This is a genomic window from Nonomuraea sp. NPDC049646 (assembly GCF_044465525.1).
Lineage (GTDB): Bacteria > Actinomycetota > Actinomycetes > Streptosporangiales > Streptosporangiaceae > Nonomuraea.
Genome location: NZ_JBITLU010000017.1, coordinates 54,249 through 108,817 on the forward strand (window position 1 = coordinate 54,249; position 54,569 = coordinate 108,817).

55 protein-coding genes (2 of these 55 cut by a window edge) are annotated in these 54,569 nt (G+C 70.9%); 33 read left to right on the plus strand and 22 right to left on the minus strand.

All coding sequences use genetic code 11. The annotated features are described in order from the left end of the window. On the plus strand, positions 1-91 hold the final stretch of the coding sequence (locus tag ACIBQ8_RS39415) for a hypothetical protein (RefSeq protein ID WP_397194593.1). The gene continues 290 nt to the left of window position 1, outside the view; 91 of the gene's 381 nt are visible here — the last part of the coding sequence; its start codon lies beyond the left edge, outside the window; the stop codon is at positions 89-91. An 89-nt stretch (positions 92-180) separates the two neighbouring features. Here ACIBQ8_RS39415 and ACIBQ8_RS39420 read toward each other — a convergent pair whose 3' ends face one another. The 3 genes from ACIBQ8_RS39420 to ACIBQ8_RS39430 all read right to left on the minus strand — a co-directional run bounded on the left by ACIBQ8_RS39420 (position 181) and on the right by ACIBQ8_RS39430 (position 3,009). Continuing rightward, the gene (locus tag ACIBQ8_RS39420; protein WP_397179794.1) at positions 181-375 is read right to left on the minus strand and encodes a hypothetical protein; all 195 of its coding nucleotides are present in this window, start codon (positions 373-375) and stop codon (positions 181-183) included. 177 nt (positions 376-552) lie between these two features. Continuing rightward, complete coding sequence (locus tag ACIBQ8_RS39425; RefSeq protein ID WP_352352326.1) at positions 553-1,713, minus strand: hypothetical protein; 1,161 nt, start codon at positions 1,711-1,713, stop codon at positions 553-555. Positions 1,714-1,911: 198 nt separating this feature from the next. After that, entirely contained in the window at positions 1,912-3,009 is a 1,098-nt protein-coding gene (locus ACIBQ8_RS39430) for a trypsin-like serine peptidase (RefSeq protein WP_397179793.1), read from the minus strand. A gap of 346 nt (positions 3,010-3,355) precedes the next feature. Between ACIBQ8_RS39430 and ACIBQ8_RS39435 the strand changes: the two genes are divergently transcribed. Further along, entirely contained in the window at positions 3,356-3,598 is a 243-nt protein-coding gene (locus ACIBQ8_RS39435) for an SSI family serine proteinase inhibitor (RefSeq protein ID WP_397179792.1), read from the plus strand. A gap of 89 nt (positions 3,599-3,687) precedes the next feature. Here ACIBQ8_RS39435 and ACIBQ8_RS39440 read toward each other — a convergent pair whose 3' ends face one another. After that, positions 3,688-4,836, minus strand: a complete 1,149-nt coding sequence (locus ACIBQ8_RS39440; RefSeq protein ID WP_397194594.1) for a trypsin-like serine peptidase — start codon at positions 4,834-4,836, stop codon at positions 3,688-3,690. A gap of 283 nt (positions 4,837-5,119) precedes the next feature. Between ACIBQ8_RS39440 and ACIBQ8_RS39445 the strand changes: the two genes are divergently transcribed. From ACIBQ8_RS39445 to ACIBQ8_RS39460, 4 genes are all read left to right on the plus strand, one after another. Next, entirely contained in the window at positions 5,120-6,559 is a 1,440-nt protein-coding gene (locus ACIBQ8_RS39445) for an acetyl-CoA synthetase (protein WP_397179790.1), read from the plus strand. Positions 6,560-6,689: 130 nt separating this feature from the next. Beyond that, positions 6,690-7,568 carry a hypothetical protein gene (locus ACIBQ8_RS39450; RefSeq protein WP_397179789.1) on the plus strand — a complete coding sequence of 293 codons (879 nt, stop codon included), beginning with the start codon at positions 6,690-6,692 and terminating at the stop codon, positions 7,566-7,568. A 51-nt stretch (positions 7,569-7,619) separates the two neighbouring features. Then, positions 7,620-8,576: a zinc-binding dehydrogenase gene (locus ACIBQ8_RS39455; protein WP_397179788.1), complete on the plus strand. Its 957-nt coding sequence runs from the start codon at positions 7,620-7,622 to the stop codon at positions 8,574-8,576. Positions 8,577-8,652: 76 nt separating this feature from the next. After that, complete coding sequence (locus ACIBQ8_RS39460) at positions 8,653-9,519, plus strand: oxygenase MpaB family protein (protein WP_397179787.1); 867 nt, start codon at positions 8,653-8,655, stop codon at positions 9,517-9,519. A gap of 18 nt (positions 9,520-9,537) precedes the next feature. Here the strand turns inward: ACIBQ8_RS39460 and ACIBQ8_RS39465 are convergent, their stop codons facing one another. From ACIBQ8_RS39465 to ACIBQ8_RS39485, 5 genes are all read right to left on the minus strand, one after another. Then, positions 9,538-10,266: a helix-turn-helix transcriptional regulator gene (locus ACIBQ8_RS39465; RefSeq protein WP_397179786.1), complete on the minus strand. Its 729-nt coding sequence runs from the start codon at positions 10,264-10,266 to the stop codon at positions 9,538-9,540. Then, on the minus strand, positions 10,263-11,066 hold the full coding sequence (locus tag ACIBQ8_RS39470) for a DUF4097 family beta strand repeat-containing protein (RefSeq protein WP_397179785.1): 804 nt from the start codon (positions 11,064-11,066) through the stop codon (positions 10,263-10,265). Before ACIBQ8_RS39470 ends, ACIBQ8_RS39465 begins: the two co-directional genes overlap by 4 nt. A gap of 99 nt (positions 11,067-11,165) precedes the next feature. Further along, positions 11,166-11,345 (minus strand): DUF6104 family protein, encoded by a 180-nt coding sequence (locus ACIBQ8_RS39475; RefSeq protein WP_352323532.1) that lies wholly within the window; start codon positions 11,343-11,345, stop codon positions 11,166-11,168. Positions 11,346-11,450: 105 nt separating this feature from the next. Then, entirely contained in the window at positions 11,451-15,089 is a 3,639-nt protein-coding gene (locus ACIBQ8_RS39480; protein WP_397179784.1) for a multifunctional oxoglutarate decarboxylase/oxoglutarate dehydrogenase thiamine pyrophosphate-binding subunit/dihydrolipoyllysine-residue succinyltransferase subunit, read from the minus strand. Positions 15,090-15,293: 204 nt separating this feature from the next. Next, a complete protein-coding gene (locus tag ACIBQ8_RS39485) occupies positions 15,294-15,938 on the minus strand; it encodes a B3/4 domain-containing protein (RefSeq protein ID WP_397179783.1) in 645 nt (214 codons plus the stop codon). 75 nt (positions 15,939-16,013) lie between these two features. Here ACIBQ8_RS39485 and ACIBQ8_RS39490 point away from each other — a divergent pair, with 75 nt between their 5' ends. Both ACIBQ8_RS39490 and ACIBQ8_RS39495 read left to right on the plus strand, forming a co-directional pair. Continuing rightward, positions 16,014-16,640 (plus strand): winged helix-turn-helix domain-containing protein, encoded by a 627-nt coding sequence (locus tag ACIBQ8_RS39490; protein ID WP_397179782.1) that lies wholly within the window; start codon positions 16,014-16,016, stop codon positions 16,638-16,640. Then, the gene (locus ACIBQ8_RS39495) at positions 16,637-17,926 is read left to right on the plus strand and encodes an MFS transporter (RefSeq protein ID WP_397179781.1); all 1,290 of its coding nucleotides are present in this window, start codon (positions 16,637-16,639) and stop codon (positions 17,924-17,926) included. The genes ACIBQ8_RS39490 and ACIBQ8_RS39495 overlap by 4 nt, the downstream gene beginning before the upstream one ends. Here the strand turns inward: ACIBQ8_RS39495 and ACIBQ8_RS39500 are convergent. Further along, complete coding sequence (locus ACIBQ8_RS39500) at positions 17,874-18,719, minus strand: glutathione S-transferase family protein (protein ID WP_397179780.1); 846 nt, start codon at positions 18,717-18,719, stop codon at positions 17,874-17,876. The two genes, ACIBQ8_RS39495 and ACIBQ8_RS39500, sit on opposite strands and share 53 nt — an antisense overlap. Before the next feature lie 46 nt (positions 18,720-18,765). Here ACIBQ8_RS39500 and ACIBQ8_RS39505 point away from each other — a divergent pair, with 46 nt between their 5' ends. From ACIBQ8_RS39505 to ACIBQ8_RS39540, 8 genes are all read left to right on the plus strand, one after another. Beyond that, the gene (locus ACIBQ8_RS39505) at positions 18,766-19,824 is read left to right on the plus strand and encodes an MBL fold metallo-hydrolase (RefSeq protein WP_397194595.1); all 1,059 of its coding nucleotides are present in this window, start codon (positions 18,766-18,768) and stop codon (positions 19,822-19,824) included. A gap of 55 nt (positions 19,825-19,879) precedes the next feature. After that, a complete protein-coding gene (locus ACIBQ8_RS39510) occupies positions 19,880-20,752 on the plus strand; it encodes an SDR family oxidoreductase (RefSeq protein ID WP_397179778.1) in 873 nt (290 codons plus the stop codon). A gap of 178 nt (positions 20,753-20,930) precedes the next feature. Then, positions 20,931-22,088, plus strand: a complete 1,158-nt coding sequence (locus tag ACIBQ8_RS39515; RefSeq protein ID WP_397179777.1) for an ROK family transcriptional regulator — start codon at positions 20,931-20,933, stop codon at positions 22,086-22,088. A 12-nt stretch (positions 22,089-22,100) separates the two neighbouring features. After that, positions 22,101-23,585 carry a sugar ABC transporter ATP-binding protein gene (locus tag ACIBQ8_RS39520; RefSeq protein WP_397194596.1) on the plus strand — a complete coding sequence of 495 codons (1,485 nt, stop codon included), beginning with the start codon at positions 22,101-22,103 and terminating at the stop codon, positions 23,583-23,585. Then, positions 23,585-24,592 (plus strand): ABC transporter permease, encoded by a 1,008-nt coding sequence (locus tag ACIBQ8_RS39525; protein ID WP_397179775.1) that lies wholly within the window; start codon positions 23,585-23,587, stop codon positions 24,590-24,592. The genes ACIBQ8_RS39520 and ACIBQ8_RS39525 overlap by 1 nt, the downstream gene beginning before the upstream one ends. Next, the gene (locus tag ACIBQ8_RS39530) at positions 24,589-25,635 is read left to right on the plus strand and encodes an ABC transporter substrate-binding protein (RefSeq protein ID WP_397179774.1); all 1,047 of its coding nucleotides are present in this window, start codon (positions 24,589-24,591) and stop codon (positions 25,633-25,635) included. Before ACIBQ8_RS39525 ends, ACIBQ8_RS39530 begins: the two co-directional genes overlap by 4 nt. An 11-nt stretch (positions 25,636-25,646) precedes the next feature. Further along, the gene (locus ACIBQ8_RS39535) at positions 25,647-26,801 is read left to right on the plus strand and encodes a Gfo/Idh/MocA family protein (protein ID WP_397194597.1); all 1,155 of its coding nucleotides are present in this window, start codon (positions 25,647-25,649) and stop codon (positions 26,799-26,801) included. Next, positions 26,798-27,802, plus strand: coding sequence for a sugar phosphate isomerase/epimerase family protein (locus ACIBQ8_RS39540; protein ID WP_397179772.1), 1,005 nt, complete (start codon positions 26,798-26,800; stop codon positions 27,800-27,802). The genes ACIBQ8_RS39535 and ACIBQ8_RS39540 overlap by 4 nt, the downstream gene beginning before the upstream one ends. 21 nt (positions 27,803-27,823) lie before the next feature. On the opposite strand, the gene ACIBQ8_RS39545 is transcribed toward ACIBQ8_RS39540, so the two are convergent. Both ACIBQ8_RS39545 and ACIBQ8_RS39550 read right to left on the minus strand, forming a co-directional pair. Beyond that, a complete protein-coding gene (locus ACIBQ8_RS39545) occupies positions 27,824-28,321 on the minus strand; it encodes a hypothetical protein (protein ID WP_397179771.1) in 498 nt (165 codons plus the stop codon). A gap of 98 nt (positions 28,322-28,419) precedes the next feature. Continuing rightward, on the minus strand, positions 28,420-29,205 hold the full coding sequence (locus ACIBQ8_RS39550) for a helix-turn-helix transcriptional regulator (RefSeq protein ID WP_397194598.1): 786 nt from the start codon (positions 29,203-29,205) through the stop codon (positions 28,420-28,422). 118 nt (positions 29,206-29,323) lie between these two features. Here ACIBQ8_RS39550 and ACIBQ8_RS39555 point away from each other — a divergent pair, with 118 nt between their 5' ends. From ACIBQ8_RS39555 to ACIBQ8_RS39565, 3 genes are all read left to right on the plus strand, one after another. Then, positions 29,324-29,842: a DUF2231 domain-containing protein gene (locus ACIBQ8_RS39555; RefSeq protein WP_397194599.1), complete on the plus strand. Its 519-nt coding sequence runs from the start codon at positions 29,324-29,326 to the stop codon at positions 29,840-29,842. A 63-nt stretch (positions 29,843-29,905) separates the two neighbouring features. Beyond that, positions 29,906-30,352: a hypothetical protein gene (locus tag ACIBQ8_RS39560; protein WP_397179768.1), complete on the plus strand. Its 447-nt coding sequence runs from the start codon at positions 29,906-29,908 to the stop codon at positions 30,350-30,352. Positions 30,353-30,412: 60 nt separating this feature from the next. Beyond that, on the plus strand, positions 30,413-31,636 hold the full coding sequence (locus tag ACIBQ8_RS39565; protein ID WP_397179767.1) for an NAD(P)/FAD-dependent oxidoreductase: 1,224 nt from the start codon (positions 30,413-30,415) through the stop codon (positions 31,634-31,636). A gap of 50 nt (positions 31,637-31,686) precedes the next feature. Here the strand turns inward: ACIBQ8_RS39565 and ACIBQ8_RS39570 are convergent, their stop codons facing one another. From ACIBQ8_RS39570 to ACIBQ8_RS39585, 4 genes are all read right to left on the minus strand, one after another. Further along, positions 31,687-32,007, minus strand: a complete 321-nt coding sequence (locus tag ACIBQ8_RS39570; protein WP_397194600.1) for a hypothetical protein — start codon at positions 32,005-32,007, stop codon at positions 31,687-31,689. Between the two features lie 144 nt (positions 32,008-32,151). Then, positions 32,152-33,240, minus strand: a complete 1,089-nt coding sequence (locus tag ACIBQ8_RS39575; RefSeq protein WP_397179765.1) for a Zn-dependent alcohol dehydrogenase — start codon at positions 33,238-33,240, stop codon at positions 32,152-32,154. 22 nt (positions 33,241-33,262) lie between these two features. Next, on the minus strand, positions 33,263-33,454 hold the full coding sequence (locus tag ACIBQ8_RS39580; RefSeq protein WP_397179764.1) for a ferredoxin: 192 nt from the start codon (positions 33,452-33,454) through the stop codon (positions 33,263-33,265). Beyond that, the gene (locus ACIBQ8_RS39585; RefSeq protein WP_352324010.1) at positions 33,451-33,903 is read right to left on the minus strand and encodes a pyridoxamine 5'-phosphate oxidase family protein; all 453 of its coding nucleotides are present in this window, start codon (positions 33,901-33,903) and stop codon (positions 33,451-33,453) included. The genes ACIBQ8_RS39580 and ACIBQ8_RS39585 overlap by 4 nt, the downstream gene beginning before the upstream one ends. An 85-nt stretch (positions 33,904-33,988) precedes the next feature. On the opposite strand from ACIBQ8_RS39585, the gene ACIBQ8_RS39590 reads away from it, so the two are divergent. Further along, the gene (locus ACIBQ8_RS39590; protein WP_397179836.1) at positions 33,989-34,618 is read left to right on the plus strand and encodes a class I SAM-dependent methyltransferase; all 630 of its coding nucleotides are present in this window, start codon (positions 33,989-33,991) and stop codon (positions 34,616-34,618) included. Here ACIBQ8_RS39590 and ACIBQ8_RS39595 read toward each other — a convergent pair. From ACIBQ8_RS39595 to ACIBQ8_RS39610, 4 genes are all read right to left on the minus strand, one after another. Next, positions 34,615-35,583, minus strand: a complete 969-nt coding sequence (locus tag ACIBQ8_RS39595; RefSeq protein WP_364330745.1) for a DUF1702 family protein — start codon at positions 35,581-35,583, stop codon at positions 34,615-34,617. The two genes, ACIBQ8_RS39590 and ACIBQ8_RS39595, sit on opposite strands and share 4 nt — an antisense overlap. Before the next feature lie 155 nt (positions 35,584-35,738). Then, positions 35,739-36,794, minus strand: a complete 1,056-nt coding sequence (locus ACIBQ8_RS39600; protein WP_397179763.1) for a prenyltransferase — start codon at positions 36,792-36,794, stop codon at positions 35,739-35,741. Further along, entirely contained in the window at positions 36,791-37,501 is a 711-nt protein-coding gene (locus tag ACIBQ8_RS39605; protein ID WP_352324013.1) for a methyltransferase domain-containing protein, read from the minus strand. The genes ACIBQ8_RS39600 and ACIBQ8_RS39605 overlap by 4 nt, the downstream gene beginning before the upstream one ends. A gap of 48 nt (positions 37,502-37,549) precedes the next feature. Continuing rightward, positions 37,550-38,821: a glycosyltransferase family 4 protein gene (locus tag ACIBQ8_RS39610; RefSeq protein ID WP_397179762.1), complete on the minus strand. Its 1,272-nt coding sequence runs from the start codon at positions 38,819-38,821 to the stop codon at positions 37,550-37,552. Between the two features lie 266 nt (positions 38,822-39,087). Here ACIBQ8_RS39610 and ACIBQ8_RS39615 point away from each other — a divergent pair, with 266 nt between their 5' ends. From ACIBQ8_RS39615 to ACIBQ8_RS39625, 3 genes are all read left to right on the plus strand, one after another. Then, positions 39,088-40,116 (plus strand): GDP-mannose 4,6-dehydratase, encoded by a 1,029-nt coding sequence (locus ACIBQ8_RS39615; protein WP_397179761.1) that lies wholly within the window; start codon positions 39,088-39,090, stop codon positions 40,114-40,116. Positions 40,117-40,233: 117 nt separating this feature from the next. Beyond that, positions 40,234-40,791, plus strand: a complete 558-nt coding sequence (locus tag ACIBQ8_RS39620; protein ID WP_352324016.1) for a helix-turn-helix domain-containing protein — start codon at positions 40,234-40,236, stop codon at positions 40,789-40,791. Next, positions 40,784-41,620 (plus strand): SRPBCC family protein, encoded by an 837-nt coding sequence (locus ACIBQ8_RS39625; protein ID WP_397194601.1) that lies wholly within the window; start codon positions 40,784-40,786, stop codon positions 41,618-41,620. Before ACIBQ8_RS39620 ends, ACIBQ8_RS39625 begins: the two co-directional genes overlap by 8 nt. Positions 41,621-41,630: 10 nt before the next feature. Here ACIBQ8_RS39625 and ACIBQ8_RS39630 read toward each other — a convergent pair whose 3' ends face one another. Further along, on the minus strand, positions 41,631-42,104 hold the full coding sequence (locus ACIBQ8_RS39630) for a MarR family winged helix-turn-helix transcriptional regulator (RefSeq protein WP_397194602.1): 474 nt from the start codon (positions 42,102-42,104) through the stop codon (positions 41,631-41,633). A gap of 76 nt (positions 42,105-42,180) precedes the next feature. Here ACIBQ8_RS39630 and ACIBQ8_RS39635 point away from each other — a divergent pair, with 76 nt between their 5' ends. Continuing rightward, on the plus strand, positions 42,181-43,044 hold the full coding sequence (locus ACIBQ8_RS39635) for an LLM class flavin-dependent oxidoreductase (RefSeq protein WP_397194603.1): 864 nt from the start codon (positions 42,181-42,183) through the stop codon (positions 43,042-43,044). 181 nt (positions 43,045-43,225) lie between these two features. Further along, entirely contained in the window at positions 43,226-44,047 is an 822-nt protein-coding gene (locus tag ACIBQ8_RS39640) for a DUF559 domain-containing protein (protein ID WP_397194604.1), read from the plus strand. Between the two features lie 35 nt (positions 44,048-44,082). On the opposite strand, the gene ACIBQ8_RS39645 is transcribed toward ACIBQ8_RS39640, so the two are convergent. Next, positions 44,083-45,267: a cytochrome P450 gene (locus ACIBQ8_RS39645; protein ID WP_358288833.1), complete on the minus strand. Its 1,185-nt coding sequence runs from the start codon at positions 45,265-45,267 to the stop codon at positions 44,083-44,085. Between the two features lie 913 nt (positions 45,268-46,180). On the opposite strand from ACIBQ8_RS39645, the gene ACIBQ8_RS39650 reads away from it, so the two are divergent. From ACIBQ8_RS39650 to ACIBQ8_RS39685, 8 genes are all read left to right on the plus strand, one after another. Next, positions 46,181-46,987 carry a lysostaphin resistance A-like protein gene (locus ACIBQ8_RS39650; RefSeq protein ID WP_397194605.1) on the plus strand — a complete coding sequence of 269 codons (807 nt, stop codon included), beginning with the start codon at positions 46,181-46,183 and terminating at the stop codon, positions 46,985-46,987. A 911-nt stretch (positions 46,988-47,898) separates the two neighbouring features. Beyond that, positions 47,899-48,744: a fumarylacetoacetate hydrolase family protein gene (locus ACIBQ8_RS39655; RefSeq protein WP_397179755.1), complete on the plus strand. Its 846-nt coding sequence runs from the start codon at positions 47,899-47,901 to the stop codon at positions 48,742-48,744. After that, positions 48,744-50,033, plus strand: a complete 1,290-nt coding sequence (locus ACIBQ8_RS39660) for an L-fuconate dehydratase (RefSeq protein WP_397194606.1) — start codon at positions 48,744-48,746, stop codon at positions 50,031-50,033. Before ACIBQ8_RS39655 ends, ACIBQ8_RS39660 begins: the two co-directional genes overlap by 1 nt. Next, positions 50,030-50,773, plus strand: a complete 744-nt coding sequence (locus ACIBQ8_RS39665; protein ID WP_397179752.1) for an SDR family NAD(P)-dependent oxidoreductase — start codon at positions 50,030-50,032, stop codon at positions 50,771-50,773. The genes ACIBQ8_RS39660 and ACIBQ8_RS39665 overlap by 4 nt, the downstream gene beginning before the upstream one ends. Before the next feature lie 6 nt (positions 50,774-50,779). Continuing rightward, the gene (locus ACIBQ8_RS39670) at positions 50,780-51,820 is read left to right on the plus strand and encodes a sugar ABC transporter substrate-binding protein (RefSeq protein ID WP_397194607.1); all 1,041 of its coding nucleotides are present in this window, start codon (positions 50,780-50,782) and stop codon (positions 51,818-51,820) included. Beyond that, positions 51,820-53,301 (plus strand): sugar ABC transporter ATP-binding protein, encoded by a 1,482-nt coding sequence (locus ACIBQ8_RS39675; protein WP_397194608.1) that lies wholly within the window; start codon positions 51,820-51,822, stop codon positions 53,299-53,301. The genes ACIBQ8_RS39670 and ACIBQ8_RS39675 overlap by 1 nt, the downstream gene beginning before the upstream one ends. After that, positions 53,298-54,287, plus strand: a complete 990-nt coding sequence (locus ACIBQ8_RS39680; protein WP_397179749.1) for an ABC transporter permease — start codon at positions 53,298-53,300, stop codon at positions 54,285-54,287. Before ACIBQ8_RS39675 ends, ACIBQ8_RS39680 begins: the two co-directional genes overlap by 4 nt. Beyond that, positions 54,287-54,569, plus strand: the 5' portion of a protein-coding gene (locus tag ACIBQ8_RS39685) for an L-rhamnose mutarotase (RefSeq protein WP_358288817.1). It continues 23 nt past the right edge of the window; only the first 283 of its 306 coding nucleotides appear in the window; the start codon lies at positions 54,287-54,289; its stop codon lies off the right edge, out of view. The genes ACIBQ8_RS39680 and ACIBQ8_RS39685 overlap by 1 nt, the downstream gene beginning before the upstream one ends.

A 54,569-nucleotide genomic window follows, 5' to 3' on the forward strand; every position in this document is an offset into this window, starting at 1 on the left:
CGGGCCGGACGACACCGGGGCGCTGGCGAGCTACCTGGCCGCTCATTCGCCGGTGACGGCGCCGGCGGGCGACCGCGTCACCGTCCGCTAGTCAGCGGGCCGGCCGTGCGCCCGTCGTGGTCACCGGCTGCGGACGCGGGGACGGCGTGGTCACCGGCTGCGGACGCGGGGACGGCGTGGTCACCAGCTGCGGACGCGGGGGCGGCGGCGCATGCGTTCCAGCATCGCCTCGTTGAAGGCCGCGGACACGGACGCGAACTCGCCGTTCTCGACGGCTCGGTCGACGTACGCCTTGACGTGGGGGTCGAGGGTGATGGTGACCTCCGGGGCCGTCGTGGCGGGAGCGGTCGCGGGCTCGTCCTGGTCCTCGGTCATACCGACATCTTGCGCCACAAGGGCTGGCGAATCACGCCCCGAAACGCTGCGGTTTCGACAGACGGCACCAGGGCCGTGGCCACGGCTTCGCGGCGGAGCAGGTGGGGACAGGCGGGGACAGGTGAGGGCCCCGGCGGCAAGGAGCAACGCCGGGGCCCTCTCTCCCCTGGTGAGGGCTTACTTGTAGAGCTCTCCGTTAGGCCCCACGATCTTCCCCGACGGGAAGTTGGTGGCCGCCTTGTACACGGCCGCCGTCTCGCCGTCGAAGTACGGCGAGGTGATGTAGTCGATGCGGTCGTTGCCGTCCTGGTCCGCGAAGGTGCTGGTGACACCGTTCACGTAGCCGAGGCGCTTGGCGTTGCTGTAGTTCAGCAGCCACGGCCCGCCGTCGTAGCCGGGGGTGACGGCGCACTTCAGGCCGACGTGCTCCTCGATCTTGAGCCAGGACGCGCCCACGGTCTTGGCCGTCGTCTTGCCGTAGCAGTGCTTCGGCGTGACGCCGCTGTACGGCTTGTTGCCGTCGGGGTGCGGGGCCGCCGGGTAGCCGAAGGTGCGGACGAACTTGCCCGTCGGCTGGTTCCAGGCGAAGCCCTGGCCGCCCACGGCGTCGCCGAGCCGGCCGGCGTCCTTGGACAGCAGGATGTAGTAGTGGCCGCCCCAGGCGCGCTTCGGGCCGCTGAAGCGCTCGAAGTCCTTGCGGTCCACCTGCTTCACGCCGTCGAACTGGATGCCGTTGTAGACGGTGACGAACGCGTAGTCGCGGTCGTAGTCCTCGTAGTTGTCGAAGTCGTAGTGGGTGAAGGCCTGCTTGCCCACGTAGATGCCCCAGGGGGCCTTGCCCTGGTAGTAGCCCGGGACGAAGACCCAGTTGGACAGCGTGTCGCTGTTGCTGTCCGTGTCGTACACGCAGTGGCCGGCGGTGGCGACCAGGTTGCGGTTGCCCGACTGGATGGAGGTGGCCGAGCACCAGCGGAACTTGCCGGAGCCGTCGACGAAGAAGACCTTGCCGATGCTCTTGGGCAGGTTCACGTTCTGGGACGCGCCGGCCTTCTGGGCGCCGGTCGGCGCGGTCATGCCGGGACGGCCGTCGGGGTCGTAGCCGCCCTTGGAGACGACCTTCCGCACTTCCTTGGAGTCCCAGGTGTACTGCGTGGCCTGGCGGAGGGCGGCGCCGTTGGAGGCGATCCAGAAGGAGGCGATCGAGGCGGCCTGGGAGTTGCTGCCGGCCATCGGGTCGTTGGAGACACCGCCGTCGGCCTGGGCGGTGGCGGAGAGCCCGGCGGCCAGAAGGCCGGTCGCCACGACCGCGCCGCCGACGGGGAGGAGGATTCGCTTCAAGGTAACTCCAAGTTGCGCTGAGAGGAGGCGCCTCTTGCACCCCGAAATTCAGCAAACGGACGACCCGGAACCTATACCGCTGACTGGGCGAATGGAAATTTTCGGTAGATCGTGTCAGCGCTCCCAGGCGTCCCCGTTACCGTACCGAGATCAATGGATCGGCTGATCACGTCCCGTGATCACCTGGTTGCATGTGACTTACGTCACATTTGACGGCGTGGTGAGCGCGGCGGCGCGTCGGTAGACCTCCGCGGTGGTCGTGTCGAAGTACGGCGACGACACCGCGTCGTAGGCGCCCTTGGCGTCCACGTTCCAGGTCAGGCTGTTGACGCCGTTCAGCTCGCCGAGCCCGCGGGCCGCGTCGTAGTCCACCAGCCAGGGGCCGCCGCTGGCGCCGGGGCTGAAGGCGCACGGCTGGAGCCGGACGCCCTTCTGCAGGTCGAGCGCGGGAGCCACGGTCCAGTACGTGACGCTGCCCTGGCAGGACCGCAGCGTCTTGCCGTCGAAGGGACGGGTGCCGTCGGGCTGCACGCCGGCCGGGAAGCCGAACGCCGTCATGGTGGCGGCCGCCGGCTTCCTGTTGATCTCCAGTCCCTGGCCGCCCACGTTGTCCTGGAGCCGGCCGACGTCCTTCATCGTGTACGTGCCGTCCTTGGCCTGCTCCCAGACGAATCCGCGGTGCACGGTGACGAACGCGTAGTCGAAGTCGTAGTCGCCCTTGCCGGACCAGTCCTCGTGCATGCTGAGCGCGGCGCCCACGTAGATGCCGTCGGGCGTCTCGCCGTTGGGGCCGGGGTTGGGGACGAAGATCCAGTACTCGGCGGCCTTGGCCTGGCGGGAGTCGTACGCGCAGTGGCCGGCCGTGGCCACGACGCTGCGGTTCCGTGAGGCGACCGCGCTGGCCGAGCACCAGTACTGCTTGGCGCCGAACTTGAAGAAGACCTTGCCCATGGTCTTGCCGGCGCCGCCCCGCTTGGGCGGCACGGGCGCCATGCCCTGCGTCGCGGACGTCCGCCGCGCCGTGGTCACGGGCGAGGCGGGCCCGGAGACGGCGCCGGCCGAGGACGTCGGGGCGGCCTGCGCGCCCGGCGTGGCGGGGCTGTAGCTGTCGGCCTGCTTGAGCTGGTCGGGACGCCAGTAGTCGGCGACCTTCTTCATGTCGGCGGCGGTCCTGGCCAGCGTGACGCCGAAGACCCGGCTCGCCGGCGCGGCGTTCGCGATCCCCGTGAAGGCAGGCAGCAACAGCAGCGCGCCGCCCAGGGCGGCCGCCGCCAGTTGCCTGGCCCGGGAGATCATGAAATGCCTTTCTTAGGGTCGTAAGGGTGGATTTTTCCAGATCAACTGCCTGTATTGCAGCCCGGATAGAGATTCGTTACCTGATCAAGAGTGCACCGTGTGCGATAAGGACACCATCAGCCGATCCCTCCCGATACGCGTAAATGATCACGCGTGTCGGTCGTTGCCGCAGGTCAGAGGGCTGATAGAGGCTGCGCCTATGCACCGAATTCTCTGTGTCGCCGCGCTTTCCTGCGCCGCATTCGCCGCCGCTCCAGTGGCGAACGCCACGACCGGACCGCCCGATGTCCGGACGTCGCACAAGGACCAAAGGCTTTTCCGGATCAGCGTCGGAGATCGGCAGGGCGTGCTGGAGTGCACCCCCGGCCGGGTCGCGCCGGGGCAGGTCGCGGCCTGTTCCGCTCTCGAACAGGTGGGCGGGAACCCGGCCCGTCTGAGCGGCCGTACGGGGGTCTCCTGCACCGCCGACTACGAGCCGGTGGACGTACGGGCGGACGGCGTCTGGGACGGCGACCACTACCGCTACTCGCAGACCTTCCCCAACGCCTGCGCCCTCGCCGTCGCCACGGGCCCGGTCTTCCGCGTCTGAAGGACGGTCTGACCGGAACGGGGCTCACCGGGACGGGAAGGCCCCGGATCCCGCCGAGGAGGATCCGGGGCCTGGACTGCCGGGCCGGATCACGGCATGTCGCCGGTCCAGCGGTTGGCGGCGGCCTTGTAGACGTCGTAGGTGTCGGTGTTGAAGTACGGCGACGAGATGTGGTCGTAGCGGTCGTTGCCGTCGGTGTCCCACGCGACGCTGTTCACGCCCACCAGGTAGCCGGTGCGCGAGGAGTTCCGGTAGTCGTAGATGAACGGGCCGCCGCTGGCGCCGGCGGTGAAGGAGCACCTGAAGCCGATCTGCTCCTGCAGGTCGTACCTCCTGGCCTCGGGCATCGGAGCCGTCCTGCCGTAGCACCACTTCATGGTCCGGCCGGTGTACGGCTTGTCGCCGTCGGGGTGCCCGCCGGCCGGGTAGCCGAAGGAGAACACGTTCAGCTTCGTGCTGCGGTTCCAGGTGAAGCCCTGGCCGCCGACGTTGTCACCGAGGCGGCCGGCGTTCCTGACGGTCCAGTGCCACCGGTTGCCGGTCCTCTCCCACCTCACCTTGATGCCGTTGTAGACGTTGACGAACGCGTAGTCGAAGTCGTAGTCCTCCTTCACCACGAAGTCGTCGTGCGCGTTGAACGTCTTGGCGGCGTAGATGCCGTACGGCGCCTTGCCCTCCCACACGTTGTCGCCGTCCCAGTACGACGGGATGAAGATCCAGTTGTCGTAGAAGGTGTTCTGCCGGGTGTCGTAGACGCAGTGGGCGGAGGTCGCCACCAGGTTGCGGTACTTGCCCTGGACGGAGCTGGCCGAGCAGTACCGCCAGTTCTTCGGGTTGCGCGGATCGGTCCTGGGCAGCGTGAAGAACACCCGGCCGACCGTGTTGGGCAGGTTGACCTGCCTGCTCTTGCCGGCCTTGGCCTTCTCCCCGCCGATCGGCGGGACCGATCCTGGCGGCCCGTCGGGCGTCTGGTCGCCGCCCCTGCCGACCCTGCCGACCTTGCCGCCCTTGACGCCCCTGGACGACACGTCGAGCGCGCCGTCGTAGTCGGTGGCGAGCCTGATGCGGTCGGGCGTCCAGAACTGCACGGCCTGCTCGGCGGGGGTCGCCGCGTTCCTGGACACGACGTCGGGGGCCGAGGCCGCCTCCGCCGCGGCGCCGGTGGCCGGGCCGGCGGCCAGAGCGGCGGCCACCAGCGCGGTGAGGGGGATCGCGATGCGCCTTGCTCGGGAAAACATGGAACTCCTCTCGGTTCTCGGCGGCCCAGAGCGGGGTGCTGCGCCCCGGTGGGCCAGGAAAACGTTGAGAACGCTAATGAATGGCGCAACCCGTCAGCCAGAAAGCGACGCGAAAAGGTCGGCCCCGGTTCCGTTTCGTTATGGAAATAGCGAAATTGCATGTATTCAAAAAGGGCATCCTCGCAGGTCAGAGCCGCGACGACGAGTCTGCAGCAACAGCGGTAACGCTGATTATCAAACGCCACTGCTTATCAACCGAATGTTGTTCTGGTTAGATGTCCGTATGGATCCACGCACCCCCTGTCTCATCGGCATCGCACAACGCACCGTCCGCGAACAGCCCGGCCCGGAACCGCTCGATCTGTGGGAGTCGGTCGCCCGCGAGGCGGCCGAGGACGCCAGGCTGCCCCCCGGACGGCTCGACTCGATCCAGATCGTGCACACCGACTCCTGGCAGTACGACTCGCCGACCGGGCGGCTGGCCGAGCGCCTGGGCGCCACGCCGAGCCACACCGCCTACTCCAAGGTCAGCGGCACGGCCCCGCAGCTCCTCATCGGCGCGGCCGCGGCCCGGATCGCGGCGGGCGACCTGGACTGCGCGCTGATCACCGGGGCCGAGGCGCTGGCCACCCGGCGGGCCTACCGGCGGGCGGGCGAGCACGTGCCGTGGAGCCACGCCGCCGATCCCAAGCCGCCCTACGGCTGGGAACGGCCCCCGCACCCCGCCGAGCTGGCTCATGAGCTGTTCCTGCCCGTGCACACGTACGCGATCATGGAGACCGCGCGCCGGGCGGCCGCCGGGATGACGGTCGAGGAGGAGATGCTCGACCGGGGCCGGATGATGGCGCCGATGACGGAGGTGGCCGCGGCCAACCCGCATGCGTGGCGGCGGGCCGTGCGCACGCCCGAGGAGCTGGTGAAGGGCAACCGGTTCGTCGGCTGGCCGTACACCAGGAACACCGTGGCGGTCATGGAGGTCGACCAGGCGGCGGCCGTCGTCCTGGCCTGCGCGGAGCTGGCCGACCGGCTGGGGGTGCCGCAGGAGCGGCGGGTCCACCTGCGCGGCTGGGCGTACGCCGAGGACACCTGGGAGGTGGCGGCGCGGCCCGCGCTCGGCTCGTCGCAGGCGATCGGGGCCGCCGCCGAGGCCGCCTTCCGGCGCGCCGGGCTCGCTCTCGCCGACATGGACGCCCTCGACCTGTACAGCTGCTTCGCCGTCGCGTTGCGGCAGGCGTGCGACGCGATCGGGCTCGACCCCTACGACCGGCGCGGCCTGACGGTCACCGGCGGCCTGCCGTACGCCGGCGGCCCGGCCAGCGACTACGTGCTGCACTCGACGGCCACGATGGCCGGGCTGCTGCGCGCGCAGCCGGGCCACGGGCTGGTGACCGGCGTGGGGATGCACCTGACGAAGCACACGTACGCGGTATGGTCCAGCGAGCCCGGCGGGCCGCCCGGGGACGCCGTCCCGGTGTTCACGGCGGCCGGGGTGCCCGTCGTGGGCTCGTACGCCGGGCCCGCCACCGTGGCCGGCTACACGGTCGCGCACGGCCCGGACGGCGAGCCGGACAAGGGCATCCTCGTCGTCGACCTGCCGTCCGGCGGGCGGGCGCACGCGCACGTGCTGGAGCCGGAGCTGCTGGCCGACGCCATGTCCCGGGAGCTCGTGGGGCAGCGGGTCGCCCTGGTCGCGGGCGACGGGCCCAACGTGGCCACCTGGTGATCCGGCCGAGGTTGTGAAGTTGTGACCTCGTGCGGCGACTTCGCCGGGTTCGAGGGCTTGCGCGGGCGGATGTCGCTCAATTGAACTGGGGGTGAAGGGCGCAACCCGCACTAACCCGGCGAGGCACGTCGTGTCCGACCAGTTCGACGTCATCGAGGCAGGGGGGCGCGGCCGCCGCCGGTGGATCGGGCTCGCGGTGGTGCTGGCTCTGCTGGTGGTCCCGGCCGTCAGCCTGCTGCTCAGCCGCGACCCGGGGCCGCAGCCGCCCGCGCCGTCCGCCACCACGCCCATCCGCTCCCTCACCAGGATCGAGAACGGCCCCAACGCCCTGCGCATCCCGGCCAGGACCAAGGGCCACGACGAGATCATCGACGTCGTCTTCCCCGACGGGCTGAAGGCCGAGGTGCGCTACCCGGCCGACCTCGACCTCAACGAGCTGGGGGTGCGGCCGTTCCAGGGCGCGTGGATCGACGGGCGGTTCCGGCAGTTCAGCGTGCCGTACAACGGGATCGCCGAGGTGACCGGCGGCGGCCGGCCGATCCGCAGCTACGGCCCCGGCGTCACCCTGTGGCCGCCCCAGCCCGGCGGGGGCAGCGGGCAGGTGCTGCTCTTCGCGTTCGGACGCTGGCGGGTGGCGATGCAGGACAGGGGCGAGGGGCTGACCTTCGACCAGCGCGCGGCCCTGGCGCGGGAGCTGCACGGGAAGGTGACCCGGGACGGCTACCTGGTGCTGTCGGGCGAGGGGTCGGTGCGGCTGGCCCGTCCGGGGGCCGTGACCCAGGAGGGGCCGGCCGGGCCGCAGCTCTGGTTCGGCGGGGGAGTGCGGGAGATGGTCGTGCTGGCGCCCACGCCCGACTGCGTCAGGAAGGCCCGGCTGCCGAAGGTGATCGAGGGGCGCGGGCGTCCGGGGGAGTGGACGTGCCGGGGGGACGTGGAGGTCGCCGTCGCCGGCTCCGACGAGTTCCGGCGCCGCGCCCTGGCGGGGATCCGGGTGACGGTCCGGCGGTGAGCGGCGGGGCGGTGTCGCGGGCGGCGGCGGGTCGGTTAGTAGGGTGCGGCCATGTTCGCCGTAACCGCCACACAGACCGATCCCGACAATCCGCTCGCCGGGCTGACGCTCGGTGAGCACCCCGACCCGAAGGCGCCCGACGGCTGGACGACCGTCTCGGTACGCGCCGCCGCCCTCAACCACCACGACCTGTGGACGCTCAAGGGCGTGGGCATCAGGCAGGACCGCCTGCCGATCGTGCTCGGCTGCGACGCCTCCGGCGTGGACGAGGACGGCAACGACGTCATCGTGCACGCCGTCATCGGCACGGGCGCGGACGAGACGCTCGACCCCAGGCGCTCGCTGCTGTCGGAGGTGCACGACGGGACGTTCGCCGAGCGGGTGGCCGTGCCGCGGCGCAACCTCGTGCCCAAGCCGGCCGCGCTCACCTTCGAGGAGGCCGCCTGCCTGCCGACGGCCTGGCTGACCGCGTACCGCATGCTGTTCGACAAGGCCGGGCTCGAACCGGGCTCGACCGTGCTGGTGCAGGGCGCCGGCGGCGGCGTCGCCACCGCGCTGATCGCGCTCGGCCGCGCGGGCGGTTTCCGGGTCTGGGCGACCAGCCGGTCGGAGGAAAAGCGCGAGCGGGCCCGCGAGCTGGGCGCCGACCAGGTCTTCGAGACGGGCGCGCGGCTGCCCGAGCGGGTGGACGCGGTCATGGAGACCGTCGGCCAGGCCACCTGGGATCATTCGCTCAAGTCGCTCAGGCCGGGCGGTCGCATCGTGGTCTCCGGAGCCACCAGCGGCGCGGTCCCGCCCGCCGACCTCAATCGCGTCTTCTTCCTGCAACTGTCCGTGGTCGGCACCACCATGGGCACCCGCGACCAGCTCCAGCGGCTGGCGGTGTTCCTGGAGCAGACCGGCGTGCGGCCGGTGATCGACCGCGCGCTGCCGATGACCGAGGCCCGGGACGGCTTCGCGGCCATGGCCGAGGGGGAGATCTTCGGAAAAATCGTCTTTACCAGCTGAATAAGTGAAGGGTTACTTGTCCGCCTTCCGGGTGATACAGGAAGAATGACGTCGTATCACCCTGGAGGCGTTCACCATGAACGTTGAGCCGTTCGGCCCGGGTTCGATGCACTGGGACACCGCGGGCGAATACCGCAACCTGCTCGTGGCCGGCAGCGCGCTGGTCCTCCAGACCATGCATCCGGCGGTCGGCGCGGCCGTGGCGGAGCACTCGACGTACAAGGACGACCCGTGGGGGCGGCTCAACCGCACGCTCGCCTCCGTCCAGAAGTGGGTCTACGGCGGTGAGGGCGGCCTGGCCGAGGGACGGCGGCTGCGCGAGCTGCACCGCTCCATCAGCGGCGTGGACGAGCACGGCCGCGCCTACCACGCCCTGAACGGCGAGGCGTGGGCCTGGGTGCACCTGTCGCTGTTCGAGCGGTTCATCACGCTCAACCGCTACTTCGGCACCCCGTACACCGAGGAGCAGCAGCGCCGCATGTACGCCGAGTCGCGGCAGCTCGGCGCGATCCTCCACGTGCCGGAGCGGGAGATGCCGGCGGACCTGGAGGCGTTCTGGCGCTACTTCGACACGATGATCGCCGACCGGCTGGAGCCGCACCCGACGGCGCTGGAGGTGCTCGCCGTCATGCGCGGCACGCCCGCCCCGCCCGGCCTGCCGAGGCCGCTGCGCCGCCTGTGGACGCCGGTGGGGCTGGGATCGGGGGAGTTCAACCACTTCGTCACCGTCGGCACCCTGCCGCCCGCCGCGCGCAGGAAGCTCGGCCTGCGCTGGACGGCCCGGGACGAGCGGCGGCTGCGGCACCTCGGGCACGCCGTGGCGATGCTGACCGCGCGCCTGCCCGAGCGCCTGCGCTACATGCCGGTCGCCTACCACGCCCGCAGAGCGGCCCGCGGCCACGCGCGCCCGCAACCCTCGCACCGCCCGCTGCGCTCGGCCTAGCGCCCGCTGGACGGCGGCTCAGCGCTGGAGGATGTCGCGGATGCGGGCGGAGGTCTCGTCGAGCACGGTGTGCAGCTCGTGCAGCTTCTGCGTGGTCAGGGCGGCGTCGGCGGCCTGCGTGCGGGCCTGGGCCACGAAGTCGGCCAGCAGCTCGCCCAGCTCGCTGTCGAGCTCGGTCCGGCGCACGGTGTCGCCGCCCAGCGTGGTCCAGATGTCGGACCAGATCCGGCGCCACTCGCCGGCCAGCCGGTCGCTCTCCACCTGCCACTGGTTGGCGTGCGCCATCCACTGCCGCTTCTGCTGCTCCTTGAGCCGTTTGAGCTCCTCGGCCCGCGCCTTGGCGTCGTCGCGGGCGCCGGTGCGCACGTCCTTGGCCATCCGGGTCAGCTCGTCGCGCAGCGACTTGACCGTGTCGCGGACGTCCTCCTTGACCTCGCGGGCGATGTCGCGCACGGAGGCGGAGATCTCCTGCTCCAGGTCGTCGAGCTCGTCGAGCCGGGCGTTGAGCTCCTCGCGGCCCTTGTCGGTGATGGAGAACACCTTCTTGCCCTCGATCACCTCGTGCGTGACCAGGCCCTCCTCCTCCAGGCGGGCCAGCCGGGGGTAGATCGTGCCGGGCGAGGGCGAGTAGACGCCGAGGAAGCGGTCCTGGAGCAGCCGGATGACCTCGTATCCGTGCCGCGGGCTCTCCTCCAGCAGCTTGAGCAGGTACAGCCGGAGCCGGCCGTGACCGAAGACAGGGCTCATTCCTTCTCTCCCTTGAGCAGCGCGACCTCGCCCGAGACGGTGTACGCCGACAGTGAGGCCATGCCGCCCCCCAGCCGTCCGGACAGAGTCTTGGAGCCGGGGCCGTTGTTCCCCGACAGCCCGCCGAACGTGGAGCTCAGCCTGCCGGAGGTGGACCTCATGCTGACGTCGGACTCGACGTTCTCCGGCACCCGCACCAGGATGGCACCCGAGACGCTGTTGAGCGTCACATGACTCGTCGGCCGGAGCGTCAGGTCGGCGGTGATGCGGCCGGACACCGTGCTGGCCTTGAGCCGGCGCGGGCTGCCGTCGGCGAGGGTCAGCTCGCCCGAGACGGTCTTCAGCGCCAGGTCGCCCTCCATGGCCCGGCTCTCGATCGAGCCGGAGACCGTGGTGGCGCTCACCTCGCCGCTCACGCCGTCGAGGACGACCTCGGAGGACACGCTCTTGACCCGGGTGGACCGCTCGAACCCGGCCAGCACCGTGGACGCCGAGACCACCTCCGTGTTCACCCGGCAGCCCCTGGGCACGGTGAGCGTGAGGTTGGTCCTGCGCTTGTCGCGCCGCAGCCAGCCGAGCAGCCCGTCCAGGGTCAGGCCCTCGTAGGTGACGACCAGCTCCTTGGTCAGCGGGTCGTAGCTGACCAGCAGCGGCGCGGCCGACTCGATCTCCGTCAGCTCCAGCGTGGGCGGGCCCTCGCTGGCCAGGACGGCCAGCCTGCCGGCGACGATCCGCACGTCAAGTGACTCAACCGGCCCGAACGTGAGCTGCTCGGGAGCGTCCAGCGTCCACTTCTCCATGAACGTATGCCTCCTTGACGAGTACGTCTCCTACGAGAACACGATATGTCGCGTTACTCGAAAACTCAAGATGTATCGCGTCTTGGCGGCGGAAACCCGTCAGTCGTCGTCCTCGTCGTCGAGGCGGGCCAGCCAGGTGGCCAGGCGCTCGATAGGGGTCTCGAACTCGGGGTTGAGATCGACGAACTCGCGCAGCCGCTCGCCCAGCCAGAGCACGCTGACCTCTTCCTCGCCGCGCCGATCGACCAGCTCCTCGATCCCTCGATCGGTGAAGTACATGGGTTGTCTCCTTCGTGCAGGCAGGGGCCTCACCCTGCCGGTCAACACAGGCCGGTCAACACAGAAGCCCCCGGCCGGACGGCCGGGGGCTCACTGGCGGCCTGCTCAGCCGAAGAGCTGGTGGAGGATCTCCTCCAGCTCGGTGTCGTGCGAGTTGTGCGAACCCGTCGCGGGCGAGCTGTTCGGGGTCCGCGAGACGCGGCGCAGCGACCGGCCGCCGAGCGTCTGCGGGTCTTCGGCCAGCTTCAGCGTCAGGTAGGGCCACGGGCCCATGTTCACCGGCTCGTCCTGGGCCCACACCAGCTCGGCCTGCTGCCCGTAGCGGGCCAGCTCGGCGGTGAGCTCCTCGGTGGGGAACGGGTAGAGCCGCTCAAGACGGACGATCGCGACGTCGTCACGGCCCGTCTTGTCGCGCTGCGCGGCCAGGTCGTAGTAGAGCTTGCCCGAGACCAGGACGACCCGGGTGACCTTGGCCGGATCGACCGTGGTGTCGCCGATGACCGGCTGGAAGGTGCCGGTGGTGAAGTCGGACGCCTTCGACGTGGCCGCCTTGTGCCGCAGCAGCGACTTGGGCGTGAAGACCACCATCGGCTTGTGCCGGTTGGACTCCACCTGCCAGCGCAGCAGGTGGAAGTAGTTGGCCGGCGTGGACGGCTGCGCGACCGTCATGTTGTCGAGCGCGCAGACCTGCAGGAACCGTTCGATCCTGGCCGAGGAGTGGTCGGGGCCCTGGCCCTCGTAGCCGTGCGGCAGCAGCAGCACGACGGAGGAGCGCTGGCCCCACTTCTGCTCACCGGACGAGATGAACTCGTCGATGATCGTCTGGGCGCCGTTGACGAAGTCGCCGAACTGCGCCTCCCAGGCCACCAGGGCGTCGGGACGCACGACGCTGTAGCCGTACTCGAAGCCGAGCGCCGCGAACTCGCTGAGCAGCGAGTCGTAGACGTAGAACTTCGTGGTGCCCTCGTTGAACTGCTTCAGCGGCGTGTGGTCGGCGCCGGTCATCCGGTCGACCAGCACCGCGTGCCGCTGGGTGAACGTGCCGCGCCGGGAGTCCTGGCCGACCAGGCGCACCGGGTGGCCGTCGATCAGCAGCGAGCCGAACGCCAGCGTCTCGCCCATCGCCCAGTCGATCGAGTCGGTCTCGACCATCTGGCCGCGGCGCTGCAGCACCGGCGCCAGGCGCGGGTGCGGCGTGAAGCCCTCGGGCAGGTTGAGCTGGGTGTCGACGATGCGCTTCAGCGTCTCGTCGCTGATCGCCGTCGGCGTGTCGGCGTGGGACCACTTGACGACCTCGGCCGGGGGCACCCGCATGGCGGCCGCCTCCTTGGGCTTCTTGGCCGCCTCGCGCGTCTCGGTGAACGCCTGCTCCAGCTTGGCCTGGTAGTCGCGCAGCGCCGACTCGGCCTCCTCGACCGTGATGTCGCCCCGGCCGATCAGCGCCTCGGTGTAGAGCTTGCGGGTGGAGCGCTTGGCGTCGATCAGGTCGTACATCAGCGGCTGGGTGAAGGCGGGGTTGTCGCCCTCGTTGTGGCCGCGGCGGCGGTAGCAGATGAGGTCGATGACGACGTCCTTGCGGAACGCCTGGCGGTATTCGTAGGCCAGCTGGCCCACGCGCACCACGGCCTCGGGGTCGTCGCCGTTGACGTGGAAGATCGGCGCCTGGATCATCCGCGCGACGTCGGTCGCGTAGACCGACGAGCGGGAGGAGGCCGGCGAGGTGGTGAAGCCCACCTGGTTGTTGACCACCACGTGCACGGTGCCGCCGGTGCGGTAGCCGCGCAGCTGCGACAGGTTGAGCGTCTCGGCCACCACGCCCTGGCCGGCGAAGGCCGCGTCGCCGTGGACGAGGACGGGAAGGACGGTGAAGCCCTCCTCGCCGCGCTCCAGGAGGTCCTGCTTGGCCCGGACGACGCCCTCCAGCACCGGGTCGACCGCCTCCAGGTGGGAGGGGTTGGCCACCACGGACGCCGTGATCGTCTTGCCGCTCGGGGCGGTGAACTCGCCGCTCGCGCCCAGGTGGTACTTGACGTCGCCGGAGCCGTGGGCGGTGCGCGGGTCGATGTTGCCCTCGAACTCGCCGAAGATCTGCGCGTAGGACTTGCCCACGATGTTGGCCAGCACGTTGAGCCGGCCGCGGTGGGCCATGCCGATGACGACCTCGTCGAGGCCCTCGTCGGCGGCGTCGCTGATCACCGAGTCGAGCAGCGGGATCAGGGACTCGCCGCCCTCCAGCGAGAAGCGCTTCTGGCCGACGAACTTCGTCTGCAGGAACGTCTCGAACGCCTCGGCGGTGTTGAGCCGGGACAGGATGTTGAGCTGCTCGTCGCGCTCGGGCGAGGCGTGCGGCTTCTCCACCCGCGCCTGGATCCAGGCCCGCTCCTCGGGGTTCTGGATGTGCATGTACTCGATGCCGACCGTGCGGCAGTAGGAGTCGCGCAGCACGCCCAGGATCTCGCGGAGCTTCATCAGCGGACGGCCGCCGAAACCGCCCGTGGCGAACTCGCGCTCGAGATCCCACAGGGTCAGCCCGTGGGACTGGATGTCGAGGTCGGGGTGCTTGCGCTGCTTGTACTCCAGCGGGTCGGTCTCGGCCATCAGGTGGCCGCGCACGCGGTAGGCGTGGATCAGCTCGATGACCCGGGCCGACTTGGCCACGTCGTCGTCGTGCGAGGCCGAGATGTCCTGGACCCAGCGCACCGGCTCGTACGGGATGCGCAGGGCCTCGAAGATCTCGTCGTAGAAGCCGTCCTCGCCGAGCAGCAACCGGTGGATCTGGCGCAGGAAGTCGCCCGACTGGGCGCCCTGGATGATCCGGTGGTCGTAGGTGCTGGTCAGCGTCATGACCTTGGAGACGGCCAGGCGCGACAGCGTGTCGGGCGAGGCGCCCTGGTACTCGGCCGGGTATTCCATCGCGCCGACGCCGATGATCGTGCCCTGGCCGGGCATCAGACGCGGGACGGAGTGGACGGTGCCGATCGTGCCGGGGTTGGTCAGCGAGATCGTGGTGCCGGAGAAGTCGTCGACGCCCAGCTTGCCCGCACGGGCCTTGCGGACGACCTCTTCGTAGGCCACCCAGAACTGGCGGAAGTCCATCTCCTCGGCGCCCTTGATCGAGGGCACGAGGAGCTGGCGCTCACCGTTGCTCTTCTGGACGTCGATCGCCAGGCCGAACCCGACGTGCTCGGGCTTGACCAGCGTGGGCTTGCCGTCGATCTCCGTGTAGGAGTAGTTCATCTCCGGCATCGCCTTCAGCGCCTTGACGATCGCGAAGCCGATCAGGTGGGTGAAGGAGATCTTGCCGCCACGCCCCCGCTTGAGGTGATTGTTGATCACGATGCGGTTGTCGATGAGCAGCTTGGCCGGGATGGCCCGCACGCTGGTCGCCGTGGGGACCGTCAGGGACAGGTCCATGTTGGCGGCGGTGCGCGCGGCGGCGCCGCGCAGCTTCACCTCCTCGGCGCCCTTGGGCACCGGGGTGGCCGGCTGCTTCGGCTTCTCGGCTGCCGGAGGCGCCTTCGGGGGCGCCTTGGGAGGTGCGGGCGCGGTCGCAGTGCCGTTCGCCGCCTCCCTGACCGGGGTCCGGCCCGGTCCGTAATCAGGGTTGTAGTCAGCGAAGAAGTTCCACCAGGCCTTGTCGACAGACTCTGGATCTTGAAGGTACTTCTGGTACAGCTCGTCGACAAGCCACTCGTTCTGACCAAAGCTTGCCAGCGGGTTTGTCCGCGACGACTCAGACGACACGGCGGAAATCGCCCTCTTCCGCAGATCGGCGTTGATGTTAGAGAACCTGTCCAAGGCTACTCGCCCGGACCGGCAGCGCGCGCCGAAGAGCACGCGCCGCCTCGAACGATCCTCTCAGGACACGCCGAAGAGGTCACGCCCGCCTAGTCAATCCAGGGAGAGCCGCCATTGTTACTGTTTGGTATCAACGTATGGCCGGCAGGTTTATTTCCCTCCGGGCACGATTCTGCTGGTGATCCGCACCCCGGGTGACAGCTCCTCCAGCAGGCCCGCCAGCTCCTTGCCGGCCTGCCGGAGCTCCTCCATCGACATGGGCTCCAGCCGTTCGAGGAGGAAGATCGCGTTGGTCGTCTCCTCGGTGAGCCGGGTGCGCGCCACCTGACGCCAGTTCCACCGGCGGCAGGTCACGCCGGCGTCGTCGCGCCAGATCACCTCGCCGGGCTCGGGCTGCCCGAGCGCCTCCTCCGAGTGCTCGTCGCCGCTCGCCCGCACCAGCCGCGCCGGGCCCTGGTAGCGGTCGAGGTCCTCGCCGCCGATGGGCAGCGCGTGCTTGACGCTGATCGTGTTGTACGCGTCGACCACCCGGTTGATCTCCGGCAGCGGCATGCGCCGGGTCAGGGCGTCGACCGAGGGCCTGGTGCGCTGCGGCTTGGCACCGAAGGCGCGGTAGGCGTCCTTCCAGGCGTCGATCTTGTCGCTCTGCACCTCGGCCGCCGACGCCTCGGCCAGCCAGGCGCGGGTGCGGTCGTCGGTGGGGCCGTTCCGCAGGCCGTGGGCCAGCATGACCAGCACGGCGAAGTCGGGGCGCAGGGCGAGGACGGCGTCGTCCACGCGGATGTCGTCGAGCATCCGCCCAGTTTAGAAGGTCGGGGAGTTCGCAAAAATCCCTTTGCAAAAAAGGCTTTGCGGTCTACGCTCGTGCTCATGGAGGAGCAGTACAGGATCAGTGACCCGCAGGTGCTCAAAGTGGTCGCCCACCCCTTGCGGGTGCGGCTGCTCGGGCTGTTGCGCAGCGACGGCCCGGCCACCGCCAGCGAGCTGGGCCGCAAGGTCGGCGAGAGCTCCGGCTCGACCAGCTACCACCTGCGCGAGCTGTTCAAGTACGGATTCATCGAGGAGGACCCCGACCGGCGCGACGGCCGCGAGCGCCGCTGGCGGGCCCGCCACCGCTACACCTCCTGGGACAACCAGGAGCTGTCCGGCACCCCCGAGGGGCGGGAGGCGGTCCGGATCATGCGCATGCGCCAGGTCGAGGTGCTCGCCCGCGTCAACCAGGACTACGACGAGCGCGAGTGGTCCCCCGAGTGGGTGCGGGCGGCCGGGCTGAGCGACGACGTCGTCGAGCTGCCCGCGGCCGGGCTGAGGGAGTTCAACGACCGGGCCATGGAGCTGCTGCGCGACCTCGCCGCCCGCTACTCAGGCGACCCCGACGCCCGCCAGGTCAACATCTGGATGGGCGGCTTCCCCCGCGACGGTTCTCCCGCCGACGGTTCTCCCAGCGATGGTTCTCCCGCCGACGGCTTTCCCAGCGACAAGGAGCAGGACCGATGACCGCTCGTTCCGCGTTACGGCGCTACATGCTCGTCAGCTTCCTGACCTGGCTGCCCCTGGGCCTGATGGCCGCCGTCATGGTGCTGCTGATGACCGACAGAGGGCTCAGCCTGACCCAGATCGGCCTGGCGGTGACCGTGTTCTCGGTCGTCACCGTCAGCCTGGAGCTGCCCACGGGCGGCCTGGCCGACGTCATCGGACGGCGGATGGTGCTGGCCGCCTCGGCGGTGTTCACCGCGGCGGCGCTCGCGCTGATGAGCGTCTCGACGACGTTCGGGATGTTCCTCGTCACCTGCGTGATCAAGGGCGTGGCCAGGGCGCTGTCCAGCGGCCCTGCCACCTCCTGGTACGTCGACACCCTGCACGAGCTCGAAGGCGAGGACGCCGACCTCAAGCCGGGCCTGGCGCGCGGCGGCGCGCTGGAGTCGGTGGCCATGTGCGCCGGGGTGCTGGTCGGCGGCGCCGTGCCGCTGCTGGTGCCGCCTGGGACGATCACGCCGCTGGCCGTGCCGCCGCTGCTGGGGGCCGTCGCGGCCGTCGTCCTGCTGGTCGTGGTGGTGTTCGCGCTGCCCGAGCCGGCCCACGCGCGGCGGAGGCTGGGGAGCGTGCTGCGCGAGGTGCCCTCGACGGTGGTCGGCGGGATCCGGCTGGCCGCGGGGGGAGCGGTGCTGCGCCGCCTGATGCTCGCCGCCGCCGCGTCCGGCGTGCTGCTGATGACGATCGAGCTGCTGACCCCCGGCCGCCTGGCCGAGCTGGCCGGCACCTCCGAGCGCGGCAGCCTGGCCTACGCCGTCGTGGCGGCCCTGGGATACGCCGCCAGCGCCACGGGCAGCGCGATCGCGCCCCGCGTGGCGCGCCTGGCGGGCGGCTCGGCCCGCGGCGCGGCCATGGGCGCGGTGCTCTGCGCGCTGTCGGTCGGCTCGCTGGCCGCCACCGCCGGGCTGGACGGCGTGCCCGGCCTGGTGACGGCCGGGCTGGCCTACCTCGTGATGTTCGCCGGGCTGTCGGTGACCGGGCTGCTCTGCCTGGAGATGCAGCACAACGCGGTCTCCGCCGCCGAGCGCACCACGGTCACCTCGACGTCCTCGCTCTCGCTCCAGGCGGGCGGGGTGCTGGCCAACTCCACGCTCGGCGTCCTGGCCGCGCAGGCGGGCGCGTCGGCCGCCTGGTGGGTGGCCTCGGCGGTGGTGCTGGCCTCGGCGCTGCTGTTCGCCGCGATGCCGAGGCCGGGGGTCACAGGCTCCAGTCGAGTTCCGGTCCTACCGGAACGATCCTGCTCGGGTTGATGTTCGTCTGGGTCATGTAGTAGTGGCGTCTGATGTGGTCGAAGTCCGTGGTGTCGCGGAAGGCGGGGATCGCGTAGAGCCTGCGGGTGTACGCCCACAACGCCGGATAGTCGGTCAGCCGCCTGATCGAGCACTTGAAGTGGCCGTGGTAGACCGTGTCGAACCTGACCAGCGTGGTGAACAGCCGCACGTCGCTGTCGGTGAGCGTGCCGAACAGGAACTCCGACTCCGCCAGGCGCACCTCCAGCAGGTCGAGCGTGGTGAACACGCGGGCGACCGCCTCCTCGTACGCCTGCTGCCCGCGGGCGAAGCCGGCCTCGTAGACCGCGTTGTTGAGGCCGTGGTAGAGGCGGTCGTTCATGATGTCGATGTCCGGGCGCAGGCGTTCGGGGTACAGGTCGGGCGCGGTGCCCCACGACGTCTCCAGATCGAGGGTGATCTGCGGGAAGTCGTTGGTGACGAGGCGTTCTTCCTGGATGTCCCAGATGCACGGCACGGTGTAGCGGCCCGTGTAGCCCGGTTCGGTCGCGTGGTAGAGCTCCGACAGGTACGGCGGGTCGCCGTCGGGGATCCGCCAGCCCTTCTCGTCGCGGATGGGGTCGACGATCGTGACGTCCAGCAGGTCCTCCAGGCGGAGCAGGGCGCGGACGATCAGCACGCGCTGTGCCCACGGGCAGGCGTAGGAGGCGTAGAGCCGGTAGCGGCCGGGCTCGGGCGGCCCGAGCCGTTCGGTGAAGCGGTTCGGCTGCCGGACGAAGCGGCCATCGTCTGAGATCTCGCGGCTCAGCTTCATGACCCCTAGTAGAACATGATTCGGGACCAGAACTATATTCGGGGCCATGGCTAAGTTCGTGGTGACTCCTTCCAGCGTGGCGCAGCGTGAGGCATGGATGAGCGGGGCGGTTCCCGCCGTCGAGCGGGTCCGGCCGGGGCTGTGGTCGATCCCGGTGCCCATCCCGGTCAACCCGCTGCGGTACGTGCTGGTCTACGCCCTCGAACTGCCCGGCGGCGTGGCCATCGTGGACGCCGGATGGAACACCGACGAGGCCTACGACGCCCTCGCCGCCGGGCTGGCCGTGGCCGGGTACGGGATCGCCGACGTCAGGGCCGTCCTGGTCACCCACCTGCACCCCGACCACTACGGCCTGGCCGGACGCGTCCGCGAGGCGTCGGGCGCCTGGATCGGGCTGCACCCGGCCGACGCGAAGCTCGTGCGCGAGCGGTACGACGACGACGCCATCGACTCGCTCGTCCAGCGGGAGCGGGCCCTGCTCCGCCGCTCCGGCGTGCCCGACCTGAGCCTGGACGAGCTGGCCGGGGCCTCCATGATGATCAGGCACATGGTCACGATGGCCCGTCCCGACCGGCTGATCGAGGACGGCGAGGACCTCGGCCTGCCCGGCTGGGACCTGCGGGCCGTCTGGACCCCCGGCCACACGCCCGGCCACCTGTGCTTCGTCTCGCCGGAGCGCAGGCTGCTGCTGTCCGGCGACCACGTGCTGGCGAAGATCACGCCGATCGTGGCCGTGCACCCCCAGTCGGGCCCCGACCCGCTGGCCGACTACCTCGGCTCGCTGGCCGCCGTCCGCGAGCTGGAGGTGGACGAGGTGCTGCCCGGCCACGAGTACCGCTTCCTGGAGCTGGCCGCACGCGTCGACCACGTGCTGGCCCACCACGACGAGCGGTTGTCCGAGATCGAACGGGTCGTCGGCGAGGACGACGGCGTGACCTGCTGGGACGTCGCCACCCGGCTGAGCTGGTCGCGGCCCTGGGAGACGATCCCGCCGTTCATGCGCCGGGCGGCCAACAACGAGACGCTGGCCCACCTGGTATGGCTGGCCGGACGGGGCAGGGTGCGCAGGGAGGAGGGCGAGCCCGAGCTCTGGAGACGCGCCTGAGCCGGTCGGTTATCGTACTCCTACCAGAATGTTGTTCTCTTGCTCTGGAGGTTCGATGCTTCGGTTCGATGACAGGGTCGCGATCATCACGGGCGCCGGGCACGGCCTCGGCAGGGCGCACGCGCTCCTGCTCGCCGAGCGGGGCGCCAAGGTCGTGGTCAACGACCTCGGCGGCGCGCTCGACGGCACCGGCGCCTCCACCGGCCCCGCCGCCGAGGTGGTCGAGCTCATCACCAAGAACGGCGGCCAGGCCGTCGCCAACACCGACAACGTCGCCACCCCCGAGGGCGCGAGGGCGCTCGTGCAGACCGCCGTCGACGCGTTCGGCCGGGTCGACGTCGTCGTCAACAACGCGGGCATCCTGCGCGACAGGTCGTTCGGGAAGATGACCGTCGAGGACTTCGACAGCGTGCTGGCCGTGCACGTGCGCGGGTCGTACCTGGTCAGCCAGGCGGCCTACCCGCTGATGAAGGAGGCCGGGTACGGCCGCATCGTCAACACCTCCAGCCCGGCCGGCCTGTTCGGCAACTTCGGCCAGGCCAACTACTCCACCGCCAAGATGGGCCTGGTCGGGCTGACCAAGACGCTGGCCATCGAGGGCGCGCGCAACGGCATCAAGGCCAACGCCATCGCCCCCGTCGCCTGGACCAGGATGACCGAGGCGCTGCTGCCGGCCGAGTTCGAGGCCAAGTTCACGGCCGAGCGGGTGAGCGCGCTGGTGGCCTACCTCGTGCACGACTCGTGCGAGTCGAGCGGGGAGGTCTTCACCGTCGGCGGCGGGCGGGTGGCCCGGGTGTTCGTGGCCGAGGGGCCCGGCTGGAAGGCCGACGACCTCACCCCCGAGGCGATCGCCGACAACTGGGGCTCGGTGATGGCCGAGCAGCCGTACGTGCTGACGGCCGGCGACTCGATGAAGGCCATGCTCTAGCGCCGGAGCCTGCCGGAAGCCGGTCATCGCCTGCAAGGGCGGTGGCCGGCTTCCGTGCGTTCGGGAGGGTTCTGGCGAACGTCGCAAGCCAGGCTTTGTTCGATCTTCGGCATAAGTCCGCGAGGTTCGGTCGATTCAGACTCTTGATTTGCCGCATGAGTGATCTTATTGTTCCCGCATGACCCCCCAACCGGGCTCGGCTGCCGACGTCCTGACGCTCATCAGCGCCGGATCGGCGACCACCCGTTCCGATCTCGCGCGCCTCACCGGACTGGCCAGATCCACGATCTCCCAGCGGGTCGACGCGCTCATCGAGCGCGGCCTGGTCGAGGAGAGCGAGAGCGGCGAGTCCACCGGCGGCCGCCCCCCGCGCCAGCTCCGCCTGCACACCGAGGAGCACGCCTTCGCCGGTGTCGACCTCGGCGCCACCCACTGCCGGGTCGCGCTCATGGACCTGACCGGCGGCCTGCTGGCCGAGTGCGAAGACCCGCTGGAGATCGGCGAGGGCCCCGACAAGGTGCTCGCCCACGTCGACCAGCGGCTCGACCGGCTGCTCGGCGAGGCCGGACGGCCCCGCGCCGCGCTGCGCGCCATCGGCATCGGCGTGCCCGGCCCGGTGGAGTTCGCCACCGGCCGCCCCAACAACCCGCCGATCATGCCCGGCTGGAACGACTACCCCGTCCCCGAATACTTCGACGGCATCCAGGTGCTCGTCGACAACGACGTCAACGTCATGGCGCTCGGCGAGCACCGCAACGCCTTCGCCGGCACCAGCCACCTGCTGTTCGTCAAGGTCGGCACCGGCATCGGCTGCGGCATCGTGGCCGACGGCAAGCTCCACAGAGGAGCCCAGGGCTCGGCCGGCGACATCGGGCACATCCGCGTCAGCGGCCACGACGACGCCGGCTGCCGCTGCGGCAACAGCGCCTGCCTGGAGGCCGTGGCCGGCGGCGCCGCCATCGCCCGCCGGCTCGCCGAGCTCGGGCTGGCCGCCGAGACCGGCGCCGACGTCGTCGCGCTCGTCCAGGCCGGCAACACCCAGGCGCTGCGGCTGGTCAGGGAGGCCGGCCGGCTCATCGGCGAGGTGCTGGCCGGCCTGGTCAACTTCTTCAACCCCGAGGTCATCGTCATCGGCGGCGCGCTGTCCCGCGTCCACGAGCACCTGCTGGCCGGCATCAGGGAGACCATCTACCGCCGGTCGCTGCCGCTGGCCACTCACCACCTGTCCATCACCCCGAGCCGCACCGGGATCAACGCCGCCGCTCTCGGCGCGGGCCTGCTCGCCATCGAGCACTACCTGTCACCGGACAACATCAACCGCATCGTCAACGCCTGAAGGGGACCCCCGATGCTGGTCATGAAGGGCATCGTCAAGCAGTTCCCCGGCGTGCGCGCGCTCGACGGGGTCGATCTCGACGTACGGGCGGGCGAGGTCCACTGCCTGCTCGGCCAGAACGGCGCCGGCAAATCCACCCTGATCAAGGTGCTGGCCGGCGTCCACCAGCCCGACGAGGGCACGATCGTCTTCAACGACGCGCCCGTCCGGCCCGCCAGCCCCATCGACGCCATCCGGCTCGGCTTCGCCACCATCTACCAGGAACTCGACCTGGTCGACGGCCTCAGCGTCGCCGAGAACATCTTCCTCGGCCACGAGCACGCCCGCTTCGGGTTCGTCAACCGCCAGGCCGGCCGCCGGGCCGCCCGCGAGGTGCTGGATCGCCTCGGCCACGGCGAGATCCGCCCCTCCACCGAGGTCGGACGGCTCTCACCGGCCGCCAAACAGGTCGTCTCGATGGCCCGCGCCCTCTCCCACGACGCCCGCCTGATCATCATGGACGAGCCGTCGGCCGCCCTGGCCCACGACGAGGTCGCCAACCTGTTCCGCATCATCCGCGAGCTCACCGCCCAGGGCGTGGCCGTCGTCTACATCTCCCACCGGCTGGAGGAGATCCGCGAGATCGGCGACCGCGTCACCGTGCTCAAGGACGGCCGCACCGTCGCCGTCGGCCTGCCCGCCCGCGACACCCCCACCGCCCAGATCGTCTCCCTCATGACCGGCCGCAACGTCGAGTACGTCTTCCCGCCCCGCCCCACCCGGCCGCCCGGCGAGGAGGTGCTGCGCGTGGAGAACCTGACCGCGCCCGGCCTCTTCGCCGACGTCTCCTTCTCCGTGCGCGCCGGCGAGATCGTCGGACTGGCCGGGCTCGTCGGCAGCGGACGCTCCGAGATCCTGGAAGCCGTCTACGGAGCCCGGCCCGCCTCCGGCCGCGTCACCCTCGCCGGCCGCCCCGCCCGCCGCCGCGTGACCGGCGCCGTCCGGCAGGGCATGGGCCTGGCCCCCGAGGAGCGCAAGGCCCAGGCCCTGCTGCTCGACCAGAGCGTCACCGCCAACATCACGCTCGGCACACTGCCGCAGTTCGCCAGGTTCGGCTGGATCGACCGCGGCCGCGAACGGGCCGAGGCCGCCCGCCTGGCCGAGCTCCTCGACATCCGCCCGCCCGACCCCGAACGCCCGATCAGGACCCTGTCGGGCGGCAACCAGCAGAAGGCCGTGCTCGCCCGCTGGCTGCTCGGCGGACGCAGACTGCTGCTGCTCGACGAGCCCACCCGCGGCGTCGACGTCGGCGCCCGCGCCGAGCTGTACGCCGTCATCCGCGACCTGGCCGACCAGGGCCTCGGCGTGCTCCTGGTCTCCAGCGAGGTGCCCGAGGTGCTCGGGCTGGCCGACCGGGTGCTCGTGCTGCGCGAGGGCGCCGTCATCCACGAGGGCCAGGCGGCCGGCCTGGACGAGCACCGCGTACTGGACATGATCATGGATGGGAGGGCCGCGTGATGAGCGACCCCATAGAGGCGCCCGAACGACCCGCCGCCGGGCTCGCCCGGCCGAGACCGTCCCTGCTGAACGGGGTCGCCGAGATCCGCCACCTCGGCCTGCTGGGCGCGCTGGCGCTGCTCGTGGTCGTCGGCCTGGTCACCCGGTTCGACAACTTCGCCACCACCTCCAACCTGGTCAGCATCCTGGCCCTGGCCGCCACCATCGGCGTGATCACCGTCGGGGCCACCTTCGTGATCATCGGCGGCGGCATCGACCTGTCCGTCGGCGCCGTCATGGCCCTCGCCTCGGTCTGGGCCACCACGCTGGCCACCCAGTCGTACGGGCCGGTGGTGATGGCCGTCTGCGCGATCCTCGTCGGCACCGGGGCCGGGCTGGTCAACGGCCTGCTGATCGCCTACGGGCGGATGGTGCCGTTCATCGCCACCCTGGCCATGCTGGTGGCCGCCCGCGGCCTGGCCCAGCGCATGTCCGACAGGAAGACGCAGCTCATCCACGTCGAGAGCATCGTGCAGCTGTCCACCACGCGGCTGCTCGGCATCCCGCTGCTGGTCTACGTGTTCGCCCTGGTCGTGGTGCTGGGGTGGATCGTGCTCAACCGCACCACGTTCGGCCGCCGCACGTACGCGGTCGGGGGCAACCCCGAGGCGGCCAGGCTGGCCGGCATCGACGTACGCAGGCACACGATGCTCCTGTACGCCCTGTCCGGCTTCTGCTGCGGCGTCGCCGCGATCCTCATCATGGCCCGTACGACGACAGGCTCGTCCACCCACGGCGACCTGTACGAGCTCGACGCCATCGCCGCCGTCATCATCGGCGGCACCCTGCTCACCGGAGGCCGGGGCACGATCATCGGCTCGATCCTGGGCCTGCTGATCTTCACCCTCATCACGAACCTGTTCATCCTCAACGGGCTCAACACCAGCGACCAGCTGATCGCCAAGGGCCTGATCATCGTCGTCGCCGTCCTTCTCCAGCGGCGGAACCTGAAAGCGAGAGCAACATGAGTGAGAACGTCGCGCGCAGGGGATTCCTCGTCGGCGGGGCAGTGCTGTTAGCGGCGGGTTGCACCAGCAACGAGCCGGCGGCCGCTCCCTCGTCGGCGGCGCCCGCGCCCGCCCCCGCCGCGAGCGGCAACGACGAACCCGGCCAGAAGGTGACGATCGGCTTCTCCGCGCCGGCCGCCGACCACGGCTGGATCGCGGCCATCGCCAAGAACGCCGAGAGCGCGGCCAAGCAGTACGGCGACGTCGACTTCAAGGCCGTCGAGCCGACCAACGACATCAACCAGCAGATCTCCGCCGTCGAGTCGCTGATCGCGGCCAAGGTGAACGCCCTGGTCATCCTGCCGAACGACGGCCAGCAGCTCAACCAGGTCGCGCTGCAGGCGACGCAGGCGGGCATCCCGGTCATCAACCTCGACCGGGTGTTCCCCGACAAGCTGGCCTACCGGACGTGGATCGGCGGCGACAACTACGGCATGGGCGTCGCGGCCGGGCACTACATCGGCAAGCAGCTCAAGGACAAGGGCGTCGCGAACCCGGTGATCGTGGAGATCCAGGGCATCGCCACGCTGCCGCTGACCCAGGACCGCAGCAAGGGCTTCGCCGACGCGCTGAAGACGTACGGGTTCAGCGTCACGGCCAAGCAGGACGCCAAGTTCACCGTCGAGACCGGCAACCAGGTGGCGACCTCGCTGCTGCAGGCGCACAAGAAGATCGACGCCCTGTGGAACCACGACGACGACCAGGGCGTCGGCGTGCTGGCCGCCATCAAGGAGGCCAACCGCGACGAGTTCGTCATGGTGGGCGGCGCGGGCTCGCTGAACGCCATGAAGGAGATCCAGGCCGGCACGTCGGTGCTCAAGGCCACCGTCACCTACAGCCCGACGATGGCCTCCTCGGCCGTCAGGCTCGCCAGGTTGATCGCGCAGGGCAAGGGCATGAGTGACCTCGTGGAGAATCAGGTTCCCCAGTCGATCACCCTCGCGTCGGAGACGATCACCAAGGAGAACGTCGACAAGTATCTGGCGCTCGGATTCGAATCCTGATCGGGGGTTGCATGTCAGACAAGACCACCATCGGCGTGGGCATGATCGGCTACGCGTTCATGGGCCGCGTCCACTCCCAGGCCTGGCGGAGCGTCGGCGCGTTCTTCGACCTGCCGCTCGCGCCGCGCATGGCGGTGCTGGCGGGCCGGTCGAAGGAGCAGACCGCCGCCGCGGCGGCCCGGCTCGGCTGGGCCGACGTCGAGACGGACTGGCGGGAGCTCGTCCGGCGGGACGACGTGCAGATCATCGACATCTGCACGCCGGGCGACTCGCATGCCGAGATCGCGATCGCCGCGCTGCGCGCCGGCAAGCACGTGATCTGTGAGAAACCGCTGGCCAACACCGTCGCCGAGGCCGAGGCCATGGTCGCGGCGGCGGCCGCGGCGCCGGGCAGGAGCATGGTGGCCTTCAACTACCGGCGGGTCCCCGCGGTGGCCCTGGCCCGCCGGTACGTCGAGGAGGGCAGGCTCGGCGAGATCCGGCACGTACGCGCCCAGTACCTCCAGGACTGGATCGTGGATCCGGAGTTCCCGCTGGTGTGGCGGTTGCAGAAGGACAAGGCGGGCGCGGGGGCGCTCGGCGACATCGGCTCGCACATCGTGGACGCCGCCGAGTTCGTCACCGGCCAGCGCGTGGCAGGCGTGTCGGGGCTGACGGAGACGTTCGTCAAGGAGCGTCCGCTGGCGGGCGAGTCGGCGGGGCTGGCGGCCTCCCGCGCCGAGGAGCGGGGGGCGGTCACGGTCGACGACGCCGCGCTGTTCATCGGCCGGATGTCGGGCGGCGCGCTGGCCTCCTTCGAGGCCACCAGGTTCGCGACCGGGCGCAAGAACGCGATGCGCATCGAGGTCAACGGGCAGCTCGGCAGCCTGGCGTTCGACTTCGAGTCGATGAACGAGCTGTGGTTCAGCCAGGGCGGGGGCGGGTTCGAGCGGATCCTGGTGACCGAGCCGGACCATCCCTACGTGGGGGCGTGGTGGCCGCCGGGGCACGGGCTCGGCTACGAGCACACCTTCACCCACGAGATCAAGGACTTCCTGGAGGCCGTAGCGGCCGGCACCGACCCTTCGCCGTCGTTCGCCGACGGGCTGCGGGTGCAGCGCGTGCTGGCGGCGGTGGAGGCGAGCGCGGCCGACGGCGGCAGGTACACCCCTGTGGAGGACTCATGAGACCAGTAACGCTGTTCACCGGGCAGTGGGCGGACCTGCCGTTCGAGGAGGTGTGCAGGCTGGCGGCCGAATGGGGCTACGACGGCCTGGAGATCGCCTGCTCGGGTGACCACTTCGACGTGGCGCAGGCGGTGGCGGACCCGTCGTACGTGGAGCACAAGCGCGCCCAGCTCGACAAGCACGGCCTGAAGGTGTGGACGATCTCCAACCACCTCGTCGGCCAGGCCGTCTGCGACCATCCGATCGACGAGCGGCACAAGGCGATCCTGCCGGCGCGCATCTGGGGCTCGGGCGACCCGGAGTCGGTGCGGCGGGCCGCGGCCGAGGACATGAAGGACACCGCGCGGGCGGCGGCGGCGCTCGGCGTGGACACGGTGGTGGGGTTCACCGGGTCGTCGATCTGGCACACCGTGGCCATGTTCCCGCCGGTGCCGGCGTCGATGGTGGAGGCCGGCTACCAGGACTTCGCCGACCGCTGGAACCCGATCCTCGACGTGTTCGACGAGGTGGGGGTGCGTTTCGCGCACGAGATCCACCCGAGCGAGATCGCCTACGACTACTACACGACGCAGCGGACGCTGGAGGCGATCGGGCATCGTCCGGCGTTCGGGCTGAACTGGGACCCCTCGCACATGGTGTGGCAGGACCTCGACCCGGTGGCGTTCATCCTCGACTTCAAGGACCGGATCTACCACGTCGACTGCAAGGACACCCGGGTCCGGATCGGCGACGGGCGCAAGGGGCGGCTGTCGTCGCACCTGCCCTGGGCGGACATGCGCCGGGGCTGGGACTTCGTCTCCACCGGGCGCGGCGACGTGCCGTGGGAGGACTGCTTCCGGGCGCTCAACTCGATCGGGTACGACGGGCCGATCTCGATCGAGTGGGAGGACGCGGGGATGGACCGGCTGGACGGCGCCCGGGAGGCGCTGGGGTACATCCGGCGGCTGAACTCCATCACGCCGCCCGCCACGGCCTTCGACGCGGCCTTCTCCACCACGTAGGGACCACGTAGGGCCTGCGGGTCACGGACCGGGCGACCGCGCGTCCGGCCCGTGCCGGACGTCCGGGGCGGGCCGGCGGGCGGTCATCAGCCCGACGATCATGATCAGCCCGCAGACGAGGAACGGCCAGCCGTACGGCCGTCGTGGCGCCCAGCCGTCGAAGGTGGTCGCCACCCCCACCAGGGTGACGGCGGCCGCCGCGAGCCACCCGAGCGCCCGCCCGGCCGCGCGGGCGCGCAGCCACGCCAGCAGGATCGCCAGGACGATCCCCGGCCAGGCCATGAGGACCAGGTCCCAGGCATGGGCGGGCCCCGGCGCGTGGGCGCGCAGCGCGCCGTTCAGCGGGCCGGCGGCGAGGTAGAGCGGGAAGGCCATGACGGCCATGGCCAGGTCGCCGTACAGGCCGTCGCCGAGGCGGCCGTCCTGGGTCAGCCAGGTCAGCGTCAGCACCGCGGCCCCGTACGCGCCCGGCGCGAGCGCCGCTGACAGTCCCTGGACCCTGGCGATGGCTGCGATCATCGGACGCCTTCCCCTGCCACGTCACCGCTCCGGCGATCCCACGGTAGGGCCCCCGGCGGGCCGCGGCCGGGCGCATGGGAAACCCTTGCCGCAACCGGTCAGGACGCTGGGGGAGCGGGTGGCGGGCCGTCCCCGTCCTTGGCGCACGCCGGCGCGTCCGCCTCCGCGCCGCCGGTGGCGCTGTCGGGGCTCTGCCGGACGCCCAGCTCGACGCAGCAGTGGCCCGGCCGCGGGATCAGGGTGGCCTGGACGGCCGGGGCGTCCAGGCCGTCGAGGAAGCCGGCCAGGAACGCGTGGTTGATGCCGCAGACCAGCTCGGGAGCCTTGGCGGCCAGGGGGTGGAAGGGGCAGTTGCGCAGCCGGACCAGGGTCGGGGTGTCGCGGCTGGGCTCGAAACCGTGGCGTTCCAGGACCTGCTGGGCGCAGGTCAGGGCGCGCTCGGGGCCGAGCCGGGCGCCGCGCAGCCCGCCGCGCTCGGTGTGGCCGAGGTCGTGGCCGCGCTCGCGGGCCAGGCGGCGGGCGGCCTGACCGGCGCTCTCGCCGGGCGTCTCGGCCAGCACGGCGTCGAGCAGGATGTCGGCCAGCAGGACGGGTTCGCGCTGGGGGATGCTGACCTGGACGTCGAGGTCGGAGGGTTCGTACACCTTGGGGGCGCGGCCGACGCGGCGCAGCCCGCCCGGCTGTTCGTAGCGGGTGGCGAGGAGCCCGGCGTCCACCAGTTTGTCCAGGTGGAAGGCGGCGAGCTTGCGGGAGATCCCGACGCTCTGGGCCGCCTCGTCGCGGGTGACGGGCCGCCCGGCGCGGCGGATGAACTCGTACATGCTGCGGCGCAGGTCGTCGCTGAGCGCGGCGACCGCCGCGAGGCTCGTGGAGTCGGACGTCACGCATCCACCTTAACGCCTAGAAAACTTGTGAATCATCTGAAGCCATGCCTTTGTGCTGGGGAGGTTGACGCCGCCGCCGAATATGTCCAAGACTTGTTGGTGAAATAGGAGGTGGGTCATGGACGAGCTGACCGGCCGGGCCAAGCGGCCGGTGACGGCGCTGGCCGGCCCGTACGGGCATCCGGCGCACCCGATCCTGGTCACGGTGCCGATCGGGGCATGGGTGGCCAGCCTGGTCTTCGACGTCGCCTCGCACGTGGTGTCGCCGGGCGGCTTCCTGGCCCAGGGGTCGGTCTGGCTGATCGCCCTCGGCGTCCTCGGCGCGCTGGCCGCCGCCTGCGTCGGGTTCCTTGACCTGTTCGCCATCCCGCCCCGCACGCCCGCCTTCCGCACCGGCCTGGTGCACATGGCGCTCAACCTGGCGGTCACCGCCGGGTACGCGGCCGGGTTCGCCTGGCGGCTGGGCGGCGGCCCGCCGGGGCCCGTGCCGGTGGGGCAGATCGCGCTGTCGGCGGCGTGCCTGGCCGTGCTCGCGGTGTCGGGCTACCTGGGCGGCAAGCTCGCCTTCCGGTACGGCGTCCGGGTCGCCGGCGAGGAGACCCAGGCCGAGGGGTTCACCACCGGCCCGCCACGGTGAGGTGCCGCCTTCGGACACCCGTCCTCTGACATACGAACGGCTCATCTGGAAAGAAGGAAGATCGTGGAGATCGCGGCACTGATCACCTGGCTCGTCACCGCCGCCGGCGGCTTCTACATGCTCGGCACCTGGATCGCCCGCGGCGGCGTGGCCCAGCAGAAGGCCGGCGAGTCCCGGCTGCCCGCCCCGGTGCTCTTCGGGCACTTCCTGCTCGCCGCGGCGGGCCTGGTCGTGTGGATCATCTACCTGTTCGCCGACGCCCGCGGGCTGGCCTGGCTCGCGTTCGGGCTGCTCGTGCCGGTCGCGCTGCTCGGGTTCGTCATGCTGGCGCGGTGGATCCCCGTCCACCGGGCGCGCGTCGCCCGGCTCGGCTCCGGCCCGGCGGCGCCCGGCTCGCCGGTTCCGGCCGAACGGCACTTCCCCGTCGCGGTCGTGGCGGGGCACGGGCTGTTCGCGGTCGTGACCGTCGTCCTGGTGCTGCTCACCGCGCTCGGCGTGGGCGGGAGCTGACGTGCGCCGCGATCACCACACCCTTCGCCCAGGAACAGGACAGGAAGAGGAGATCCGACCATGCCTGCACCCGCGACCATCGTGATCGCCGGCGGCGGCCTCGCCGCCGCCAAGGCCGCAGAGGCCCTGCGCGGCGAGGGCTTCGACGGCCGGCTCGTGCTGGTCGGCAGGGAGACGCACCTGCCGTACGAGCGGCCGCCGCTGTCCAAGGACTACCTCCAGGGCGCCGGCGAACGCGACAAGATCTTCGTCCACGACCGTTCCTGGTACGCCGAGCACGACGTCGAGCTGCGGCTGGGCGTCGAGGTCACCGGCATCGACCCGGCCGGCCACCGGGTCGCCCTGAGCGACGGCGGGCAGCTCGGCTACGACCGGCTGCTGCTGGCCACCGGCTCCCGGCCGCGCCGTCCGGACATCCCCGGGGCCGACCGGCCCGACGTGCTGTACCTGCGCACCGTCGACGACAGCGAACGCCTGCGCGCCACCCTGGCCGGCGCGGGCCGCGTCGCGATCCTCGGGGCCGGCTGGATCGGCCTGGAGGTGGCCGCCGCCGCCCGCGCCGCGGGGGCCGAGGTCACCGTGATCGAGACGGCGTCCGCGCCGCTGCTGCGCGTGCTGGGGCCGCACGTCGCCGGGGTGTTCACCGCGCTGCACCGCGAGCACGGCGTGCGCTTCCTCTTCGACGCCCGCCCCGCCGAGATCACCGACGCCGGGGTGCTGCTCGACGACGGGTCCCGCGTCGAGGCGGACGTCGTCGTGGCCGGCGTCGGGGCCGAACCGGACACCGACCTGGCGCGGGCCGCCGGGCTGACCGTCGAGGACGGCGTCAAGGTCGGGGCCGACCTGCGCACCTCCGACCCCGACATCTTCGCGGCCGGCGACGTCGCCAACGCCTACCACCCGCTGCTGGGCCACCACGTCCGGGTCGAGCACTGGGCGAACGCGCTCAACCAGCCCGCCACCGCCGCCCGCGCGATGCTCGGCCGGGACGGCGACTACGACAACCTGCCCTACTTCTTTACCGACCAGTACGACCTGGGCATGGAGTACGTCGGCCACGTCCCGCCCGGCCGCACGCCCGACGTCGTGGTCCGCGGCGACCTGGAGGCCCGCGAGTTCATCGCCTTCTGGCTGGACGAGCAGGACAGGGTGCTGGCCGCGATGAACGTCAACGTCTGGGACGTCACCGACCACACCCAGGCCCTCATCCGGTCGCGCAGGCCCGTGGACCGGACCCGGCTCGCCGACCCCGGCACCCCTCTCGACCGGCTCCTGCCCTCCTGAGGCGAAGGCCGCGGCACGGGACGGCCCGTCCCGTGCCGCACCGGAGACGGTCAGCGCACGACGCGGCAGACCAGGGCGTCGGAGGCGCCGCGCAGCGCGGACATCACCACGTCCGTGGTGAGGAACTTGCAGGCCAGGTACGGGTCGCCGGAGCCGGCGTACGTCATCGGGCCGGGGCCGCCGGTGTAGCAGCGCAGGCCGCCGGCCTCGTAGAAGCCGATCCACGAGGACGAGCTGACCTTGGCGTGACAGTAGTCGCCGATCGAGAGCGGGCCGAAGGTCACGTCCACGACGGCCGCCTGGGCGGGCGCGGCGAGGGCGAGCAGGCCGGCGGAGGCGATGGAGAGCAGGGCGAGGCCGCGACGAAGCATGGATACTCCTTGGGGGTGGTGGGCACTCAACCCGGAGTATCCGTTAGGAAACTTTCCTTAGCAATGGGTCCGCGACCGGTTCCGCCGATCGCCGCCCGACCTGCCCGGGGCCGGAGAGTCGTGCTCCGGCCCGGGGATCGGCGCTCAGTCCATGATGACGATCTGGCGGAGCACCTCGCCGCCGCGCAGGGCCGCGACGGCGTCGTTCAGGTCGCCGAGGCGGATGCGGGCGCTGATCAGCGATTCCAGGTCGAGCTGTCCCGCCTTGTGGAGCTTGGCGAAGTAGGGGAAGTCGTGCCGCACATCGGCCTCGCCGTACAGGCTGGACAGCAGCTTCTTGCCCTCGAACAGCAGGCTGAAGGCGGAGATGGAGACCATGTCGTCCACCGCGCCGGCGCCCACCACGATGACGTCGCCGCCCGCCCGGGTGAGCTGCCAGGCGCTCTGGATGGTCGCCGACTTGCCGACGACCTCGAAGCCGTAGTCGAAGCCGCTGCCGCCGGTCAGCTCGTTCAGGGCCTCGGGCACCTGCTCGGGCGTGATCGCGTGCGTCGCGCCGACCTTCTTGGCCAGGGCGTGCTTGGACTCCAGCGGGTCGACGGCGAGGATCGTCCTGGCGCCGGAGACGCGGGCGCCCTGGATGACCGACAGGCCGACGCCGCCGCAGCCGATCACCACGACCGTGGAGCCGGGACGCACCTTGGCGGTGTTGATCGCGGCGCCCACGCCGGTCGTGATGCCGCAGCCGATCAGCGCCGCCGCCTCCCACGACACGTCGTCGTCGATCTTGATCGCGCCCTGCCAGGGCACGATGACCTCCTCGGCCCAGGTGCCGCAGCCCGCCATGCCGAACGCCGTCGCGTTGTCGCCGCCGAAGCGGAAGTTGCCCTTGCTGAAGGACTCGATGACGTACTTCATGCACATGTACGGCTGCCCGCCCACGCACAGGTCGCACGACTGGCAGGCCGGGCGCCAGCTGATCACCACGTGGTCGCCCGGCGCGACCGACGTGACGTGCTCGCCCACCTCGACCACCTCGCCCGCGCCCTCGTGGCCCGGGATCAGCGGCACCGGCTGCGGAAGCACGCCGGACATGGCCGACAGGTCCGAGTGGCACACGCCCGTGGCTCTGATCCGTACGCGGACATCGGTCGGCCCGACGGGGGCCAGGGTGATGTCGTCGCGGATGTCCAGCTTGTCGTTGCCTACGGCGTGCAGGATCGCGGCGCGCATGGGGTTCCTCCTCCGGCTACGGCTAGTCCTCTAGCGACAGGGCGGCTTTCGGGCAGGACCTGACCGCGCTGCGGACGCGGTCCTGCATCTCGGGGGGTGGTTCGGGGAGCAGGATGTGCAGCTGGTCGTCGTCGTCCACCTCGAAGACCTCGGGCGCGAGCCCCATGCACACGGCGTTGGCCTCGCAGACCAGTTCATCGACCTTGATCTTCATGTGAGCCTCCTGTGATCCCATGAGACCACTTTGGTGCGCTCGACGACGTAGGCGATCCGTTTTCTGCCGGTCTGCTCGACGTAGGGGGTCAGCAGGTCGTCCGGCACGCCCGGTGTCATCCTGCGCGCGATCATCATGCCGATGGCGAGCACCCGGTCGCGGTCGTCCACCTGCTCGGCCACGCCGTACACCAGGACGCCGCGGAGCTGGTCGTAGTCGTCGCCCGCCTCGACCAGGCAGCTCACCCGCGGGTCGCGGGCCAGGTTGCGGGCCTTCTGCGCCTTGCCGTACGTCCAGAAGGCGATGCGGCCCTCGTCCAGCCCGTAGAACATGGTCACCAGGTGCGGTGTCCCGTCGGGGTTGATGGTCGCGAGCTGGACCTTGCGCGAACCCTCCAGGAACGCCGTGACCTCGTCGTCGGACATCGCGATGCGAGCGCGCTGATTCACGTGCCAAGTAGAACAGGTTGCAAAGAAGCACGGCAAGAGGTCCCTGGAATGTTGTTCGGTTCGGCTAGGGTGCATGCCTATGACGATGCCGCCGGAGCTGCTGCAGGCAGCGGAGCACGCCAAGGGATTCATGCCGCCGAAGGAAGGTCTGGCCCTGTTCGAGGCGGCCTGCCGCTACGGCGGCCTGGGGCCGCTCTGCGAGATCGGCACCTACTGCGGCAAGTCGGCGATCTACCTCGGCGCGGCGGCCCGGCACACCGGCTCGGTGGTCGTCACCGTCGACCACCACCGCGGCTCGGAGGAGATCCAGCCCGGCTGGGCCCACCACGACCCGGCCCTGATGGACCCGCGCTTCGGGCGGATGGACTCCCTGCCCTTCTTCCGCGCCGCCGTCGCCGCCGCCGGGCTGGAGGAGGAGGTGATCGCCGTCGTCGGGCGGTCCGACCGGGTGGCCGCGTTGTGGAACACGCCGCTCGGCCTGCTGTTCATCGACGGCGGCCACTCAGAGGAGCCGGTGACCCGCGACTACGAGGGCTGGGCGCCGCACGTCATGGAGGGCGGCGCGCTGGTCTTCCACGACATCTATCCCGACCCGGCCGACGGCGGGCAGGCGCCGTACCGGGTCTACCTGCGGGCCCTTGAGTCGGGCGCCTTCCGCGAGGTGTCGGCCGAGGGCTCGCTGCGCGTGCTTGAACGCGTCGGCCAGGGCGTCTAGCGCCGGTGGCGGCGGTTCCACGACCGGCGGGTGTGGGCCTGCCAGCGCTGGAAGTCCTCGTGGGTGTGGGCGTCGTGGCCGAGGGCCAGCAGCGCCTGGTCGGTCCAGGCGGCCGCCTCGTCGGGCGCGGCGTCGGCCAGGATCGGCACGGCCAGCCGCGCGTGGTCCGGCAGCGCCCCCGACCGCAGCCGCGCCGTGACCGCGAAGGCGCAGCCCTGGGCCAGGTGGGCGCGGAAGCCGTCGGCGCCGGCGTGCTCGGTCAGCCACCACAGCTCGTCGCTGTCGGCGCCGCCGGTGTACGTGGCCGCGAACCCCACGCCGCTCCACAGGTCGGCCCGCCGGCTCGCCGGGAAGCCCGCGATGCGCGCGCCGACGTCGTCCGGCGAGGCGCAGTCGTGGTACCACAGCAGCCGGCCGAGGCCCTGGTCGAAGACCGCGCAGTGGGCACGGGTGAGCAGGTCGGGCATGCTCCTGCGGCCCACCATGCGGTCCGCCCGCGACAGGCTCCACTGGAAGCCGAAGCCGTCCACGGCCAGCCAGCGCATCAGCGGGTGCGCCCGCCGCGCGCCCCAGACCGGACGCAGCCGCAGCAGCGCGTAGCCGCGTCCGGCGCCGACGTACGCGGCGTGGCGGTGATGCTGGGCGGGGCCGGCCAGTAGCTCGTGAAGGCGCCGGCCCCGGGTCAAGGTGAGCAGGTCGAGCACGGTGCAGGCGGCCGCCGCGCCCTCGTGGCCGAAAGGCCGCTGCTCGGGTGAGAGGTCTTCGATCTTCTCGACTTCGCGCGACATGACCGCGTTGAAGCCGAACACGTACGACTGCTCGGAATCCGTGAAGACCGTCCGGGGAGCCCCGGGGCGCAGCCGGAACCTGCGCCGGCCCAGATCGGACTCCGAAGGATCCTTGGCCAGAAACCTCCGCAGCCCCCTCGCCGGGGACAGTGTCGGCTCGATCCTGACCTGGTCCAAGAACGCTGTTGTGCCCGTGTCGCCCACGCTTCCCCCGAAGACGCCTCCTACGGCCAGACACGAAGCTAGTAACCCCATTGCGCCGTTCACCGGCGGCGCACCGGATGTCCCCGGCAAAGAACCCGCAAAAGCCCTTGCGCCGCCGCCCCGCGGGATCAGCCGGGAGGCGCCGGCCTGAACGACTGACGCTCCACGCACCCGCACGCCTCCGGATCCGACACCGACGTGCCCGCGATGTCGCGGAACAGCCCGGAACCGGGGGACAGGCGCTGCAACGCGTCGGCGGCGAGGATGGCCGCGGCCGCGGTGTAGCCGGAGCGCTCGTGCGGGAAGTGCTTGCGGTTGACGAACTGCCAGCCGGTCCAGTACGAGCCGTCCTCGTGCCGCAGGTGCTGCACGTCGGCGAAGAGCGCGGCGGCCCGCGTACGGTCGCCCATGGCGTCCAGGGCCAGCACCAGCTCGCACGTCTCGGCCCCGGTCACCCACGGCTGGTCGGACACGCACCGGATGCCGAGCCCCGGCACCACGAACGTGGACCACTCGCGCTCCAGCAGCTCGGCCGCCTGCCGCCCGCGCACCGCGCCGCCCAGCACCGGGTAGTACCAGTCCATCGAGAACCGGCTCTTGTCGGCGAACGCCTCCGGGTGCGCCGACAGCACGTGGGCCAGCCGGTCGGCGGCCAGCTCCCAGTGCGGCTGCGGGTCGCCCAGGTGGTCGGCGAGCAGCACGCCGCAGCGCAGGCCCTGGTGGATCGAGGAGCACCCGGTCAGCAGCGCGTACGCCGCCGCCCGGCCGTGCGCGTCCCGCTCCCAGACGATCTCGCCCCGCTCGGTCTGCAGGCCCACCACGTAGTCGAGCGCGGCCTTGACCATGGGCCAGTGGCGCTCGGCGTGCTCGCGGTCGCCGGTGACCAGATGGTGGTGCCAGACGCCGGCCGCGACGTAGGCGGCGTGGTTGGACTCGCCGCCCGCCTCGGTGGCCACGCCGTCCAGCAGCTTCATCGGCCAGGAGCCGTCGGGGCGCTGGTGACGGGCCAGCCACTCCCAGCCGCGCCGCACCGGCTCGGTCAGCCCGGCCACGGACATGCCCATCAGGCACTCGACGTGGTTCCACGCGTCCACGTGCCCCTCGGGCCAGGGCACGCCGCCGTCGTCCTGCTGGATGGCCGCGATGCTGAGGGCCGTGCGGACGACCTCCTCGCGGGAGATCATGGCTTCTTGACGTAGAGGACCACGCTCTTGCCGATGAGCGGGTTGAGCAGCGCCTCGGCGATCCTGGTGGCGGCCGGGCGCTTCATGATGTCCCACACCAGCAGCTCGTGGTACGCCTTGGCGACCGGGTGGTCGTCGTTGTTGACGCCCACCGCGCACTTGATCCACCAGTAGGGCGCGTGCAGGCCGTGGGCGTGGTGGTGCGGGCCGATCTCGAAGCCGACGGACTTGAGCTTGGCCGACAGCTCGGCCAGCGTGTAGATCCGCACGTGGCCGCCGGGGGCGGTGTGGTAGTCCTCGTCCAGGGCCCAGCAGATGCGCTCGGGCAGGAAGCTCGGCACGGTGATCGCCGCGGTGCCGCCCGGCTTGAGCACGCGGAAGATCTCCCGCATGGCGGTCATGTCGTCGGGGATGTGCTCCAGCACCTCGGCCGCGATGACCCGGTCGAAGCCGCCGTCCTCGAACGGCATGTCCAGCGCCGTGCCCTGGACGGTCTCGCCGGTCGCGCCCAGCGGCACCTCGCCCGCCTTGTCCATCGCCACGAACATGGCCGCCACGTTGTCCAGCTCGGCCTGGTCCATGTCGAAGGCGACGACGTCGGCGCCCTGGCGCAGCACCTCGAAGGCGTGCCTGCCGCCGCCGCAGCCCAGGTCGAGCACGCGCACGCCGGGGCCCACGGGGAGCCGGTCGAAGTCCACGGTCAGCACTTTGTCGCTTCTCCTTGATCAGCTCTTGGGGGCTTTGCGTTCGGGGGGTCAGCGGCGGCTCTTGTGCGCCGCCATCGCCTCGCGGTACGCCTCGACCGTCCGCTTGGCGACGACGTGCCAGGTGTAGCGCTCCATGACCCGGTCGTAGCCGGCCTTGCCCACCCGCTCGCGCTCCTCGGGGGAGTCGTGCAGGCGGCGCAGCACGGCCGCCAGCTCCTCGGCGTCGCCCGGCGGGACCTGCACGGCCGCGTCGCCCACGACCTCGGGCAGCGCGCCCGTCCGGCTGGCCACCAGGGGCGTGCCGCAGGCCATGTGCTCGACGGCGGGCAGCGAGAAGCCCTCGTACAGCGAAGGGACCACGGAGATCTCCGAGGTGGCGATCAGCTCGCCCAGCTCGTCGTCGGAGATGCCGTGCACGAAGCGCACCCGGTCCTGCAACGACAGCTCCTGGACCAGCCGCTCGGTCGGGCCGCCGGGGGTCGGCTTGCTGACCACGGTCAGGTTCACGTCGCGTTCGGTGGCGAGCTTGGCGACCGCGCGCAGCAGCGTGGCCACGCCCTTCATCGGCGAGTCCGCGCTGGCCACCGCGACGATCGAGCCCTTGCGGCGGGGCTTGTCCGGACGCGGGTGGAAGTAGCGGGTGTCCACGCCGAGCGGGATCAGCCGCATGTTGGCCTGCGGGACGTTGAAGTCCCGATGGATGTCGGCCAGCGACGACTCGCTGACGGTGAGGATCGGGCTGAGCCTGGGGGCGACGCGGGACTGCATCTTCACGAACCCGTACCAGCGGCGCATGGTGAGCTTCTTGTAGCCCGTGGCGGCCTCCAGCTCGATCCGCCGGTCGACGCTGATCGGGTGGTGGATCGTCCCGACCACGGGGAACAGCTTCTGGATGCCGAGCAGGCCGTAGCCGAGGGTCTGGTTGTCCTGGACGACGTCGAAGTCGCCGACGCGCTTCTTCAGCTCGCGGTAGGCGCGCAGGGTGAAGGTGAGCGGCTCGGGGAAGCCGGCCGTCCACATGGTGCCGACCTCCAGGAGGTCGATCCAGTCGCGGTACTCGGCCAGCTTGGGGGTCCTGAACGGGTCCTCGTCCCGGTAGAGGTCGAGGCTGGGCACCTCGCGCAGGACGACGCCCTCGTCCAGCTCGGGGTAGGGCGGTCCGGAGAACACCTCGACGTGGTGGCCGAGCGCGACCAGCTCACGGCTCAGGTGCCGGAGATAGACGCCCTGCCCGCCGCAGGTGGGCTTGCTGCGATAGGACAGCAGCGCGATCCGCAGCGCCTCGCTCACGGACACCCCTTTCTCCGCCGGTAGGCCCATGTTTTCTGCGGTAAGGCCCCAAGAGGCGGGCGTGTACCGTGAAAGATGACCTTAGTCCGAGAAGGCTACCATTCGGTAGGTCACCTGGAATTGTTCACAACAGTCTCCACAGGCCGTGCGAACTGCGACATTAAGGTAACCGAGCGTGGTTCGGTGGAACAGGTTCTAGTGGGCTTTGGTGCTGCGTCCAGGCGCTTAGCTGTACATTCCCGTCCCAAAGGGACGCGGTGCGGGCCACCGTACCTACGTGATAGTTGGAGGACCCCTTGGCCAGGCGCGCTCTGATCACCGGCATCACCGGCCAGGACGGTTCCTACTTGGCCGAGCACCTGCTCGACCAGGGTTACGAGGTGTGGGGGCTGGCCCGCGGGCAGGCTAACCCGCGCGTCTCGCGCATGCGCAAGCTGCTGGCCGACGTCCAGGTGGTGCGGGGCGACCTGCTGGACCAGGGGTCGCTGATCTCCGCGGTGGAACGCGTTCAGCCCGACGAGGTGTACAACCTGGGGGCGATCTCGTTCGTGCCCATGTCGTGGGAGCAGGCCGAGCTGACCGCCGAGGTGACCGGTATGGGCGTCCTGCGGATGCTTGAGGCCATCCGGGTGTGTTCGGGCGTGTCGCGGGGCGGGGGATCGTCGGCCCCGGGGCAGATCCGCTTCTACCAGGCCTCGTCCTCGGAGATGTTCGGGCAGGTCACCGAGACCCCGCAGAACGAGCGCACCGCCTTCCACCCGCGCTCGCCGTACGGGGTGGCCAAGGCGTACGGGCACTTCCTCACGCAGAACTACCGCGAGTCGTACGGGATGTTCGCGGTGTCCGGGATCCTGTTCAACCATGAGTCGCCGCGGCGCGGCGCGGAGTTCGTCACCAGGAAGGTCACCCTCGGGGTGGCCCGGATCAAGCTCGGCCTGGCCACGGAGCTGCGACTGGGCAACCTGGAGGCGCGCCGCGACTGGGGCTACGCGGGCGACTACGTCAAGGCGATGCACCTGATGCTCCAGGCCGCCAACCCCGAGGACTACGTGATCGGCACCGGGCGGATGAAGTCGGTGCGGGAGCTGGTGGAGGCCGCCTTCACGGCCGCGGGGCTGGACTGGGAGCGGCACGTGGTGGTCGACCAGGCGCTGCACCGCCCGGCGGAGGTGGACCTGCTGTGCGCCGACCCGAAGAAGGCGCGGGCGCAGTTGGGCTGGGAGCCACGGGTGTCGTTCGACGAGCTGGTCGCGATGATGGTCGAGAGCGACCTGCGCCTGCTGTCCGCCGGCGGCGACCCCGACCAGGACAGCTCCTGGCCCTAGAGCCGGTTCTGCACTCCTTGGCCCGCCCGGTCCGGTGCGGGCCTTTTTGCTGCTTACGGCCGCTCTTCGTGTGACCCATTGACAAAGAGGATTTTTACGTAAAAGATTGTTTTTGCGATGAGAGATGTCCTGTATCTGGAACAGATCGAGCAGGCCGAGGCGCTGCTCAAGCCGCAGCGCGTCGAGGTGCTGAGGCAACTGGCCGAGCCGCGTACGTGCTCGGAGGTCGCCGAACGTCTCGGGCAGACGCCGCAGCGGGTCTACTACCACGTCAAGCGGCTGGTCGAGGCCGGTCTCGTGGAGCTGGTGTCCGAGCGCAAGGTGCGCGGCGTCCACGAGGGCATCTACCAGGCCGGCGCCCGGTCGTACTGGCTGTCGCCGCGGCTGGTCGGGCGGATCGGGCTGCGCAAGGCGCGCGACGAGCTGAGCCTGGGCTACCTGCTCGACCTCATGGAGGAGGTCCAGGCCGACATCGCCGCGCTCGACCGGGACGCGCCCGAGCTGCCGTCCATCGGCCTGTCCGGAGAGATCCACGTGCGTCCGGAGAGCCGCCAGCAGTTCCTGAACGACCTGCAGGGCATGCTGCAGGAGCTTTTCACTCGTTACGGCGGCGCTGAGGGTGACGCCTTCAAGCTCGCCGTCGCCTGTTACCCCAAGGGAGAAGAGCATGAGTGAGCCGATGATCGCGAAGGTCCGCGTCCAGGCGCCGGTCAAGGAGGTGTGGCACGCGCTCACCGACCCGGCCGCGGCCCGGGTCTGGCTGGCCGAGCACGTCGAGGTGGACCTGCCGGACCGGTTCGCGTTCTGGGGCCGTACGACGCCGGAGGGCGACGCGCCGCACCAGCGCGTGCTGTCGGCCGACGAGCGCGGCGTGCGGTTCGCCTGGCTGCTGGACGGCGTCGAGACGACCGCCGAGCTCACGGTCGAGGAGGACGGCGAGTCGGCCACGATCGTCTCGGTGTCGCAGTCGCACTTCGACTTCCAGGACGTCGTCACCGGCGCCAGCATCCGCGGCGTGCTCCAGACGTACTGGTTCCAGGTGCTGGCCAGCCTGGCCGAGCACGTCGAGGGCCGCCCGCTCACGCCGCGCGCCGACTTCACCGCCCGCGAGCTGCGCGCCGAGGTCACCATCGACGCGGCGCCCGCCCAGGTCTTCGAGTCGCTGGTCGACTCCGAGAGGGTGAGCAAGTGGTTCGGGATGCCGATCGAGATCGAGCCGTACGCCGGCGGCCGGTTCGCCATGGGCGGCTTCGCGAACGACCCGTCGCCGGCCAAGGTGCTGGAGCTGGAGCCGGAGCGCCGGTTCTCCGTCGACTGGGGCGGCGCGGGGGTGAGCTCCTGGGAGCTGGCCGGATCCGAGGGCCGGACGCGGCTGACGCTCGTGCAGAGCGGTTTCGACGCCGGGCGCCCGCCGTACGCGGCCTGGGGCGGAATGTTGTCCGGGGTGGCTGAGCTGCGGCGTTACCACGAGGTGCCGGACTGGCGGCCGATGTGGGTCGCCTGACCGCGCCGGGTCAGCCCGGTTGATCCCGCCCGCCGTCCGGCAGGTGGTCGAGGACGGTCTCGGCGATCGTGGCCAGCACCTCGATCTGCTCCCGCGACAGCAGGTCGATGAAGTGCCTGCGCACCGACGCCACATGGGCGGGCGCCGCCTCCTGGATGGCCCGCAGCCCTCCGTCGGTCAGCACGACCACGGCCCCGCGCCCGTCGCCCTCGAACCCCTCGCGGGTGACCAGCCCCCGCTGCTCCATCCGCGAGATGTGCCGGGACAGGCGGCTCTTCGACCAGAGCATGCGGTCGGCCAGCGCGGTGAGCCGCCACCGGTGGCCGGGCCTGGAGCTCAGCGCCGACAGGACGTCGTAGTCGGGGGCCGACAGCCCCGAGTCGCTCGCGAGGTCGCGGTTGACCTGGGCGTCCAGCAGCAGGCGCATCCTGCGATAGCCGATCCAGGCCCGGAACTCGGCGTCGTCCAGCCAGTTGGGCTCCATGACCCGGAAGTTTAGTTGACGTGTAACCGACCTCCGCTCTAGGTTTACATGTAAACCAAAGTGGAGGAGGCGGGTCGTGTTCGGACTGGGCATATCGACGTCGGCGGCACCGGGGGCCGACCCCGTGGGCGACGCCCGCGCGGCCGAGGAGCTGGGCTTCGACTTCGTCTCGGCCTCCGACCACCCGTGCGGCGTCGAGCCCACGTACGAGCTGTGGACGATGCTGACCTGGGTGGCCGCCGCCACCTCGCGGATCAGGATGGCGACGCGGGTGCTGGGGGTGCCGTACCGGCCGCCCGCGATGGTCGCCAAGATGGCCGAGACGCTGCACCGGCTCTCCGGCGGCCGGCTGATCCTCGGCCTCGGCGGCGGCTACTCCGACGAGGAGTTCCGCGCGTTCGGGCTCGGGGTGCCGACGCCGCGCGAGAAGGTGGACGGCATGGTCGAGGCCGTTCAGGTCATCCGCGGCCTGTGGTCGGAGTCCGACTTCAGCTACGAAGGCTCCCGCTACCGCACCGATCGGGCCACCATCGAGCCCAAGCCCATCAGCCCCATCCCGATCTGGCTGGGCACGTACGGGCCGCGCGCCCTCGACGCCACCGGCAGGCTGGCGGACGGCTGGATCCCGTCCCTGGGGTTCGCGCCGCCGGAGCGGGCGGCGGCCATGCGGGACCGGATCCTGTCGGCCGGGCGCGCCGTCGAGTGCGTCTACAACGTCACCTTCCGCATCGGTTCCCCCGGCGTGGACGACGGTGTGGGCGCCGGCCTGAACGAGGGCGTGGTCGCCGGCTCGGTGGCGGAGGTGACCGACCGGCTGGCGGCGTTCGTGGACCTGGGGTTCACGTCGATGAACTTCACGCCTCTCGGCCCCGGCCCGCGCGCCCAGGCCGAACGCCTGGCCCAGGACGTCCTGCCCGCCCTGCGCGCGGCGACCTCCTGACAGGCGCTTTCTGACGGGTGCTTTCTGGCGGGCGGTCTCTGATGGGCGGCTTCTGATGGGCGGCGGTCTGCCGGGAGGGTGATCCGGGCCTGTGGCGAAGCCGCGGCGGGTGGCCGGACGGTTGTCCACAGAACACGGTTCGGCCCTGCGGGGCCGGGGTGGGGGCGTCACCCTGGACCGCGTGAACGCCGCACTCTCGTTGCTCGGCCGCGCCGAGCGCATCACCCGGTCCTGCCGGCAGGCCGTCGTGTGCCGGCAGACGGCCGCACACGTCTGGGGGCTGAGCGTGCTCTCCGTCCCCGAGGCCGACTGGCCGGTGGAGGTGATGGCCCCCGCCCACCTGGCGATCCCCGGCTGCGTCACGTACGTGGGCGAACCGCCCGCCGAAGACGTCACCGGCCACCGGGGCGTCCGGCTCACCACCATGGCGCGCACGGCCCTCGACTGCGCCCGGTCGTTGCCCCGTCCTGAGGCGGTGGCGGCGCTCGACCAGTTCGCGCGGCGGGGCGTCGACATGGAGGCGCTGTGGCGTCGTCCGCTCAACTCCTGGCGGCTGCGCGACACGCTGAGCCTGGCCGACGCGGGCGCCGCCTCGCCCCGGGAGAGCTGGCTGCGGGTCGTCCTCGTCGACGGCGGCCTGCCCAGGCCCGCCACGCAGCTCGCCGTGCCGCTGGGCGGCGGCCGGCGCGCCTACCTCGACCTGGGCTGGGAGCCGTACCGGGTGGGGGTCGAGTACGACGGCCAGGAGCACCACACCTCGCCGGCGGACCGGCGGCGCGACGCGGCCCGCCGCGAGGAGCTGCGGCGGCTGGGCTGGCGGGTGATCGCCGTCCGTCGCGACGTCATCCCCGGCCAGATCGCCGGCCTCCTCCGGCACGTCGCCGACGCGTTGATCGAGCGCGGCTGGCAACCCGGCCCGGGGGGCACGGTCCGCGTCCTCCGCCAGATCCGGGCGGCCCGCCGCGGAACCGCTCGCCATCCCCGGCAGCGGCGGTTCTCGTGAGGGCGTCCGCGGCGGCTGGGAGGGCTTCTGCCGGGTCAGGCGATCGTGACCGGGAGCTCCTTGATGCCGTTGATGAAGTTCGAGCGCAGGCGGCGGGCCGGGCCGGCCTGGCGGATGCGCGGCCGGCGCCTGGCCAGCTGCTCGAACAGGACACGCAGTTCCAGCTTGGCGAGGTGGTTGCCGAGGCAGAAGTGCGCGCCGCCGCCGCCGAACCCGATGTGCGTGTTGGGGGTGCGTCCGATGTCGAAGACCTCCGGGTCCGGGAAGACGGAGGCGTCCCGGTTGGCGGAGGAGTAGAAGACCACGACCTTGTCGCCGTCCTTGATGGGCTGCCCGCCGAGCACCTGGTCCGCCATCGACGTGCGCCGGAACAGGTTGACCGGCGAGACCCACCGGACGATCTCGTCGGCCGCCGTCCTGGCCAGCGTGGGGTCGGCCACCAGGCGGTCCCACTGGTCGGGGTGTTCGAAGAGGGCGAGCATGCCGCCGGAGGCCGCGTTGCGGGTGGTCTCGTTGCCCGCGACGATCAGCAGCAGGACGAACAGGTCGAACTCGTCCTCGCCGAGGGTTTCGCCCTTGTCGTCGGGCTGGAGGAGCTTGGTGATGATGTCGTCCTTGGGGGCGGCTCTGCGCTGCGCCGCGAGCTCGTTGGCGTAGGCGTACACCTCCATGGCGGCGCCGGAGCCCTCCTCGGGCGTGGCCGCGTAGTCGGGGTCCTGGGCGCCGATCATGCGGTTCGACCACGAGAACAGCTTGTCGCGGTCGGTCGCGGGAGCGCCGAGCAGCTCGCAGATCACGTACAGGGGGAGGGGGGCGGAGACCTCGGTGACGAAGTCCACCTCGCCGGAGCACTTGTCGAGCAGGTCGTCGCAGATGTCGCGGATGTGCTGTTCGAGGGCGCCGATCGTCCGGGGGGTGAAGCCGCGGTTGACCAGGGAACGCCGCCTGGTGTGCTCGGGCGGGTCCTGGTTGAGCATCATCAGCCGCTGGAGGGCGATCTGGTCCTCGGGCATCTCGTCGAAGAGGGCGAGCTTCTTGGCCGAGGAGAACAGGTCGGAGTGGCGGGACACGTGCACGACGTCCTCGTAGCGGGTGACCGCCCAGAACCCGGGCTCGCCGTCGTGCCAGTGGACGGGGGAGTTGGCGCGGAGCCAGGCGAGCTGTTCGTGGGGTGGGCCGGAAGTCGCGTAACGGTCCCTGTCGACGAGGTCGATATGCACGCGCGGTCACCTCTTGATCAAGCGCTTGGTTTATTCGTACTGAAACGTGTTCTATTACGCCACTGTACGCCCGTCAAGTAGCCCCACCCCGCCACCATCCCCGCCCCCGGCCACCCCCGCCATAACCCGGAAGCAGACAACCCCGTCCCCACCTCTGCCATAACCCAGGAGCAGACAACCCCGTCCCCGCCCCGCCATGGCCCTGGAGCAGACAACCTCCTCACCGCTGACGGTTGCTCCGGTCGGTGTCGGGATGTACCACCCGTGCCCCCAAGCCGAGCACCCAGCGGTGCCACTCCCTGCCCCCCCGATGGCGATGAGCGTCAGCATTATGTGCGACCCGTCCCCCCCAGCGGTCCTAGTGCGAGGGGGCCCAGCAGGAACACCAGCGCGACCGGACGCCGCCACCCGGTGGCGCGCCGCCAGGGCAGCAGCAGCCACAGCACGGCCACGAGCGCCAGGACGGCATAGAACGCGACGATCTGGGCCGGCGTTCCCAGATCGGAGGCGTACGCGATCGCGACGGCCCCCCGAGTCCCATGGCCCAGCTCGCCCGCCCCCACAGAAGCCCACGGCGAACAACCTCATCGACAAGATCGCCTGGACCCTTCCGGGCAGCAGCAAGATCGTGAGCATCCGCACCCGAGGTAGGAACGCCTACTACCTCCCCCGGCGGCAAACGCGAGCCCAGCGAAACCGTCCTCTGTGCCCGCGAGCGCCGCCCAGAACGCCACGCTGAACAGGGCCGGCCGGTCGGGGTCGCGCAGCCTGGCCAGGGAGGGCGGCATGCCCGACGACTCTGGCCGCGCGCGTGACGCCTGGGATCCTCTCTCAGGCCGATGACGATTGTCATGCTGGATTCAGACTCCAGGCTGATGTGCCGACCACACCCGGTTACCTAGCGTGTTGTTCCATGACCAGAGCCACACATCCCGTCTGGGCAGTGCTGATCACCGTGGCCGCAACGTTCGCGCAGGTCGTCGTCGGCACCGCCCCGGCGACCCTGCTGCTGGCCTCCGACCATCCCCTCCACCGGCCACTCGGCATGATCGGGATCACGCTGGCCGCGCTCGGGCTGGTCTATCTGATCCGGCGCTTCCTCGGCAGGCAGTCCTGGGCCGGCGTCGGCATGGAACGATCCCGGCGGGCCGTGCCGCAACTGCTGCTGGGGGTCGTGGCGGGCGCGGTCCCGACGGTGGCCGCCATCCTGTTGTCGCTGGCGTTCGGCGTGACGTCCTTGGCGCCGACGGAGACGATCCTCGCCAATCTGGGCCTGGTGCCGTACGGCATCGCGTTCGCCCTGCTCAGCCAGGCGTTCCCGGAGGAGTTACTGTGGCGGGGGCACCTGTTCGACACCTTGTCGGCACGGTTGTCGCCGAGGGCCGTGCTGATCGTGGTGTCGGTGGGGTTCGGCGCGCTGCACATCCTCTCCAACAGCTCAGCCGACTCACCGGCCGAACGGCTGCTGTATGTGGTGCAGGCCGTCGCACTCGGGTTCGCGTGCGCGGCGGCGCGGGTGCGTACAGGGGCGTTGTGGATGGCGGTCGGCGTGCACCTCGGCCTGCACACCGGCAACCTTCTGCTCCCGACGGAGGCCGTCCACTACGGCGTGCAACTCGTCATCCTCGCCTGCACGCTCACCGCCAGCGGGCTGCTGCTGCTCCGGCCCGGGAAGGGAGCCCGAGAGCAGGAGGCAAGCCACCCTGGGCCCAGCACTTAGGAGCCGGGCCACCGAACTTTGTCATCGCACGCCGCCGCCGGCCGACTCACCGGCGGGTACCCGTCCGTCCGACGACCATGGCTCCCACCAGCCCCAACCCTCCGGACGTGGCCGACCGTCCGCTCCCTCCCCCGTCTCCACGTGTCCAGCTGCATCGCACGCCGACCACCGCCTCTGGCCGAACCCCCTCGAACGTTGGCGGGTGTTTCACACCGACATGATCGCGCGGGAGTCTCCCCTCATCCCAGGGCCGCGTGCACTGCGCGCCAACCCGCATCTCCTGGTCGAACCCCGTCGGACGTTGGGGGGTGTTCCTTGGCGTCACTGCGCTTGAGTTGCCCTTGGTCCAGGGGCGTGTGTGCTGGACGCCGGTCGCGCCACCTGGCTGGACCCGGTCGGATGCAGGTGGGCGCGTCCGCCAGTGTGACTCGCTTGGTTGTCCTTGATCTAGGAGACCGTGTGCGTCTGCATGCTGGCCGGCGTCTTCTGGTCGGGCCTGGTCGAACGTTGGTGGGTGTCCGGGGCTGGCGTTTCCCTCGATTCAAGGGTCACCTGCGCTGCACGCGGATTGCCGTCTTCTGGTCGAACCCGATCGGACGTTGGTGGGGCGTTCTCGCCGCGTTCGCCGTGCTGGAGGAGCGGTGGGCCGGGGCGTCTGAGCGTGGGGCAGTCGGGGTGGGGAGTAGAGGGGAGAAGGGCTAGGTACCTCCGATGTTTTTGGAGGGGGTGCGGAGTGGCGGAGGAGGGGAATCTTCGGAGCTGTGCGGGCTGGGGGAGGGGTTGGGTGGGGTTCGAGGTGTCCTTCTGAGGTTACGGATCGGATGTATCCCGTTGGACGCCCTTGACACGCGCCGCCATGTCGCAGCAGCATCTGAGACACAGACATCCGATGAATAAGTGAAGGGTGCGGTGTGAAGCTGCTGCGAGTGGGACCTGTCGGACAGGAGCGGCCGGTGGTGATGGACGCCTCCGGCACCCTGCGCGACATCGGGGAGCCCGAGATCGACGGGGCTTTTCTCGCCTCCGGGGGAGTGGCGCGCGTACGTGACGCGCTGGAGCGCGGCGACCTGCCCGTCGTCGACGCCGCCGGGCTGCGGGTAGGCGCGCCGATCGCCCGTCCGGGCAAGGTGGTATGCATCGGGCTGAACTACCGCGACCACGCCGCCGAGTCCGGCGCGGAGCCGCCCGCCGAGCCCGTGGTGTTCATGAAGGCCGCCAACACCGTGATCGGCCCGTACGACGAGGTGCTGGTGCCGCGTGACAGCGTGAAGACCGACTGGGAGGTGGAGCTGGCGGTCGTGATCGGCCGGCGGGCCCGCTACCTCGACAGCCGGGACGAGGCCCTCGACGTGATCGCCGGGTACGCGATCTCCAACGACGTCTCCGAGCGGGAGTTCCAGCTCGAACGCGGCGGCCAGTGGGACAAGGGCAAGTCGTGCGAGACGTTCAACCCGCTGGGTCCCTGGCTGGTGACGGCGGACGAGGTCGGCGACCCGCAGAGCCTGGGGCTGCGCCTTTGGGTGAACGGCGAGCCGCGCCAGGACGGCGGCACCAAGGACATGATCTTCGACGTGGCCGAGATCGTGCGGTACCTGAGCCGGTTCATGGTGCTCGAACCCGGCGACGTGATCAACACCGGCACCCCGGCCGGGGTCGCGATGGGCATGCCCGGCCAGCCGTACCTGCGGGCGGGCGACGTGATGGAGCTGGAGATCGACGGGCTCGGCCGCCAGCGGCAGACGGTGGGGCAGGCCTGATGGCGTACAGAATCGTCGCGCTGGAGACACACGACGTGCGTTTCCCCACGTCGCGGGAGCTGGACGGGTCGGACGCGATGAACCCCGACCCCGACTACTCCGCCGCCTACGTGGTGCTGAAGACCGACGACGGGGTCGAGGGGCACGGGTTCGCGTTCACCATCGGACGCGGCAACGACGTGCAGACCGGAGCGATCCGGGCGCTTGAGCCCTACGTGCTCGGCCGGGACGTCGAAGACCTCGGCGCGCTGTACAAGGAGCTGGTCGGCGACTCGCAACTGCGCTGGCTGGGCCCGGAGAAGGGCGTCATGCACATGGCGATCTCCGCCGTGGTCAACGCCCTGTGGGACCTGAAGGCCAGGCGGGCGGGCAAGCCGGTGTGGCGGCTGCTGTCGGAGATGTCGCCCGAGGAGCTCGTCGGGCTGATCGACTTCCGCTACCTGAGCGACGCGCTCACCCAGGACGAAGCCCTCCAGATCCTGAAAAATGCGGAAGAGGGGAAGGAAGAGCGGATCCAGCGGCTCATCGAGACCGGCTACCCCGCCTACACCACCTCCCCCGGCTGGCTCGGCTACGACGACGACAAGCTGCGACGCCTCTGCAAGGAGGCCCTCGACCAGGGCTTCGGCCAGATCAAGCTCAAGGTCGGCGCCGACCTCGACGACGACCTGCGCCGCTTCCGCGTGGCCCGCGAGGTCTGCGGCCCCGACTACCCGATCGCGATCGACGCCAACCAGCGCTGGGACGTCGCCTCGGCCATCGAGTGGGTCGGCGCGCTGAGCCCGTACCGGCCGCACTGGGTGGAGGAGCCGACCAGCCCCGACGACGTGCTCGGCCACGCCGCCATCGCCGAGGGCATCAGGCCGGTCCCGGTCGCCACCGGCGAGCACGTCCAGAACCGCATCGTCTTCAAGCAGCTCCTCCAGGCCGGCGCGATCTCCTACCTGCAGATCGACGCGGCCAGGGTCGGCGGGGTGAACGAGAACCTGGCCATCCTGCTGCTCGCGGCCAAGTTCGGCGTGCCGGTCTGCCCGCACGCGGGCGGCGTCGGGCTGTGCGAGCTGGTGCAGCACCTGTCGATGTTCGACTACGTGGCGATCACCGGCACGATGGACGGCCGCGTGATCGAGTACGTCGACCACCTCCACGAGCACTTCGTGCACCCGGTCGTCATCGACAACGGCCGCTACGTCGCCCCCATGGCGCCCGGCTTCAGCGCCGAGATGCACGCGGCGTCGATCGCCGCCCACACCTTCCCCGACGGCCAGGTATGGAGGGCCACGTCATGACGCTCAAGGCCATCGTGACCGGCGGCGGTTCAGGCATCGGCCTGGCCACCGCCACCCTGCTCGCGGCGCGCGGCATGAAGGTCGCCTGCCTCGACCTCGCCCCGCCCGGCGACCCCTTCGTGGGGATCAGGGCGGACGTGGCCGACGACGCGTCCGTGCGCGCGGCGGTGGCCGAGGCCGCGGAACGGCTCGGCGGCATCGACGTCGTGATCAACAACGCGGGCGTCGGCGCCCAGGGCACGGTCGAGGACAACCCGGACGAGGAGTGGCGGAAGGTCTTCGAGGTCAACGTGTTCGGCATCGTCCGGGTGAGCCGGGCGGCGCTGCCGTACCTGCGCAGGTCGCAGCACCCGGCCATCGTCAACACCTGCTCGATCGCGGCCACCGCCGGGCTGCCGCACCGGGCGCTCTACAGTGCGACCAAGGGCGCGGTGTTGTCGCTGACCCTCGCCATGGCCGCCGACCACGTCCGCGAGGGCATCCGCGTCAACTGCGTCAACCCGGGCACCGCCGACACCCCGTGGGTGGGGCGGCTGCTCGACTCGGCCGACGATCCCGAGGCCGAACGTGCGGCGCTGAACGCCAGGCAGCCGATGGGCCGCCTGGTCAGCGCCGAGGAGGTCGCCGCCGCGATCGCCTATCTGGCAGGTCCCGAGTCCGCCGCGACCACCGGCACCGCGCTCGCGGTCGACGGCGGCATGCAGGGGCTACGGCTCCGGCCAACCAACCAAGGAAGGTAACCCCCCATGAAGATCGGTCCGGTGGTCGCGAGCGCGGCCCTGCTGGCGGTCGTCGCCGCCTGCGGCTCCAGCGGCACGAACGGCTCCAGCGGCTCCACGGCGGAAGGGGGAGGCGGCGGCAAGGTGGGCATCGACCACCCGCGCGCCGACTCCGACTTCTGGAACTCCTACATGAAGTACGTCCCGCAGATGGCGACCGAGCTCAAGGCCGACCTGATGCCCGCCACGAACTCCCAGAACGACGTCTCCAAGCTGGTCAACAACGTGCAGGCGCTGGTCGGCCAGGGCGCCAAGGCGATCGTCATGGCCCCCCAGGACACCGGCGCCATCGCCAACACGCTCCAGCAGCTGGAGAACAAGAAGATCCCCGTGGTCACCGTGGACACCCGGCCCGACAAGGGCAAGGTCTACATGGTCGTACGCGCCGACAACCGCGCGTACGGCACCAAGGCGTGCGAGTTCCTCGGCGAGAAGCTCGGCGGCAAGGGCAAGGTCGTGCAGCTTGAGGGCGCGCTCAGCTCGATCAACGGCCGCGACCGGTCCGAGGCGTTCAACGAGTGCATGAAGACGAAGTTCCCCGGCATCACGGTGTTCAGCGAGCCGACCGAGTGGGAGGGCAGCAAGGCGGCGTCCATGCTGCAGACCCGCCTGGAGCAGAACCCGGATATCAAGGGCATCTACATGCACGCCGGCGGCGTGCACCTGGCCCCGACGCTGCAGGTGCTCAAGCAGAAGAACCTGCTGGTGCCGCCGACCGACCCCAAGCACGTCTTCGTGGTCTCCAACGACGGCATCCCGCAGGAGTTCGAGGAGATTCGCAAGGGCAACATCGACGCCACGGTGTCGCAGCCGGCCGACCTCTACGCCCGGTACGCGGTCTTCTACGCCAAGGCGGCGGTCGACGGCAAGACGTTCCAGCCGGGCCCGACCGACCACGGCAGCACCATCATCCAGCTGCCCAACGGCTTCGAGGACCAGCTCCCGGCGCCGCTGGTGACGAAGGACAACGTGGACGACCAGAACCTCTGGGGTAACCAGGTCAAGTGATGAAATATCACGTTGAAGCCCGAAATGTCGTCAAGCGTTTCGGCCCGACCACCGCGCTGAACGGCGCGGAGATCGCCATCGCCGAGGGCCAGACCCACGCCCTCGTCGGCCGGAACGGCGCGGGGAAGTCCACCCTCGTGTCGATCCTCACCGGGCTCCAGCGGCCGGACGAGGGCGAGGTGCTGTTCTCCGGGGAGACGGCGCCCGCCCTGGCCGACCGCGACGCCTGGCGGCAGCGCGTCGCCTGCGTGTACCAGAAGTCCACGATCATCCCGGCGCTGACGGTCGCGGAGAACCTGTTCGTCAACCGCCAGACCGGCCGCGGCCGGATGATCAACTGGCGGGCGCTGCGGGCCAAGGCGCGCGAGCTGCTGGACACCTACGAGGTGGACGTCGACCCGCAGGCGCTGGCCGGCGAGCTGGGCGTCGAGCAGCGGCAGCTCGTGGAGATCGCGCGGGCGCTGTCGTTCGGCGCCCGGTTCATCATCCTCGACGAGCCCACCGCCCGGCTCGACGGCCCGGCCATCGAGCGGCTGTTCACCCGCATGCGCTCGCTGCGCGAGCAGGGCGTCACGATGATGTACATCTCCCACCACCTGGACGAGGTGTACGAGATCTGCCAGAGCGTCACGGTCTTCCGCGACGCCCGGCACATCGTGACCCGGCCGGTCGCCGGGTTCCCCCAGGACGAGCTGGTGGACGCGATGACCGGCGAGGCCACGGCCGCCTACGAGTCCCGGCAGCGCGTGCCGGGCGAGGCGGTCGTGCTGTCGGGCGCGGGCCTGTCGCTGACCGGCCGCTACCAGGACGTGGACATCTCGGTCAGGTCCGGCGAGGTCGTGGGCCTGGCGGGCTCGGCGAGCAGCGGCAAGGTCGGCCTGGCCGAGACCCTGGTCGGGCTGCGGAAGCCGGACACGGGCGTGGTCACGATCGACGGCACCCGGGTCAAACCGGGCGACGTGCCCGCCGCCATGCGCGCCGGGCTCGGGTTCGTGCCCGAGGACCGGCACCACGAGGGTTTCGTGCCGATGCTGTCGGTGGGGGAGAACGCGACCCTGCCGATCGCCCACAAGCTGGGCGCCTACGGCATCGTCTCGCCCGCGCGGCGCCGGGAGAGGGCCGTCCAGATGATCGAGAGCCTGGACATCAAGACCGAGGGGCCCGACCAGCCCGTCGGCGACCTGTCCGGCGGGAACGCGCAGAAGGTCGTGTTCGCGCGGGCGCTCGTGGACGACCCGAGGGCGCTGGTCGTGATCAACCCGACCGCGGGCGTCGACGTCAAGGCCAAGCAGGCCCTGCTCGGCGCGGTCGAGGACGCGGTCGGCCGGGGCGCCGGGGCCGTCGTGGTCTCCGACGAGCTCGACGACCTGCGCATCTGCGACCGGGTGCTGGTGATGTTCCACGGCAGGGTCGTCAAGGACGTGCCGCGTGGCTGGACCGACCACGAGCTCGTGGCCGTGATGGAAGGCATACAAGAGTGACCACTTTGACTGCTCCGGCCCCCCGGCTGAGGCTGGCCAGGTTCCGCGACCTGACCCTGGTGCCGGTGATCCTGCTCCTGCTCGTCGTGGGCGCGTTCCTCGACCCGACCTTCCTGACGGCGGGCAACCTGACGAACGTGCTCCAGCAGCAGGCGGCGATCTCGCTGCTCGTGCTGGCCGAGGCGATGATCCTGATCGCCGGGAAGTTCGACCTGTCGCTGGAGTCGACGGTCGGCACCGCGCCCGGCATCGCCGTGATGCTGGTCGTCCCGGCCTCGGCGGGCGGGTTCGGCCTCGGGCTGCCCGGCTGGCTGGTGATCCCGCTGGCCCTGCTCGTGGGCGCGGCCATCGGCGCGTTCAACGGGTTCCTGATCATCAGGTTCCAGCTCTCGGCGTTCATCGTCACGCTGGCCATGCTGATCATCGTGGACGGCCTCCAGCAGGGGCTCACCCAGGGCAAGACGCTGTTCGAGCTCCCCGAATCGCTGCTCTACCTCGGCAGCGCCACCTGGCTCGGCCTGCCCGCCGCCATCTGGATCGCCGCGCTGCTGTTCGCCGCCGGCATCTTCGGCCTGACCTACCTCCGGCTCGGCCGCTCCCTGTACGCCATCGGCGGCAACGCCGACGCCGCCCGCGCCGCCGGCATCCGGGTGGACCGCGTGCTGTTCGGCGTGTTCGTCCTCGGCGGGATCCTGGCCGCCACGGCCGGCATCCTGGAGACCGGACGTCTCGGCGCGATCGGCAACGAGATGGGCGACGGCTGGATCTTCATGGTCTTCGCCGCGGCCGTCATCGGCGGCGTCAGCATGGACGGCGGCAAGGGCACCGTCCTCGGCGCGCTGACCGGCGTGCTGGTCATCGGCCTGGTGCAGAACATCCTCACCCTCATCGGGGTCTCCGGCTTCTGGCAGCCGGTCATCTACGGTGGCATCATTCTCATCGCACTGATCATCAGCAGGATCGCCGGCGGAAAGGCGCAGGACTGATGGAACGCCTCGCCCTGCGCACCAGGCTCCGGCCCGGCTGCGAGGAGACCTACGAGCGGGAGCACGCCACGATCCCGGCCGCCCTGGAGTCCGCGCTGCGCGCCCACGGCGTGATCTCCTGGCGCATCTTCCGCGACGGCCTCGACCTGTTCCACTTCGTGGAGGTCGAGGACTACGCCGCGCTGCAGGCCGCGCTCAAGGACGACCCCGCCGACCAGGCGTGGCAGCGCCAGATGAACCGCCTGCTCGACGGCGACTTCGACCAGTCGGCGGGCGGCCTGC

What these genes read in the sequence shown, in the direction of transcription:
- ACIBQ8_RS39420 (WP_397179794.1), bottom strand. Translation starts at nt 375, where the DNA reads ATGACCGAGGACCAGGACGAGCCCGCGACCGCTCCCGCCACGACGGCC.
- ACIBQ8_RS39430 (WP_397179793.1), bottom strand. Translation starts at nt 3,009, where the DNA reads ATGATCTCCCGGGCCAGGCAACTGGCGGCGGCCGCCCTGGGCGGCGCG.
- ACIBQ8_RS39440 (WP_397194594.1), bottom strand. Translation starts at nt 4,836, where the DNA reads ATGTTTTCCCGAGCAAGGCGCATCGCGATCCCCCTCACCGCGCTGGTG.
- ACIBQ8_RS39445 (WP_397179790.1), top strand. Translation starts at nt 5,120, where the DNA reads ATGGATCCACGCACCCCCTGTCTCATCGGCATCGCACAACGCACCGTC.
- ACIBQ8_RS39455 (WP_397179788.1), top strand. Translation starts at nt 7,620, where the DNA reads ATGTTCGCCGTAACCGCCACACAGACCGATCCCGACAATCCGCTCGCC.
- ACIBQ8_RS39460 (WP_397179787.1), top strand. Translation starts at nt 8,653, where the DNA reads ATGAACGTTGAGCCGTTCGGCCCGGGTTCGATGCACTGGGACACCGCG.
- ACIBQ8_RS39465 (WP_397179786.1), bottom strand. Translation starts at nt 10,266, where the DNA reads ATGAGCCCTGTCTTCGGTCACGGCCGGCTCCGGCTGTACCTGCTCAAG.
- ACIBQ8_RS39470 (WP_397179785.1), bottom strand. Translation starts at nt 11,066, where the DNA reads ATGGAGAAGTGGACGCTGGACGCTCCCGAGCAGCTCACGTTCGGGCCG.
- ACIBQ8_RS39475 (WP_352323532.1), bottom strand. Translation starts at nt 11,345, where the DNA reads ATGTACTTCACCGATCGAGGGATCGAGGAGCTGGTCGATCGGCGCGGC.
- ACIBQ8_RS39485 (WP_397179783.1), bottom strand. Translation starts at nt 15,938, where the DNA reads ATGCTCGACGACATCCGCGTGGACGACGCCGTCCTCGCCCTGCGCCCC.
- ACIBQ8_RS39490 (WP_397179782.1), top strand. Translation starts at nt 16,014, where the DNA reads ATGGAGGAGCAGTACAGGATCAGTGACCCGCAGGTGCTCAAAGTGGTC.
- ACIBQ8_RS39495 (WP_397179781.1), top strand. Translation starts at nt 16,637, where the DNA reads ATGACCGCTCGTTCCGCGTTACGGCGCTACATGCTCGTCAGCTTCCTG.
- ACIBQ8_RS39500 (WP_397179780.1), bottom strand. Translation starts at nt 18,719, where the DNA reads ATGAAGCTGAGCCGCGAGATCTCAGACGATGGCCGCTTCGTCCGGCAG.
- ACIBQ8_RS39505 (WP_397194595.1), top strand. Translation starts at nt 18,766, where the DNA reads ATGGCTAAGTTCGTGGTGACTCCTTCCAGCGTGGCGCAGCGTGAGGCA.
- ACIBQ8_RS39510 (WP_397179778.1), top strand. Translation starts at nt 19,880, where the DNA reads ATGCTTCGGTTCGATGACAGGGTCGCGATCATCACGGGCGCCGGGCAC.
- ACIBQ8_RS39515 (WP_397179777.1), top strand. Translation starts at nt 20,931, where the DNA reads ATGACCCCCCAACCGGGCTCGGCTGCCGACGTCCTGACGCTCATCAGC.
- ACIBQ8_RS39520 (WP_397194596.1), top strand. Translation starts at nt 22,101, where the DNA reads ATGCTGGTCATGAAGGGCATCGTCAAGCAGTTCCCCGGCGTGCGCGCG.
- ACIBQ8_RS39525 (WP_397179775.1), top strand. Translation starts at nt 23,585, where the DNA reads ATGAGCGACCCCATAGAGGCGCCCGAACGACCCGCCGCCGGGCTCGCC.
- ACIBQ8_RS39530 (WP_397179774.1), top strand. Translation starts at nt 24,589, where the DNA reads ATGAGTGAGAACGTCGCGCGCAGGGGATTCCTCGTCGGCGGGGCAGTG.
- ACIBQ8_RS39535 (WP_397194597.1), top strand. Translation starts at nt 25,647, where the DNA reads ATGTCAGACAAGACCACCATCGGCGTGGGCATGATCGGCTACGCGTTC.
- ACIBQ8_RS39540 (WP_397179772.1), top strand. Translation starts at nt 26,798, where the DNA reads ATGAGACCAGTAACGCTGTTCACCGGGCAGTGGGCGGACCTGCCGTTC.
- ACIBQ8_RS39545 (WP_397179771.1), bottom strand. Translation starts at nt 28,321, where the DNA reads ATGATCGCAGCCATCGCCAGGGTCCAGGGACTGTCAGCGGCGCTCGCG.
- ACIBQ8_RS39555 (WP_397194599.1), top strand. Translation starts at nt 29,324, where the DNA reads ATGGACGAGCTGACCGGCCGGGCCAAGCGGCCGGTGACGGCGCTGGCC.
- ACIBQ8_RS39565 (WP_397179767.1), top strand. Translation starts at nt 30,413, where the DNA reads ATGCCTGCACCCGCGACCATCGTGATCGCCGGCGGCGGCCTCGCCGCC.
- ACIBQ8_RS39570 (WP_397194600.1), bottom strand. Translation starts at nt 32,007, where the DNA reads ATGCTTCGTCGCGGCCTCGCCCTGCTCTCCATCGCCTCCGCCGGCCTG.
- ACIBQ8_RS39575 (WP_397179765.1), bottom strand. Translation starts at nt 33,240, where the DNA reads ATGCGCGCCGCGATCCTGCACGCCGTAGGCAACGACAAGCTGGACATC.
- ACIBQ8_RS39580 (WP_397179764.1), bottom strand. Translation starts at nt 33,454, where the DNA reads ATGAAGATCAAGGTCGATGAACTGGTCTGCGAGGCCAACGCCGTGTGC.
- ACIBQ8_RS39590 (WP_397179836.1), top strand. Translation starts at nt 33,989, where the DNA reads ATGCCGCCGGAGCTGCTGCAGGCAGCGGAGCACGCCAAGGGATTCATG.
- ACIBQ8_RS39600 (WP_397179763.1), bottom strand. Translation starts at nt 36,794, where the DNA reads ATGATCTCCCGCGAGGAGGTCGTCCGCACGGCCCTCAGCATCGCGGCC.
- ACIBQ8_RS39610 (WP_397179762.1), bottom strand. Translation starts at nt 38,821, where the DNA reads ATGGGCCTACCGGCGGAGAAAGGGGTGTCCGTGAGCGAGGCGCTGCGG.
- ACIBQ8_RS39620 (WP_352324016.1), top strand. Translation starts at nt 40,234, where the DNA reads ATGAGAGATGTCCTGTATCTGGAACAGATCGAGCAGGCCGAGGCGCTG.
- ACIBQ8_RS39625 (WP_397194601.1), top strand. Translation starts at nt 40,784, where the DNA reads ATGAGTGAGCCGATGATCGCGAAGGTCCGCGTCCAGGCGCCGGTCAAG.
- ACIBQ8_RS39630 (WP_397194602.1), bottom strand. Translation starts at nt 42,104, where the DNA reads ATGGAGCCCAACTGGCTGGACGACGCCGAGTTCCGGGCCTGGATCGGC.
- ACIBQ8_RS39650 (WP_397194605.1), top strand. Translation starts at nt 46,181, where the DNA reads ATGACCAGAGCCACACATCCCGTCTGGGCAGTGCTGATCACCGTGGCC.
- ACIBQ8_RS39660 (WP_397194606.1), top strand. Translation starts at nt 48,744, where the DNA reads ATGGCGTACAGAATCGTCGCGCTGGAGACACACGACGTGCGTTTCCCC.
- ACIBQ8_RS39665 (WP_397179752.1), top strand. Translation starts at nt 50,030, where the DNA reads ATGACGCTCAAGGCCATCGTGACCGGCGGCGGTTCAGGCATCGGCCTG.
- ACIBQ8_RS39670 (WP_397194607.1), top strand. Translation starts at nt 50,780, where the DNA reads ATGAAGATCGGTCCGGTGGTCGCGAGCGCGGCCCTGCTGGCGGTCGTC.
- ACIBQ8_RS39675 (WP_397194608.1), top strand. Translation starts at nt 51,820, where the DNA reads ATGAAATATCACGTTGAAGCCCGAAATGTCGTCAAGCGTTTCGGCCCG.